62 protein-coding genes, 4 tRNA genes and 1 pseudogene (2 of these 67 cut by a window edge) are annotated in these 54,066 nt (G+C 60.1%); 52 read left to right on the top strand and 15 right to left on the bottom strand.

The window, feature by feature from the left end; genetic code table 11:
- The 3 genes in view from ACM5SV_RS11140 to ACM5SV_RS11150 are tightly spaced (at most 34 nt apart) and all read right to left on the bottom strand, a layout consistent with a single transcriptional unit that may run on beyond the window.
- Window positions 1–997 carry the 5' portion of an alpha/beta hydrolase family protein gene (locus tag ACM5SV_RS11140; protein WP_222014272.1) on the bottom strand. Its footprint begins 29 nt before the window's first position, so the window shows 997 of its 1,026 coding nt (coding positions 1–997); its start codon is at window positions 995–997; the stop codon falls past the left edge of the window.
- A 34-nt stretch (window positions 998–1,031) separates the two neighbouring features.
- Complete coding sequence (locus ACM5SV_RS11145) at window positions 1,032–1,547, bottom strand: hypothetical protein (protein ID WP_222014271.1); 516 nt, start codon at window positions 1,545–1,547, stop codon at window positions 1,032–1,034.
- 4 nt (window positions 1,548–1,551) lie between these two features.
- Window positions 1,552–2,325: an NAD kinase gene (locus tag ACM5SV_RS11150; RefSeq protein WP_017993642.1), complete on the bottom strand. Its 774-nt coding sequence runs from the start codon at window positions 2,323–2,325 to the stop codon at window positions 1,552–1,554.
- Window positions 2,326–2,483: 158 nt separating this feature from the next.
- Between ACM5SV_RS11150 and ACM5SV_RS11155 the strand changes: the two genes are divergently transcribed.
- Together ACM5SV_RS11155 and ACM5SV_RS11160 are read left to right on the top strand one after the other, a co-directional pair.
- Window positions 2,484–2,559: transfer RNA gene (locus tag ACM5SV_RS11155), tRNA-Thr, on the top strand.
- A gap of 232 nt (window positions 2,560–2,791) precedes the next feature.
- Window positions 2,792–3,211 carry a hypothetical protein gene (locus tag ACM5SV_RS11160; protein WP_206641110.1) on the top strand — a complete coding sequence of 140 codons (420 nt, stop codon included), beginning with the start codon at window positions 2,792–2,794 and terminating at the stop codon, window positions 3,209–3,211.
- 32 nt (window positions 3,212–3,243) lie between these two features.
- Here ACM5SV_RS11160 and ACM5SV_RS11165 read toward each other — a convergent pair whose 3' ends face one another.
- From ACM5SV_RS11165 to rlmB, 4 genes are all read right to left on the bottom strand, one after another.
- The gene (locus ACM5SV_RS11165) at window positions 3,244–3,381 is read right to left on the bottom strand and encodes a hypothetical protein (RefSeq protein ID WP_003558511.1); all 138 of its coding nucleotides are present in this window, start codon (window positions 3,379–3,381) and stop codon (window positions 3,244–3,246) included.
- A gap of 64 nt (window positions 3,382–3,445) precedes the next feature.
- A complete protein-coding gene (locus ACM5SV_RS11170) occupies window positions 3,446–3,604 on the bottom strand; it encodes a hypothetical protein (protein ID WP_003558513.1) in 159 nt (52 codons plus the stop codon).
- Between the two features lie 125 nt (window positions 3,605–3,729).
- Window positions 3,730–4,422, bottom strand: a complete 693-nt coding sequence (locus ACM5SV_RS11175) for an AprI/Inh family metalloprotease inhibitor (protein WP_128407375.1) — start codon at window positions 4,420–4,422, stop codon at window positions 3,730–3,732.
- A gap of 93 nt (window positions 4,423–4,515) precedes the next feature.
- On the bottom strand, window positions 4,516–5,406 hold the full coding sequence (rlmB, locus tag ACM5SV_RS11180; protein ID WP_017993646.1) for a 23S rRNA (guanosine(2251)-2'-O)-methyltransferase RlmB: 891 nt from the start codon (window positions 5,404–5,406) through the stop codon (window positions 4,516–4,518).
- Window positions 5,407–5,608: 202 nt separating this feature from the next.
- On the opposite strand from rlmB, the gene ACM5SV_RS11185 reads away from it, so the two are divergent.
- From ACM5SV_RS11185 to rpoC, 13 genes are all read left to right on the top strand, one after another.
- Window positions 5,609–5,693: transfer RNA gene (locus ACM5SV_RS11185), tRNA-Tyr, on the top strand.
- A 25-nt stretch (window positions 5,694–5,718) separates the two neighbouring features.
- Window positions 5,719–5,792 (top strand) — tRNA-Gly (locus tag ACM5SV_RS11190).
- A 347-nt stretch (window positions 5,793–6,139) separates the two neighbouring features.
- Window positions 6,140–7,315 carry an elongation factor Tu gene (gene tuf, locus ACM5SV_RS11195; RefSeq protein WP_012757012.1) on the top strand — a complete coding sequence of 392 codons (1,176 nt, stop codon included), beginning with the start codon at window positions 6,140–6,142 and terminating at the stop codon, window positions 7,313–7,315.
- A gap of 508 nt (window positions 7,316–7,823) precedes the next feature.
- Window positions 7,824–8,717: an NAD-dependent epimerase/dehydratase family protein gene (locus ACM5SV_RS11200; RefSeq protein ID WP_012757013.1), complete on the top strand. Its 894-nt coding sequence runs from the start codon at window positions 7,824–7,826 to the stop codon at window positions 8,715–8,717.
- Between the two features lie 168 nt (window positions 8,718–8,885).
- Window positions 8,886–8,961 (top strand) — tRNA-Trp (locus ACM5SV_RS11205).
- A 195-nt stretch (window positions 8,962–9,156) separates the two neighbouring features.
- On the top strand, window positions 9,157–9,357 hold the full coding sequence (gene secE / locus ACM5SV_RS11210) for a preprotein translocase subunit SecE (RefSeq protein ID WP_003558522.1): 201 nt from the start codon (window positions 9,157–9,159) through the stop codon (window positions 9,355–9,357).
- A 17-nt stretch (window positions 9,358–9,374) separates the two neighbouring features.
- Window positions 9,375–9,905, top strand: coding sequence for a transcription termination/antitermination protein NusG (gene nusG, locus ACM5SV_RS11215; RefSeq protein ID WP_003547516.1), 531 nt, complete (start codon window positions 9,375–9,377; stop codon window positions 9,903–9,905).
- 176 nt (window positions 9,906–10,081) lie between these two features.
- The gene (rplK, locus tag ACM5SV_RS11220; protein ID WP_003547518.1) at window positions 10,082–10,513 is read left to right on the top strand and encodes a 50S ribosomal protein L11; all 432 of its coding nucleotides are present in this window, start codon (window positions 10,082–10,084) and stop codon (window positions 10,511–10,513) included.
- Between the two features lie 4 nt (window positions 10,514–10,517).
- Window positions 10,518–11,219, top strand: coding sequence for a 50S ribosomal protein L1 (rplA, locus tag ACM5SV_RS11225; RefSeq protein ID WP_012757015.1), 702 nt, complete (start codon window positions 10,518–10,520; stop codon window positions 11,217–11,219).
- A gap of 329 nt (window positions 11,220–11,548) precedes the next feature.
- Window positions 11,549–12,067: a 50S ribosomal protein L10 gene (gene rplJ / locus ACM5SV_RS11230; RefSeq protein ID WP_012757016.1), complete on the top strand. Its 519-nt coding sequence runs from the start codon at window positions 11,549–11,551 to the stop codon at window positions 12,065–12,067.
- Between the two features lie 57 nt (window positions 12,068–12,124).
- Window positions 12,125–12,502, top strand: a complete 378-nt coding sequence (gene rplL / locus ACM5SV_RS11235) for a 50S ribosomal protein L7/L12 (RefSeq protein ID WP_003547523.1) — start codon at window positions 12,125–12,127, stop codon at window positions 12,500–12,502.
- A 262-nt stretch (window positions 12,503–12,764) separates the two neighbouring features.
- The gene (gene rpoB / locus ACM5SV_RS11240) at window positions 12,765–16,904 is read left to right on the top strand and encodes a DNA-directed RNA polymerase subunit beta (RefSeq protein ID WP_012757017.1); all 4,140 of its coding nucleotides are present in this window, start codon (window positions 12,765–12,767) and stop codon (window positions 16,902–16,904) included.
- 189 nt (window positions 16,905–17,093) lie between these two features.
- Window positions 17,094–21,302, top strand: a complete 4,209-nt coding sequence (gene rpoC, locus ACM5SV_RS11245) for a DNA-directed RNA polymerase subunit beta' (RefSeq protein ID WP_003558528.1) — start codon at window positions 17,094–17,096, stop codon at window positions 21,300–21,302.
- A gap of 137 nt (window positions 21,303–21,439) precedes the next feature.
- Here the strand turns inward: rpoC and ACM5SV_RS11250 are convergent, their stop codons facing one another.
- Window positions 21,440–21,733: a hypothetical protein gene (locus ACM5SV_RS11250; protein ID WP_012757018.1), complete on the bottom strand. Its 294-nt coding sequence runs from the start codon at window positions 21,731–21,733 to the stop codon at window positions 21,440–21,442.
- Between the two features lie 497 nt (window positions 21,734–22,230).
- Between ACM5SV_RS11250 and rpsL the strand changes: the two genes are divergently transcribed.
- From rpsL to ACM5SV_RS11410, 32 genes are all read left to right on the top strand, one after another.
- The gene (gene rpsL, locus ACM5SV_RS11255; RefSeq protein ID WP_003547537.1) at window positions 22,231–22,602 is read left to right on the top strand and encodes a 30S ribosomal protein S12; all 372 of its coding nucleotides are present in this window, start codon (window positions 22,231–22,233) and stop codon (window positions 22,600–22,602) included.
- A 76-nt stretch (window positions 22,603–22,678) separates the two neighbouring features.
- The gene (gene rpsG, locus ACM5SV_RS11260; RefSeq protein WP_011651422.1) at window positions 22,679–23,149 is read left to right on the top strand and encodes a 30S ribosomal protein S7; all 471 of its coding nucleotides are present in this window, start codon (window positions 22,679–22,681) and stop codon (window positions 23,147–23,149) included.
- Between the two features lie 29 nt (window positions 23,150–23,178).
- The gene (gene fusA / locus ACM5SV_RS11265) at window positions 23,179–25,278 is read left to right on the top strand and encodes an elongation factor G (protein ID WP_012757019.1); all 2,100 of its coding nucleotides are present in this window, start codon (window positions 23,179–23,181) and stop codon (window positions 25,276–25,278) included.
- Window positions 25,279–25,346: 68 nt separating this feature from the next.
- The gene (tuf, locus tag ACM5SV_RS11270; RefSeq protein ID WP_012757012.1) at window positions 25,347–26,522 is read left to right on the top strand and encodes an elongation factor Tu; all 1,176 of its coding nucleotides are present in this window, start codon (window positions 25,347–25,349) and stop codon (window positions 26,520–26,522) included.
- A gap of 154 nt (window positions 26,523–26,676) precedes the next feature.
- Complete coding sequence (gene rpsJ, locus ACM5SV_RS11275) at window positions 26,677–26,985, top strand: 30S ribosomal protein S10 (protein ID WP_003547547.1); 309 nt, start codon at window positions 26,677–26,679, stop codon at window positions 26,983–26,985.
- A 39-nt stretch (window positions 26,986–27,024) separates the two neighbouring features.
- Entirely contained in the window at window positions 27,025–27,666 is a 642-nt protein-coding gene (gene rplC / locus ACM5SV_RS11280; RefSeq protein WP_003558542.1) for a 50S ribosomal protein L3, read from the top strand.
- A gap of 13 nt (window positions 27,667–27,679) precedes the next feature.
- Window positions 27,680–28,300: a 50S ribosomal protein L4 gene (rplD, locus tag ACM5SV_RS11285; RefSeq protein WP_012757020.1), complete on the top strand. Its 621-nt coding sequence runs from the start codon at window positions 27,680–27,682 to the stop codon at window positions 28,298–28,300.
- Window positions 28,297–28,590 (top strand): 50S ribosomal protein L23, encoded by a 294-nt coding sequence (locus tag ACM5SV_RS11290; RefSeq protein WP_003547550.1) that lies wholly within the window; start codon window positions 28,297–28,299, stop codon window positions 28,588–28,590. Before rplD ends, ACM5SV_RS11290 begins: the two co-directional genes overlap by 4 nt.
- Window positions 28,591–28,601: 11 nt before the next feature.
- The gene (gene rplB, locus ACM5SV_RS11295; protein ID WP_012757021.1) at window positions 28,602–29,438 is read left to right on the top strand and encodes a 50S ribosomal protein L2; all 837 of its coding nucleotides are present in this window, start codon (window positions 28,602–28,604) and stop codon (window positions 29,436–29,438) included.
- Between the two features lie 15 nt (window positions 29,439–29,453).
- Window positions 29,454–29,732 (top strand): 30S ribosomal protein S19, encoded by a 279-nt coding sequence (gene rpsS / locus ACM5SV_RS11300; protein ID WP_003547552.1) that lies wholly within the window; start codon window positions 29,454–29,456, stop codon window positions 29,730–29,732.
- Between the two features lie 2 nt (window positions 29,733–29,734).
- Window positions 29,735–30,124 carry a 50S ribosomal protein L22 gene (rplV, locus tag ACM5SV_RS11305; RefSeq protein ID WP_003547553.1) on the top strand — a complete coding sequence of 130 codons (390 nt, stop codon included), beginning with the start codon at window positions 29,735–29,737 and terminating at the stop codon, window positions 30,122–30,124.
- The gene (gene rpsC / locus ACM5SV_RS11310; RefSeq protein WP_003547554.1) at window positions 30,124–30,855 is read left to right on the top strand and encodes a 30S ribosomal protein S3; all 732 of its coding nucleotides are present in this window, start codon (window positions 30,124–30,126) and stop codon (window positions 30,853–30,855) included. The genes rplV and rpsC overlap by 1 nt, the downstream gene beginning before the upstream one ends.
- Window positions 30,856–30,891: 36 nt before the next feature.
- Window positions 30,892–31,305 carry a 50S ribosomal protein L16 gene (rplP, locus tag ACM5SV_RS11315; RefSeq protein ID WP_003547555.1) on the top strand — a complete coding sequence of 138 codons (414 nt, stop codon included), beginning with the start codon at window positions 30,892–30,894 and terminating at the stop codon, window positions 31,303–31,305.
- Window positions 31,306–31,316: 11 nt separating this feature from the next.
- On the top strand, window positions 31,317–31,517 hold the full coding sequence (rpmC, locus tag ACM5SV_RS11320) for a 50S ribosomal protein L29 (protein WP_003558545.1): 201 nt from the start codon (window positions 31,317–31,319) through the stop codon (window positions 31,515–31,517).
- Between the two features lie 12 nt (window positions 31,518–31,529).
- Window positions 31,530–31,769, top strand: coding sequence for a 30S ribosomal protein S17 (gene rpsQ, locus ACM5SV_RS11325; RefSeq protein ID WP_003547557.1), 240 nt, complete (start codon window positions 31,530–31,532; stop codon window positions 31,767–31,769).
- A gap of 258 nt (window positions 31,770–32,027) precedes the next feature.
- Entirely contained in the window at window positions 32,028–32,396 is a 369-nt protein-coding gene (gene rplN, locus ACM5SV_RS11330) for a 50S ribosomal protein L14 (RefSeq protein ID WP_003547558.1), read from the top strand.
- An 11-nt stretch (window positions 32,397–32,407) separates the two neighbouring features.
- Window positions 32,408–32,716: a 50S ribosomal protein L24 gene (gene rplX, locus ACM5SV_RS11335; RefSeq protein WP_003547559.1), complete on the top strand. Its 309-nt coding sequence runs from the start codon at window positions 32,408–32,410 to the stop codon at window positions 32,714–32,716.
- Window positions 32,709–33,266, top strand: a complete 558-nt coding sequence (gene rplE, locus ACM5SV_RS11340) for a 50S ribosomal protein L5 (protein ID WP_003547560.1) — start codon at window positions 32,709–32,711, stop codon at window positions 33,264–33,266. The genes rplX and rplE overlap by 8 nt, the downstream gene beginning before the upstream one ends.
- 32 nt (window positions 33,267–33,298) lie before the next feature.
- Window positions 33,299–33,604 carry a 30S ribosomal protein S14 gene (gene rpsN, locus ACM5SV_RS11345; protein ID WP_003547561.1) on the top strand — a complete coding sequence of 102 codons (306 nt, stop codon included), beginning with the start codon at window positions 33,299–33,301 and terminating at the stop codon, window positions 33,602–33,604.
- 12 nt (window positions 33,605–33,616) lie between these two features.
- Window positions 33,617–34,015, top strand: coding sequence for a 30S ribosomal protein S8 (gene rpsH, locus ACM5SV_RS11350; RefSeq protein ID WP_003547562.1), 399 nt, complete (start codon window positions 33,617–33,619; stop codon window positions 34,013–34,015).
- 42 nt (window positions 34,016–34,057) lie between these two features.
- A complete protein-coding gene (rplF, locus tag ACM5SV_RS11355; protein WP_003547563.1) occupies window positions 34,058–34,591 on the top strand; it encodes a 50S ribosomal protein L6 in 534 nt (177 codons plus the stop codon).
- A gap of 12 nt (window positions 34,592–34,603) precedes the next feature.
- Complete coding sequence (gene rplR / locus ACM5SV_RS11360; protein WP_003547564.1) at window positions 34,604–34,966, top strand: 50S ribosomal protein L18; 363 nt, start codon at window positions 34,604–34,606, stop codon at window positions 34,964–34,966.
- Between the two features lie 131 nt (window positions 34,967–35,097).
- Window positions 35,098–35,667 carry a 30S ribosomal protein S5 gene (gene rpsE, locus ACM5SV_RS11365; RefSeq protein WP_003547565.1) on the top strand — a complete coding sequence of 190 codons (570 nt, stop codon included), beginning with the start codon at window positions 35,098–35,100 and terminating at the stop codon, window positions 35,665–35,667.
- A gap of 14 nt (window positions 35,668–35,681) precedes the next feature.
- Window positions 35,682–35,891 (top strand): 50S ribosomal protein L30, encoded by a 210-nt coding sequence (gene rpmD / locus ACM5SV_RS11370; RefSeq protein WP_003547566.1) that lies wholly within the window; start codon window positions 35,682–35,684, stop codon window positions 35,889–35,891.
- Between the two features lie 16 nt (window positions 35,892–35,907).
- A complete protein-coding gene (gene rplO / locus ACM5SV_RS11375; RefSeq protein WP_003547567.1) occupies window positions 35,908–36,384 on the top strand; it encodes a 50S ribosomal protein L15 in 477 nt (158 codons plus the stop codon).
- A gap of 235 nt (window positions 36,385–36,619) precedes the next feature.
- Window positions 36,620–37,960: a preprotein translocase subunit SecY gene (secY, locus tag ACM5SV_RS11380; protein ID WP_012757022.1), complete on the top strand. Its 1,341-nt coding sequence runs from the start codon at window positions 36,620–36,622 to the stop codon at window positions 37,958–37,960.
- Window positions 37,957–38,607 (top strand): adenylate kinase, encoded by a 651-nt coding sequence (locus ACM5SV_RS11385; RefSeq protein ID WP_012757023.1) that lies wholly within the window; start codon window positions 37,957–37,959, stop codon window positions 38,605–38,607. Before secY ends, ACM5SV_RS11385 begins: the two co-directional genes overlap by 4 nt.
- Before the next feature lie 221 nt (window positions 38,608–38,828).
- Window positions 38,829–39,197, top strand: coding sequence for a 30S ribosomal protein S13 (gene rpsM, locus ACM5SV_RS11390; RefSeq protein WP_003547573.1), 369 nt, complete (start codon window positions 38,829–38,831; stop codon window positions 39,195–39,197).
- 133 nt (window positions 39,198–39,330) lie between these two features.
- Window positions 39,331–39,720, top strand: a complete 390-nt coding sequence (gene rpsK, locus ACM5SV_RS11395; RefSeq protein ID WP_003547577.1) for a 30S ribosomal protein S11 — start codon at window positions 39,331–39,333, stop codon at window positions 39,718–39,720.
- Between the two features lie 97 nt (window positions 39,721–39,817).
- Window positions 39,818–40,828 carry a DNA-directed RNA polymerase subunit alpha gene (locus tag ACM5SV_RS11400; protein ID WP_003547579.1) on the top strand — a complete coding sequence of 337 codons (1,011 nt, stop codon included), beginning with the start codon at window positions 39,818–39,820 and terminating at the stop codon, window positions 40,826–40,828.
- 123 nt (window positions 40,829–40,951) lie between these two features.
- Window positions 40,952–41,374, top strand: a complete 423-nt coding sequence (rplQ, locus tag ACM5SV_RS11405; RefSeq protein WP_003547581.1) for a 50S ribosomal protein L17 — start codon at window positions 40,952–40,954, stop codon at window positions 41,372–41,374.
- A 160-nt stretch (window positions 41,375–41,534) separates the two neighbouring features.
- Window positions 41,535–41,927, top strand: coding sequence for a DUF2809 domain-containing protein (locus tag ACM5SV_RS11410; RefSeq protein WP_222014270.1), 393 nt, complete (start codon window positions 41,535–41,537; stop codon window positions 41,925–41,927).
- On the opposite strand, the gene msrQ is transcribed toward ACM5SV_RS11410, so the two are convergent.
- Together msrQ and msrP are read right to left on the bottom strand one after the other, a co-directional pair.
- Entirely contained in the window at window positions 41,924–42,592 is a 669-nt protein-coding gene (gene msrQ / locus ACM5SV_RS11415) for a protein-methionine-sulfoxide reductase heme-binding subunit MsrQ (protein WP_222014269.1), read from the bottom strand. The genes ACM5SV_RS11410 and msrQ overlap by 4 nt on opposite strands.
- A complete protein-coding gene (gene msrP / locus ACM5SV_RS11420) occupies window positions 42,592–43,539 on the bottom strand; it encodes a protein-methionine-sulfoxide reductase catalytic subunit MsrP (RefSeq protein WP_222014268.1) in 948 nt (315 codons plus the stop codon). Before msrP ends, msrQ begins: the two co-directional genes overlap by 1 nt.
- A gap of 335 nt (window positions 43,540–43,874) precedes the next feature.
- Here msrP and ilvD point away from each other — a divergent pair, with 335 nt between their 5' ends.
- Complete coding sequence (gene ilvD, locus ACM5SV_RS11425) at window positions 43,875–45,713, top strand: dihydroxy-acid dehydratase (protein WP_113546961.1); 1,839 nt, start codon at window positions 43,875–43,877, stop codon at window positions 45,711–45,713.
- A 170-nt stretch (window positions 45,714–45,883) separates the two neighbouring features.
- On the opposite strand, the gene ACM5SV_RS11430 is transcribed toward ilvD, so the two are convergent.
- On the bottom strand, window positions 45,884–46,237 hold the full coding sequence (locus ACM5SV_RS11430; protein WP_113546962.1) for a lysozyme inhibitor LprI family protein: 354 nt from the start codon (window positions 46,235–46,237) through the stop codon (window positions 45,884–45,886).
- A 23-nt stretch (window positions 46,238–46,260) separates the two neighbouring features.
- A pseudogene (locus ACM5SV_RS11435) lies at window positions 46,261–46,628 on the bottom strand (YkvA family protein).
- A 146-nt stretch (window positions 46,629–46,774) separates the two neighbouring features.
- Between ACM5SV_RS11435 and ACM5SV_RS11440 the strand changes: the two are divergent.
- Window positions 46,775–48,178 (top strand): DegQ family serine endoprotease, encoded by a 1,404-nt coding sequence (locus ACM5SV_RS11440; RefSeq protein ID WP_222014267.1) that lies wholly within the window; start codon window positions 46,775–46,777, stop codon window positions 48,176–48,178.
- Window positions 48,175–49,491, top strand: coding sequence for a replication-associated recombination protein A (locus ACM5SV_RS11445; protein ID WP_012757032.1), 1,317 nt, complete (start codon window positions 48,175–48,177; stop codon window positions 49,489–49,491). Before ACM5SV_RS11440 ends, ACM5SV_RS11445 begins: the two co-directional genes overlap by 4 nt.
- Window positions 49,492–49,504: 13 nt before the next feature.
- Here the strand turns inward: ACM5SV_RS11445 and ACM5SV_RS11450 are convergent, their stop codons facing one another.
- Entirely contained in the window at window positions 49,505–49,813 is a 309-nt protein-coding gene (locus ACM5SV_RS11450; protein WP_221973220.1) for a DUF1883 domain-containing protein, read from the bottom strand.
- Between the two features lie 445 nt (window positions 49,814–50,258).
- Between ACM5SV_RS11450 and ACM5SV_RS11455 the strand changes: the two genes are divergently transcribed.
- Window positions 50,259–51,206: an alpha/beta fold hydrolase gene (locus ACM5SV_RS11455; protein ID WP_222014266.1), complete on the top strand. Its 948-nt coding sequence runs from the start codon at window positions 50,259–50,261 to the stop codon at window positions 51,204–51,206.
- A gap of 43 nt (window positions 51,207–51,249) precedes the next feature.
- Here ACM5SV_RS11455 and ACM5SV_RS11460 read toward each other — a convergent pair whose 3' ends face one another.
- The gene (locus tag ACM5SV_RS11460; RefSeq protein ID WP_222014265.1) at window positions 51,250–52,251 is read right to left on the bottom strand and encodes a ketopantoate reductase family protein; all 1,002 of its coding nucleotides are present in this window, start codon (window positions 52,249–52,251) and stop codon (window positions 51,250–51,252) included.
- Between the two features lie 148 nt (window positions 52,252–52,399).
- Entirely contained in the window at window positions 52,400–53,251 is an 852-nt protein-coding gene (locus ACM5SV_RS11465) for an oxidoreductase (RefSeq protein ID WP_222014264.1), read from the bottom strand.
- A 126-nt stretch (window positions 53,252–53,377) separates the two neighbouring features.
- Here ACM5SV_RS11465 and ACM5SV_RS11470 point away from each other — a divergent pair, with 126 nt between their 5' ends.
- On the top strand, window positions 53,378–54,066 hold the 5' portion of the coding sequence (locus tag ACM5SV_RS11470) for a LysR family transcriptional regulator (RefSeq protein ID WP_012757041.1). Its footprint extends 199 nt past the window's final position; the window shows 689 of its 888 coding nt (coding positions 1–689); its start codon is at window positions 53,378–53,380; its stop codon lies off the right edge, out of view.

Here is a 54,066-nt window from a genome sequence, read left to right on the forward strand (position 1 = left end):
CGCTGTCTTGAAACAGCGCTGCCGACAGATCGGCAATCTCTTCATGAACGGCTGCGCGCTCGATGCCCGGGGGATCGGTAAAGAGTTCTGCCGCAAAGGCAAGGCCGAGCGCCGTGCCCTCTGGCACGAAGACATAATGCCCAAGGCCGCCGCCGAAGATTTTAAGGACGCTGCGCCGCAGCCGCGCATGTAGCCACGACGAACATTCTTCGGCCGGTGCTGCCTTGTCGGCATCACCGACCAGGATAAGGGCGGGCGCATCGACAGCGTTCAGGCTTTCCTCGCTGAAACCGAGAACGGACCGACCCGGCGCGCAGATGAGGGCGGCCCTGATTCTGTCATCTCGGAAGGACTTCGACATCCGGGACCACGAATCGCGAAACACATCGCTGGTGCGCAGCAATGCCGGGATATGATCGGCAAGGTCGGGAAATTCTCTCGGTCCGCGCGCGCCACCCGGCTTCATCCTCGATGGTTCGAACTGCGAGAACTGGGCGATAGCGCCAAGCAGCAGCATCACGCCATAGGCTCCGGCCGAAAATCCGGCTGCGAAGACACTGTTCGTATCGATATGGCCTGAGAGATCGCTGAGCCACGCACCCCGGTGGTCGAGCATGTAGCTGAGATCAGGCGCCCGCTCCCAGAGGCAGGCAAAGCCTTCAGCACGATAGGGCTCGATGCCGGTATTGCCGTGATGGCTGACGCCGAGCGCGGCAAATCCGCGATCGACCAGGCGTCGCGCCAGCCACTCCAGTCCGGCCGCGGATCCGCCGGTGCCATGCGACAACAGGACGAGGGGATAGGGTCCGGCCTCTGGCCGGATGGGTGCATGACGGGCGACGGCGGCCTTCTGGAACCAGCTTCTTTCCGGCACGTCGCTTTGCGCATCATCGGCGGCCGGGTACCAGAGGGACCAGTTGATGGGTCTGGAGCCGGTTGCGTCCCAGTTCGACCTTTTCCCGTCGTAGAGGACGCCGTCGCGAAAGCCCAGTTTCATCTCTTGGATGCCCCTGTGAACAATTCCCAGCCGTTCAATTCGTCGCCTTCTCGACGGTGATGTCGCCGAATTCGTCGATCAGCACGGTCCAGCCATCCGGCTCCGCGGCAGGGTCAGTCTTCAGATAGACCGTGGCGAAGAGCCCCGGTTCCTTGATGATGCCGTTCGAATTCTCGGGGCGTATATCGGTAACGTAAGGCTTCAGGTCGCTGAACTCCTGCAGCTCGATGGTCGAGGCGATCGCCGGGCCGGTCTCGGCCTGGGCAATCTGCTGCAGATAGACCTTCGAAGTCCTGTCCGGCTGGCGGACCGCAAAGAGCTTGTAGTAGCCGTGGCGCTGCGCGGCCTTTCCCTCGGGGTTGGCGACGCTCTCGGCGCCCGTCGGCACCCGCTCGACATCAGGTGCATTGCCGTCGTCTTCCCAGTAGCCGGTGCTGGTCGCGAAAATCACCGATGCCGGCAGGATGGCATCCTGCGCCGGCGCGGCCTCGGCTGTGACGCTCCATCCAGCAAGCAGGAGGCTGGTCATCAATATCCGTCGCATTGCCATCGTCTCAATCCTTGAACTGCTCGGCGAGAATACGATCGGACCAGGAGCGGTCGGGATCAGAAAGGATGCGCGCCGTCACATGCTCCGACTGGGCGATGCGGATATGCAGCACCGACTTGACCTCGGTATTGTCGGCCACCGCATTCACCGGCCGCTTCTCCGGCTCGAGAATGTCGATATCGACGGTCACCTTGTTCGGCAGCAGAGCGCCCCTCCAGCGCCGCGGCCTGAAAGCGCTGACCGGCGTCATGGCGAGCAGCGGCGCCTCGAGCGGCAGGATCGGGCCATGGGCGGAAAGATTATAAGCCGTCGATCCGGCAGGTGTCGCCACCATCAGCCCGTCGCAGATCAGTTCTTCCAGACGCACGCGCCCGTCCACCATGACCCTCAGATTCGCGGCTTGATAGGACTGGCGAAAAAGATAGACTTCGTTGATGGCGAGCGCTGTCGAGTTGGTGCCATCGGCGTTTGCCGTCGTCATCTGCAATGGCCGGAAGACGTTTTCGACGGCGACGCAGATTCGCTCCTGAAGCCGGTCTGTACGATAGTCGTTCATCAGGAAGCCGACCGAGCCGCGATTCATGCCGTAAACCAGCTTGCCGGAGTTCATGGTGTTGTGCAGCGTCTGCAGCATGAAACCGTCGCCACCGAGCGCGACGATGACGTCGGCTTCGTCAGCCGGTACGTCACCATAGAGGCCAATCAACTCCTCACGCGCGGCAAGCGCCTCCGTCGTCGGTGAGGCGAGAAAGGAAAGCGTCTGAAATGAACGGCCCATGCAATGCCCTTTTTGATGCTGCCCTAGCTAAAGGATAAAGGCCTTGCGCGACAAGGACGTTTTCTATCGCCAAGCGTTTTGAGCTGCAGCCGACCAGTCCACGCAGACACGGATTTCCCCTTTACAGAATCATAGAATCTGCTAGTTGGGCAATTATTGCCCTTGTAGCTCAGTTGGTAGAGCACCTGATTTGTAATCAGGGGGTCCCGGGTTCGAACCCTGGCGGGGGCACCAGCCTACGCTCCGTGAGCTTCGGCTCGGCGAGCCGAAGAGAGCAGCTAAGCGGAGGCTGTCGCGTCGTAGTTCCGTCAGGAACGAAGGCGGACTGGTTCCAGAATGCTCTGGTTGGCTGCACCATCTTTCCCCTACGATACCGCCTTCTAAACCGTAGCCTGGGTTCGACGTTGCTTCGATCGATCGCACCAGCAGACTTTTCAGACAGCACGTATCGTTTGATGAACCGCGCGTGAAGGGCTGCTTCACCGCCAATTCAGCCGCGTCCGCTTATCTTCGCCTCATCATCAACGAGGAAACAGCCATGAAGCTCGCACATCTCTTTCTCGCCGCAACCATTTCCGTCGGTGCGGCTTTCGCGTCTGTGGCACCGGCCGCCGCCATGCCGGCCGAGCGGCCGACGGTGTCGACGCAGGGCGATATCGTTCAAATTCGTGATGGCTGGCGAGGTGATCGCGACCGTGATGACCGTGGCTGGCGAGGCGATCGCGGCCGTGACAACCGTGGCTGGCGCGATGGGCGCGATTGGCGCCGATCCGACTGGCGCGATGATCGCCGTCACTCGCGGCGGTGGCGTGCCGAGCGTTGGCAGGAGCGTCGCGACTGGCGCCATCGCGATCGCGGTATGCCGTTCTGGCTCTACCGCAGCTGACAATAATGGCCCGGTTCACCCGGGCCATTATTTTAATGAGTGACGGGTTCGTTGACGCTCGCCTCTATCCTGTCGCCATTGCCGGTCTGTCCAGCGCCGGAGGGCGACATGATCGCGATGCTGAGCACGGAGACAATCATGAAGGCGACGACGGCGATCATTATACGCATAGGCGTTCAATCCTCGTTCGATTCCGGGATTAACGCATGATCGCCGTCCGCGTTCCTGCCAGTATTATTGTACCTGTCCCGGCGTCGCGGGGCCGGGCGCCGTCGGCGACAGGGGATCGGGCTGGTGGATGGGGTGCGATGTGTCCACCCAGATGATGCTGATGATAATCACGACGAAGACCGCGATGAAGAGGATACCGAAAATCAGCGGTCGAATGGCCATGATAGGGATCGTTCCTTCTTGCTTCTGAGCTGGTCGCTACAACCGGACATCGCCCGATCATAGTGCCCCGGGGCGTCATTCCAAGGCAAAAGTGGATTTTTCCGTCATCGGAGCCTGGCTGCGGGTTAGCGGCGGACGAGCGAAAGCGGCTTACCACCTTCCTCCTTCGACTTATCGAAATTGCCGTCGGCGCGCATGTCGAAGCCAAGCGACGAACCGTCACGGCCCATCAGCGTCAGCCCGAAACCCTCGATATGCCAGACTGCGAGCTTCAGTCTGGCGACATTGGCAGCGCAATCTTCGGAAAGTGACAGCAGCGCGTTGCCGTCCGCATCGACATCGCCGTTGAGCGTCACGCCGCAGAGCCTTTCGCCGTCCGGTCTTTGCATCGTCCATGTCCCGGCAAGGCTGCTGACGGTCGGCAGGCGATCGACGCCGTCAGGGGCCGCGATCAGCAACAGCGCCGCACCATCCTCCGTCTTCATCGGCGAACCTTCGTTCTCGACGAAGCGAGCGAGCACCTTGCGCGTCGCATCGATCAGGATGACGCCGCCATTGCCGTCGAAATTCCAGGAATAGGCTTCGGCAAGTGCCGGCAGCGGCTTGATGCAGGAGTCCTGACCGGAGAGCGAATAGCCGCCGATCGCTTCGCCGGTTTCCAGCGTCAGCCGGCATCCGGCTCCTCCGTCTTCCGCGGCAACGAGATATGTCCCGGCCTGCGCTTTGAGAATATCGGGATCGATATCCTGCCCGTATGCGAAACCGCAGACGAGGAGTGCTGCCGCCGAAGCCGCGAGCCTGGGGATGAAACGGATCATGACAATTCCCCTTTGTCGCGACGACAGCGCTGCGCGTCTTTTCAGACGCGCATAGGACTCTGTAGCACTTTGAATGACTGCCTGCGGGCCACCCTATGCCTTCAGGTGGAGCCGCGCCGCATAAAGCGCGATTGCCGCTGCGTTCGAGACGTTGAGCGATTTGATCGCGCCCGGCATGTCGAGACGGGCAAGTGCGTTGACGGTTTCCCGCGTCTTCTGCCGAAGTCCCTTGCCCTCGGAGCCGAGCACCAGCGCCACCTTCTCGCCCGAGAAGGTGCCTTCGAGTGGCGCCGGCCCTTCCGAATCGAGACCGATGGTGGAGAAACCGAGCTTGTGCAATTCACCGAGCGCATCGGCGAGATTGGTCACCTGTATATAAGGTATCAGTTCCAGCGCGCCGGAGGCGGACTTGGCGAGCACGCCCGATTCGGTCGGGCTATGTCTCTGGGTGGTGATGACCGCACCCGCATTGAAGGCGACGGCCGAGCGCATGATCGCGCCGACATTGTGCGGATCGGTCACCTGATCGAGGACGAGCAGGAGAGGGCTTTCCTTCAGCGCTTCGAGCCGGCGGACCGGAAGCGGCCGTGTTTCCAGCATGACGCCCTGATGGATCGCCTCGGGGCCGAGCACCTTGTCGATCTCCTGCGGCGAGACGATCTCGAAGGGCATGCCGAGCGCTTCGACGTCGACTTCGAGGCGCGCCAGTGCGTTCTGCGTTACGAACAGCTTGATCTTCTTGCGCTCGGGATTGTCGAGCGCTGCACGCACCGTATGCAGGCCATAGAGATGCACCTGGTCGGGCGCAAGCGCCGGCGGCTTCCAGTCGTCACCGCCGCGCTTTCGCTTCTGCGGTTGAGGCGTCGGAATCTCCCCGCGTTCGCGCTTGGCGTCACGGTGGGCGCGCCGCAGAGTGGCGTAATGCGTATCCTTGGCGGATGGGTCTGTCGCGGTCTTGCCGCCGGATTTGTTGTCTTTGCTCATGCAGCTTTATAGCCATGGCGCTCGCTGCCGCATAGGCTTTCTTTCATATGCCGGCTTTCGGCGGCGAATGAAGTTTTTCGTGTTTTTTCCGTTGTCATCGTGTTGACAGACTGAAATGCTCCGGTCATATACGCGGCGCAGACGACGGGCGGCAACGCTTCGAAGTCTGACGAACTTGGTCTTGCGATCCGGACGAAAAACTGGAGAGATGCCCGAGTGGTTAAAGGGGACGGACTGTAAATCCGTTGGCTCAGCCTACGTTGGTTCAAATCCAACTCTCTCCACCATTCGTCATCGGATCGGACCACCCGCGCGGGTATAGCTCAATGGTAGAGCAGCAGCCTTCCAAGCTGAATACGCGGGTTCGATTCCCGCTACCCGCTCCAGTTTCCGCTACTCGACTTCATACGACCGCTGCCGCGGTAGTCCCGAGATGTCTCCGGCGCTGGCGGAGAAGCCGACGGTTGTGGCTGTCGGCGGGCAGGGAAGGGCGCTCGACGCCGAACGTCTATGGCGCGTCTCAGGCGGTCGATGCGATTTTCTCTAAGATTTCAGCGATTTTCGAGGGGGCTTTGGCGAATCGCCTTGCAGGCGGCGAATTGTCTCCCATATGCGCTGTCAGGCCAAGAATGGCGTCTGCAATTAAGTCTTGCGCAATGTCGCCGAAAGCCTTAAACGGCGGCACTAAACCGGTTCGCCGGGGCCACCATTTTCGTTCACAGGAAGCATTCAAATGGGAAAGAGTAAGTTTGAGCGCAACAAGCCGCACGTCAACATTGGCACGATTGGCCACGTTGACCACGGTAAGACGTCTCTGACGGCAGCGATCACGAAGTACTTCGGTGAGTACAAGGCGTACGACCAGATCGACGCGGCTCCGGAAGAAAAGGCGCGTGGCATCACGATTTCGACGGCTCACGTTGAATACGAGACGCCGGCCCGCCACTACGCCCACGTCGACTGCCCCGGCCATGCCGACTACGTCAAGAACATGATCACCGGTGCTGCCCAGATGGACGGCGCGATCCTGGTGTGCTCGGCCGCTGATGGCCCGATGCCGCAGACGCGCGAACACATCCTGCTGGCCCGCCAGGTCGGCGTTCCGGCAATCGTGGTGTTCCTGAACAAGGTCGACCAGGTTGACGACGCCGAGCTTCTCGAACTGGTTGAGCTCGAAGTTCGCGAACTGCTGTCGTCCTACGACTTCCCGGGCGACGATATCCCGATCGTCAAGGGTTCGGCACTTGCTGCTCTCGAAGATTCGGACAAGAAGATCGGCGAAGATTCGATCCGCGAGCTGATGGCTGCTGTCGACGCCTACATCCCGACGCCTGAGCGTCCGATCAACCTGCCGTTCCTGCTGCCGATCGAAGACGTGTTCTCGATCTCGGGCCGCGGTACGGTTGTGACCGGCCGCGTCGAGCGTGGCATTGTCAAGGTTGGCGAAGAAGTCGAGATCGTCGGCATCCGCCCGACGACGAAGACGACGGTGACCGGCGTTGAAATGTTCCGCAAGCTGCTCGATCAGGGCCAGGCTGGCGACAACATCGGTGCGCTGATCCGCGGCGTTACCCGTGACGGCGTTGAGCGTGGCCAGATTCTGTGCAAGCCGGGTTCGGTCAAGCCGCACAAGAAGTTCATGGCTGAAGCCTACATCCTGACGAAGGAAGAGGGTGGCCGTCATACGCCGTTCTTCACCAACTACCGTCCGCAGTTCTACTTCCGCACGACCGACGTGACCGGCATCGTAACGCTGCCGGAAGGCACGGAGATGGTCATGCCGGGCGACAACGTCACGGTATCGGTCGAGCTGATCGTTCCGATCGCGATGGAAGAAAAGCTGCGCTTCGCTATCCGCGAAGGCGGCCGCACCGTCGGCGCCGGTATCGTCGCGTCGATCGTCGAGTAACTTTCGAGTTATCCGCAATTATGAAGACCCCGCTGGAAACAGCGGGGTTTTTCACTTTGATGGCTTCCTGTAGGTTTAACAGGTGTTGTAAAAATATCGTTAAGTTGGCCTGTCACAGTATTTTGTTCATCTCACGTTCAGAAACCGGTTTGTGATTGGGTCAATGTAGTCCAGACTCCTCCTTGCAAAGAGGAGAGCCCGGATGATTCCAAAGGCCACATTCGCTGCGACGATATTCGCGATGTATGTTTTCACGATGTTTTTCATCGCTGCAATACCGCAAGAAGTTGTTCAGTCTGCCGTAGTGCAGATTGGCGAGGTAAGTGTCGTCAAGTGACGACCTTTGCCGAACATCGCCGGGTTCTGCGGTGATCGGAAATGATCGGTCAGGTGCTCCCGGATAGGATGCTCCTGGCGACGCGGGGGTGAACCCTTGCAGGACGCTCGCTTGCTCTTCGCGCGGAAGCGTCTATCTATGCCTCCGATTTCATGACGCGGAGGATATTCCATGAAGAGACGTATTCTATTCACCGGCGGTTCGGGCAAGGCAGGTCGCCATGCGGTGCCGTGGCTCGTCAATGCCGGCTACGAGGTTCACAACCTCGATCTCGTGCCGCTCGATAGCCCCGGCGTCACCAATCTCATCGCCGATATCACCGATAGCGGTCAGGTCTTCAACGCGCTTTCGATGCATCGCGATTTTCCCGATCTCGACGCGGGCAGGGGCGTACAGCCCTTCGACGCCGTCGTGCATTTCGCCGCCATCCCGCGCATCCTGATCAAGCCCGACAACGAAACCTTCCGTATCAACACGATGGGCACCTATAATGTCATCGAGGCGGCGGTGAAACTCGGCATCCGGAAGATCATCGTCGCATCGAGCGAGACGACCTACGGCGTCTGCTTCGCCGAAGGCCATCGCGATTTCCACCAGTTCCCGCTAGAGGAGGACTACGACGTCAATCCGATGGATTCCTACGGCCTTTCCAAAGTGGTCAACGAAAAGACGGCGCGCGCCTTTGCCGAACGTTCGGGCTTCGACATCTATGCGTTGCGCATCGGCAACGTCATCGAGCCTGACGAATACGAGAAGTTTCCGACCTTTTTCGCCAATCCCGAGATGCGCAAGCGAATCGCCTGGAGCTATATCGACGCCCGCGACCTCGGGCAGATCTGCCATCTCTGCATCGAGAAGGACGGCCTCGGCTACCAGGTCTTCAACGCCGCCAACGACACCGTCTCGGCCAATACGCCATCGAAAGAGCTTGCGAAGCGATTCTTTCCGAACGTGCCCTTCACCCGCGAGATCGGCGAATATGAGGGCCTGCTCTCCAACCGCAAGATCCGCGAGGTGCTGGGTTTTAAGGAAGAACACGATTGGCGGAAATATGTGAAGGTCTGAATGGACCGCGGTTCCGCGACTGAAAGGCCGATCGCTCGCATATCAGGAGAATGGCCTTGAAAATCGAAAATCGTGCTTGCCAATCCCGTGTCGTCGTCTTAAAGGGAGCGCCATGCTTTTCAGCAGCGATTTGCGGGCCTTGGCCCAGGCGCTGAATGATCGGTATGAAGGGGTATAGCTCAGTTGGTAGAGCGGCGGTCTCCAAAACCGCAGGTCGTAGGTTCGAGCCCTACTGCCCCTGCCATTTTCCTGGATGCGGGACAGCGCGGACATGCTCGCGGCATTTCCGGCCGGGGATTGATTGGTGGCAAGTAATTTCGTTAAACTTCGGTTTCCCTCTTGTGTATTCGGAAATCGGTGTTTATTTAGGGTTCAACAGACACGCGGTGCGTGGGGCTGATAGTTTCAGCTTTACGCGCCGTAATTGCGTGGGCAGTCGATGGCATCCAAATCCAATCCGTTTACGTTTCTGCAGCAGGTTCGCTCCGAGACGTCCAAAGTTACATGGCCGTCGCGCCGCGAGACCATGATCTCGACGGTCATGGTGCTGGTGATGGTGGTTTTCGCCGCGCTGTTTTTCTTTGCCGCTGACCAGCTGATTGGCTGGGCTCTGAGCTTCGTGCTGAATACCGGCAACTGATACGGGTGGAGATGAAAATGGCGGCACGTTGGTACATCGTCCACGCATATTCCAATTTTGAAAAGAAGGTGGCTGAAGATATCGAGAACAAGGCTCGCCAGAAGGGGCTTGAGCACCTGTTCGAGAAGATCCTCGTGCCGACCGAAAAGGTGGTGGAAGTGCGTCGCGGCCGTAAGGTCGATTCCGAGCGCAAGTTTTTCCCGGGCTATGTCATGGTTCGCGCCAATCTGACGGACGAAGCCTATCACCTGATCAAGAATACGCCGAAGGTCACGGGTTTCCTTGGTTCCGACAATAAGCCCGTTCCGATTCCGGACTATGAAGCCGAGCGCATTCTCGGTCAGGTCCAGGAAGGTGTCGAGCGGCCGAAGGCCTCGATTACCTTCGAGATCGGCGAGCAGGTCCGCGTTTCCGACGGCCCGTTCGCTTCGTTCAACGGCACGGTTCAGGATGTGGACGAAGAGCGTTCGCGCCTGAAGGTGGAAGTGTCGATCTTCGGCCGCGCAACGCCGGTCGAGTTGGAATACGCTCAGGTCGAGAAGGTCTGATTGCAGAAACTGGAGGCTGGCCCTTGCGGCCTGTTTCCTGCGGACCTTGTCCGCATCCGCGTGGAAGGTGAGGGGTCTTAGCCGGACCCTAATGATCCGCACCACGCAACCGCAGCCGCCGGAGAGATCCGGCATCACGGGCCGGGCGACCGGCCGTTCATGAAAGGCAGAGAGATATGGCTAAGAAAGTTGCAGGCCAGCTCAAGCTTCAGGTCAAGGCAGGATCGGCAAACCCGTCCCCGCCGATTGGTCCGGCGCTTGGTCAGCGTGGCATTAACATCATGGAATTCTGCAAGGCGTTCAATGCCGCCACGCAGGAAATGGAAAAGGGCATGCCGATTCCGGTCGTCATTACCTATTACCAGGACAAGTCCTTCACCTTCGCGATGAAGCAGCCGCCGGTCAGCTACTGGCTGAAGAAGGAAGCGAAGATCACGTCCGGTTCCAAGACGCCCGGCAAGGGTGCCAAGGCCGGCTCCCTCACCAAGGCTCAGATCAAGTCGATCGCAGAAGCCAAGATGAAGGATCTGAACGCAGCGGATATCGAAGGTGCAATGGCGATGATAGAGGGCTCTGCCCGCGCCATGGGTCTGGAAGTGGTGGGTTAAGATCATGGCTGGTAAGCGCACGCAGAAGATCAACGAAGGTGTTGATCCCACCAAGCTCTACGCTCTGACCCTGGCCATTGGCATGGTCAAGGAACGGGCTGTCGCCAAGTTCGACGAAACCATCGAAGTCTCGATGAACCTCGGCGTCGACCCGCGCCATGCGGACCAGATGGTCCGCGGCGTCGTCAACCTGCCGAACGGCACGGGCCGTACGGTTCGTGTTGCCGTCTTCGCTCGTGGCGCCAAGGCTGACGAAGCCAAGGCCGCCGGTGCTGATATCGTCGGTGCCGAAGAGCTTGTCGAAATCGTCCAGGGCGGCAAGATCGAATTCGATCGCTGCATTGCCACCCCCGATATGATGCCGCTCGTCGGCCGTCTCGGTAAGGTTCTCGGCCCCCGCGGCATGATGCCGAACCCGAAGGTCGGCACCGTCACTATGGATGTCGCCGGAGCCGTCAAGGCTTCCAAGGGCGGCGCTGTCGAGTTCCGCGTCGAGAAGGCTGGCATCGTTCATGCCGGTATCGGCAAGGCCTCGTTCGACGCCAAGGCTCTGGAAGAAAACATCCGCGCCTTTGCTGACGCAGTCATCAAGGCGAAGCCGGCTGGCGCCAAGGGCAACTACGTCAAGCGCGTGGCGATTTCCTCGACCATGGGCCCGGGCGTCAAGATCGAGCCCGGCTCGGTCACCGGTGCTCCGGCTGCGTAAGTTTATGGCCGGGCTTTAAGCCCGGCGACTGAATTTCCGGCCTCGCAAGGGGCCGGAATATTCCGGAGAAATCCGGAATCCTGTCCGAGATTGCAGGTGGTTTTCCCTTAATCACTGTGCCTGCATGAGACGGGTAAGACCCGAATTGCATGAAGTTCGCTTCTAGGAACTCGGTTCGAGCCTTGGATGCCTTGTGCCTCTTTAGCCTTGATTGGCGCGAGAGCGCGGGGGGACAGGATCCTCAAGCGTCGCTTGGGATCTCGCATGATCCCAGGAGGCAAAAGGCAACCGGCGGGCCCATTTTCGGTCCCGCCAACTGGAGATAGGCAGTGGAAAGAGCGGAAAAACGCGAATTCGTCACGGAACTGAACGAAGTCTTCAAGGCTTCGGGATCAGTTGTCGTGGCCCACTATGCTGGTGCCACAGTCGCGCAGATGAACGACTTTCGTTCGAAGATGCGTGCAGCTGGCGGTACCGTCAAAGTCGCGAAGAACCGCCTGGCCAAGATTGCCCTTCAGGGTACGGAAGCGGAAGGGATGACCAATCTCTTCAAGGGTCAGACGCTGATTGCATACAGCACCGATCCGATCACCGCTCCGAAGGTCGTCATGGATTTCGCCAAGACCAATGACAAGATCATTGTTCTGGGTGGCGCCATGGGAACAACCACGCTCAACGCCGAAGCAGTCAAGTCGCTTGCGACCCTGCCTTCGCTCGATGAGCTGCGTGCGAAGCTGCTGGGCATGATCCAGACACCGGCTACCCGCATCGCTGGGGTTGTTGCAGCACCGGCAAGCCAGCTTGCCCGCGTGTTTGCGGCCTACGCCAAGAAGGACGAAGCCGCGTAAGGCGGTTTTTCGCTGTTTATAATCAACCGGTTCGAACCGAACAAAGGAACTAGTAAAATGGCTGATCTCGCAAAGATCGTTGACGACCTCTCCTCGCTGACCGTTCTGGAAGCTGCAGAACTGTCGAAGCTTCTCGAAGAAAAGTGGGGCGTTTCCGCTGCTGCTCCGGTAGCTGTTGCTGCCGCTGCCGGCGGTGCTGCTGCTGCTGTCGTTGAAGAAGAAAAGACCGAATTCGACGTCATCCTCGTCGAAGCTGGTGCCAACAAGATCAACGTCATCAAGGAAGTCCGCGCCATCACTGGTCTCGGCCTCAAGGAAGCCAAGGATCTCGTTGAAGCCGCTCCGAAGGCTGTCAAGGAAGGTGTCAACAAGGCTGAAGCTGCTGACATCAAGAAGAAGCTTGAAGACGCTGGCGCCAAGGCCGACGTCAAGTAATCTTGAACTGCTTTGGGAGGCAGTATCTTTACTGCCTCCCATTTGCCGTTTTTCTGAACGAATTACCCAAAAGCCGCGTCGAAACGGCTTTTGGGTAATGGGTTCTTCAAAAGGATGGTCTCGCACCGAGGGCAGCACAGCAATCCGAGCTGAGCGTTTTCTGGGGTCGGACGAGATTGAATTACTCATTGATTGACGGGATCGACTGGCCATCGGTTCCCGTCCGTTGCAGGCCCGGGTGCAAGATTTTGAAGGAGCGACGATGGCTCAGACCCTTTCGTTCAACGGTCGTAGGCGCGTACGCAAGTTTTTTGGTAAGATCCCCGAAGTCGCAGAAATGCCGAACCTCATCGAGGTTCAGAAGGCGTCCTACGACCAGTTTCTGATGGTTGAAGAGCCGAAGGGCGGCCGACCCGACGAGGGTCTTCAGGCCGTTTTCAAGTCGGTTTTCCCGATCACCGATTTCTCCGGCGCATCCATGCTGGAATTCGTGTCCTACGAGTTCGAACCGCCGAAGTTCGACGTTGACGAATGCCGTCAGCGCGACCTGACCTATGCAGCGCCGCTGAAGGTGACGCTGCGCCTCATCGTGTTCGATATTGACGAGGATACCGGCGCGAAGTCGATCAAGGACATCAAGGAACAGTCCGTTTACATGGGCGACATGCCGCTCATGACCAACAACGGCACGTTCATCGTCAACGGCACCGAGCGCGTCATCGTCTCCCAGATGCACCGTTCGCCGGGCGTCTTCTTCGATCACGACAAGGGCAAGAGCCATTCGTCCGGCAAGCTGCTCTTTGCTGCGCGCGTCATCCCCTATCGCGGTTCCTGGCTCGATATCGAATTCGACGCCAAGGACATCGTCTATGCTCGTATCGACCGCCGCCGCAAGATCCCTGTCACTTCGCTGCTGATGGCGCTCGGCATGGACGGCGAGGAAATTCTCGACACCTTCTACACGAAGTCGCTCTACAAGCGCGACGGCGAAGGCTGGCGCATTCCCTTCAAGCCGGAAACGCTGAAGGGTGCCAAGGCGATCACCGAGATGGTCGACGCCGATACCGGCGAAGTCGTCGTGGAAGCCGGCAAGAAGCTGACCCCGCGCCTGCTGCGCACGCTGTCCGACAAGGGGCTGAAGGCCCTCAAGGCCGCCGACGACGATCTGTATGGCAACTACCTCGCCGGCGACATCGTCAACTACTCGACGGGTGAAATCTACCTCGAGGCCGGCGACGAAATCGACGAGAAGACGCTTGGCATCATCCTGGCGAACGGCTTCGACGAGATCCCGGTTCTCGGCATCGACCACATCAATGTCGGCGCCTATATCCGCAACACGCTGACAGCCGACAAGAACGAGAACCGTCAGGACGCTCTGTTCGACATCTACCGCGTCATGCGTCCGGGTGAACCGCCGACCATGGAATCGGCTGAAGCCATGTTCAACTCGCTGTTCTTCGATGCGGAGCGTTACGACCTCTCCGCCGTCGGCCGCGTCAAGATGAATATGCGCCTCGACCTGACCGTCGAAGACACCGTCCGCATCCTGCGCAAGGACGACATCCTGGCCGTGGTCAGGATGCTGGTCGAACTGCGCGACGGCAAGGGCGAGATCGACGACATCGACAATCTCGGCAACCGCCGCGTCCGTTCGGTGGGCGAGCTGATGGAAAACCAGTACCGTCTCGGCCTGCTGCGCATGGAGCGCGCGATCAAGGAACGCATGTCCTCGATCGAGATCGACACGGTCATGCCGCAGGATCTGATCAACGCCAAGCCGGCCGCCGCTGCCGTGCGCGAATTCTTCGGTTCCTCGCAGCTCTCGCAGTTCATGGACCAGGTCAATCCGCTCTCGGAAATCACCCACAAGCGTCGTCTTTCGGCTCTTGGCCCGGGCGGTCTGACCCGTGAGCGCGCCGGCTTCGAAGTCCGCGACGTGCATCCGACCCACTATGGCCGCATTTGCCCGATCGAAACGCCGGAAGGCCCGAACATCGGTCTCATCAACTCACTTGCGACCTTTGCCCGCGTCAACAAGTACGGCTTCATCGAAAGCCCGTACCGCCGCATCGTCGACGGCAAGGTGACGAGCGACGTGCTCTACCTCTCCGCCATGGAAGAGGCGAAGTATTACGTCGCCCAGGCCAACGCCGAGATGAACGCTGACGGTTCCTTCGTCGACGAATTCGTCGTCTGCCGTCATGCCGGCGAAGTCATGCTCGCCCCGCGCGACAGCATGAACCTGATGGACGTCTCGCCGAAGCAGGTCGTTTCGGTCGCAGCCGCGCTCATCCCGTTCCTGGAAAACGACGACGCCAACCGCGCGCTCATGGGCTCGAACATGCAGCGTCAAGCAGTGCCGCTGCTGCGTGCCGAAGCCCCGTTCGTCGGTACCGGCATGGAGCCGGTCGTTGCCCGTGACTCCGGTGCCGCCATCGGCGCCCGCCGCGGCGGCGTGGTCGACCAGGTCGACGCGACGCGTATCGTTATCCGCGCCACGGAAGACCTCGAAGCCGGCAAATCCGGCGTCGATATCTACCGCCTGCAGAAGTTCCAGCGTTCGAACCAGAACACCTGCGTCAACCAGCGTCCGCTGGTCACCGTCGGTGACGAGGTCAACCGCGGCGACATCCTCGCCGACGGCCCGTCGACCGATCTCGGCGACCTGGCACTCGGCCGCAACGCGCTCGTCGCGTTCATGCCCTGGAACGGCTACAACTACGAAGACTCGATTCTGCTCTCCGAGCGTATCGTTGCCGACGACGTGTTCACCTCCATCCACATCGAGGAATTCGAAGTGATGGCGCGCGACACCAAGCTTGGTCCTGAGGAAATCACCCGCGATATTCCGAACGTTTCGGAAGAAGCACTGAAGAACCTCGACGAAGCCGGCATCGTCTATATCGGCGCCGAAGTTCAGCCGGGCGATATCCTCGTCGGCAAGATCACACCGAAGGGCGAAAGCCCGATGACGCCGGAAGAAAAGCTTCTGCGCGCCATCTTCGGCGAAAAGGCCTCCGACGTGCGCGACACCTCCATGCGCATGCCGCCCGGCACCTACGGCACCATCGTCGAAGTCCGCGTCTTCAACCGCCACGGCGTTGAAAAGGACGAGCGCGCGATGGCGATCGAGCGCGAAGAAATCGAGCGTCTGGCAAAGGACCGTGACGACGAGCAGGCGATCCTCGACCGTAACGTCTACGGCCGTCTGATCGAGATGCTGCGTGGCCAGGCCTCCATCGCCGGCCCGAAGGGCTTCAAGAAGGGAGCCGAGCTTTCGAACGCCGTCGTCTCCGAATATCCCCGCTCGCAGTGGTGGATGTTCGCGGTCGAAGACGAAAAGGTCCAGAGCGAGCTCGAAGCGCTTCGCGGCCAGTACGACGAATCCAAGTCGCGCCTCGAACAGCGCTTCATGGACAAGGTCGAAAAGGTCCAGCGCGGCGATGAAATGCCTCCTGGCGTCATGAAGATGGTCAAGGTCTTCGTCGCCGTAAAGCGCAAGATCCAGCCCGGCGACAAGATGGCCGGCCGTCACGGGAACAAGGGCGTCGTCTCGCGCATTGTGCCGGTGGAGGACATGCCGTTCCTCGAAGACGGCACGCATGTCGATGTCGTTCTGAACCCGCTCGGCGTGCCTTCGCGCATGAACGTCGGCCAGATCCTGGAAACGCATCTGGGTTGGGCTTGCGCCGGCATGGGTCGCCAGATCGGCGAACTGATCGACGCATACAAGGCCAATGGCAACATTGAGCCGCTGCGCAAGACCATCGGCGATGTCGTCGGAGACGGCCCCAAGGCCGAACAGGTCCATGAGTTCGACGACGACTCTGTTCTGCGCCTCGCCGACCAGTGGAAGCGCGGCGTTTCGATTGCGACGCCTGTTTTCGACGGCGCGAACGAAGCCGACGTCAACGACATGCTGCGTCTGGCAGGTCTCAAGGATAGTGGTCAGTCGACGCTCTATGACGGCCGTACCGGTGAGCAGTTCGACCGTCAGGTGACGGTGGGCTACATCTACATGCTGAAGCTCAACCACCTGGTCGACGACAAGATCCATGCTCGTTCGATCGGTCCTTACTCGCTCGTGACTCAGCAGCCGCTGGGTGGCAAGGCGCAGTTCGGCGGCCAGCGCTTCGGCGAAATGGAAGTCTGGGCGCTCGAAGCATACGGCGCGGCCTACACGCTGCAGGAAATGCTGACGGTGAAGTCGGACGACGTCGCCGGCCGCACCAAGGTCTACGAAGCCATCGTCCGAGGAGACGACACGTTCGAAGCCGGTATTCCGGAAAGCTTCAACGTTCTCGTCAAGGAAATGCGCTCACTGGGCCTCAGCGTCGAGCTCGAGAACACCAAGCTTGACGAGGCGCAGGCAGCTCAGCTGCCCGACGCGGCCGAGTAAGCACTTGATAGGGCGTGCGCTGCCAATGCGGCGCACGCCGGTCCCACCGGGCGCCGTATCCGTGTCGGCCCGGGAGGGAAGTTTCGCCGCATCCAGCGGTTATTCTCGTTTAAGCGAGGGAGGCGGCTCCCGGGAAATTGCCGCCGACATCGCATTTTGAGGGCGCTTTAGCCCATGAAGGAGACAGGCATGAACCAAGAGGTCATGAATCTTTTCAATCCGCAGGTGCCTGCACAGAATTTCGATTCTATTCGGATTTCGATCGCGTCTCCGGAGAAGATCCTCTCCTGGTCTTACGGTGAGATCAAGAAGCCGGAAACCATCAACTACCGTACGTTCAAGCCGGAACGTGACGGTCTGTTCTGCGCGCGCATCTTCGGGCCGATCAAGGACTACGAATGCCTGTGCGGCAAGTACAAGCGCATGAAGTACAAGGGCATCATCTGCGAAAAGTGCGGCGTCGAAGTCACGCTGTCGCGCGTTCGCCGTGAGCGCATGGGCCATATCGAGCTCGCCGCTCCCGTTGCCCACATCTGGTTCCTGAAGTCGCTGCCATCACGCATTTCGACGCTGCTCGACATGACGCTGAAGGATGTCGAGCGCGTCCTCTACTTTGAAAACTACATCGTCACCGAGCCGGGCCTGACCGCCCTGAAGGAGCACCAGCTCCTCTCGGAAGAAGAGTACATGCTCGCTGTCGACGAATACGGCGAAGACCAGTTCACCGCGATGATCGGCGCCGAGGCGATCTACGAGATGCTGGCCTCGATGAACCTCGAAAAGATCGCTGGCGACCTGCGTGCCGAGCTTGCCGACACCACGTCGGATCTCAAGCAGAAGAAGCTGATGAAGCGCCTGAAGATCGTCGAGAACTTCATGGAGTCGGGCAACCGTCCGGAATGGATGATCATGAAGGTCGTTCCGGTCATCCCGCCGGACCTGCGTCCGCTGGTTCCGCTCGACGGCGGCCGTTTCGCGACGTCGGATCTGAACGATCTCTACCGCCGCGTCATCAACCGTAACAACCGTCTGAAGCGCCTGATTGAGCTTCGTGCGCCTGGCATCATCATCCGCAACGAAAAGCGCATGCTGCAGGAATCCGTTGACGCGCTGTTCGACAACGGCCGTCGCGGCCGTGTCATCACCGGTGCTAACAAGCGTCCGCTGAAGTCGCTCTCCGACATGCTGAAGGGCAAGCAGGGCCGCTTCCGCCAGAACCTGCTCGGCAAGCGCGTCGACTATTCCGGCCGTTCGGTCATCGTCACCGGTCCGGAACTGAAGCTGCACCAGTGCGGCCTGCCGAAGAAGATGGCGCTCGAGCTCTTCAAGCCGTTCATCTATGCCCGCCTCGACGCCAAGGGTTACTCCTCGACCGTCAAGCAGGCCAAGAAGCTGGTCGAAAAGGAAAAGCCGGAAGTCTGGGATATCCTCGACGAGGTCATCCGCGAGCATCCGGTTCTCTTGAACCGCGCACCGACGCTGCACCGCCTGGGCATCCAGGCCTTCGAACCTATCCTGGTCGAAGGCAAGGCGATCCAGCTGCATCCGCTCGTCTGCACGGCCTTCAACGCCGACTTCGACGGCGACCAGATGGCCGTTCACGTGCCGCTGTCGCTCGAAGCTCAGCTCGAAGCCCGCGTGTTGATGATGTCGACCAACAACATCCTGCACCCGGCCAACGGCGCGCCGATCATCGTTCCCTCGCAGGACATGGTTCTCGGCCTCTACTATCTGTCGATCCTCAACCAGAACGAGCCGGGCGAAGGGATGGCCTTCTCCGATCTCGGCGAGCTGCATCACGCCCTCGAAAGCAAGGTCGTGACGCTGCACACCAAGATCCGCGGCCGCTTCAAGTCGGTCGACGAGGATGGCAAGCCTTACTCGAAGATCTATGAGACGACGCCTGGCCGTCTGCTCATCGGCGAACTGCTGCCGAAGAACGGCAAGGTGCCCTTCGATATCTGCAACCAGGAAATGACCAAGAAGAACATCTCGAAGATGATCGACACGGTCTATCGCCATTGCGGCCAGAAGGACACGGTCATTTTCTGCGACCGCATCATGCAGCTCGGCTTCGCCCACGCCTGCCGCGCCGGCATTTCGTTCGGCAAGGACGACATGGTCATTCCGGATGCCAAGGCCAAGATCGTTGCCGACACCGAAAACCTGGTGAAGGAATACGAGCAGCAGTACAATGACGGCCTCATCACCCAGGGCGAGAAGTACAACAAGGTTGTCGACGCCTGGGGTAAGGCGACCGAAAAGGTCGCCGAAGAGATGATGGCCCGCATTAAGGCGGTCGAATTCGACGAGAAGACCGGTCGCCAGAAGCCGATGAACTCGATCTACATGATGAGCCACTCCGGTGCCCGCGGTTCTCCGAACCAGATGCGCCAGCTGGGCGGCATGCGTGGCCTCATGGCCAAGCCGTCGGGCGAAATCATCGAGACCCCGATCATCTCGAACTTCAAGGAAGGCCTGACCGTCAACGAGTACTTCAACTCGACGCACGGCGCCCGTAAGGGTCTGGCAGACACCGCCCTGAAGACCGCCAACTCCGGCTACCTGACCCGCCGTCTCGTCGACGTCGCGCAGGATTGCATCGTCACGCATGTCGATTGCGGAACGCAGACGGGCCTCACCATGACCGCAATCGTCGATGCCGGTCAGGTGGTTGCCTCGATCGGCGTCCGTATCCTCGGCCGCACGGCGCTCGACGACATCGATCATCCGGTCACGGGTGAGCGCATCGTCGATGCCGGCAGGATGATCCTCGAGCCCGACGTCGTCGAAATCGAGAAGGCCGGCATCCAGTCGATCCGCATCCGCTCGGCACTGACCTGCGAAATCCAGACGGGCGTCTGCTCGGTCTGCTACGGCCGCGACCTTGCGCGCGGTACGCCGGTCAATATGGGCGAAGCCGTCGGCGTTATCGCTGCTCAGTCGATCGGCGAGCCGGGCACCCAGCTCACCATGCGTACCTTCCACCTTGGCGGTACGGCAACCGTGGTCGACCAGTCGTTCCTCGAAGCCTCGTACGAAGGTACGGTGCAGATCAAGAACCGCAACATTCTGCGCAACTCCGATGGCAACCTCGTTGCCATGGGCCGCAACATGACCGTCCAGATCTTGGACGAACGTGGTGTCGAGCGGTCGTCGCAGCGTGTGGCCTACGGTTCGAAGCTGCATGTCGACGAAGGCGACAAGGTCAAGCGCGGCCAGCGTCTGGCAGAGTGGGACCCCTACACCCGTCCGATGATGACGGAAGTGGCTGGTACCGTTCAGTTTGAAGATCTGGTCGACGGTCTCTCCGTTCTGGAAGCGACCGACGAATCGACTGGCATCACCAAGCGTCAGGTTATCGACTGGCGTTCGACCCCGCGCGGCTCGGACCTCAAGCCGGCGATCGTCATCAAGGATGCCAGCGGCAATATCGCGAAGCTCTCCCGTGGTGGTGACGCCCGCTTCTTCCTCTCGGTCGATGCGATCCTGTCGGTCGAGCCGGGCACGAAGGTCTCCCAGGGCGACGTTCTCGCCCGTTCGCCGCTCGAAAGCGCCAAGACCAAGGACATCACCGGCGGTCTGCCGCGTGTTGCCGAGCTGTTCGAAGCCCGCCGTCCGAAGGACCACGCCATCATCGCAGAGATCGATGGTACGATCCGCCTCGGCCGCGACTACAAGAACAAGCGTCGCGTCATCATCGAGCCGGCGGAAGACGGTGTCGAGCCTGTCGAATACCTGATTCCGAAGGGCAAGCCCTTCCACCTTCAGGAAGGCGACTATATCGAAAAGGGTGACTACATCCTCGACGGTAACCCGGCTCCGCACGACATCCTGGCGATCAAGGGCGTGGAGGCTCTGGCCTCCTACCTCGTCAACGAGATCCAGGAAGTCTACCGCCTGCAGGGCGTCGTCATCAACGACAAGCACATCGAGGTGATTGTCCGTCAGATGCTGCAGAAGGTGGAAATCACCGATGCAGGCGACTCGACCTATATCGTCGGCGACAATGTCGACCGGATCGAGCTCGAAGACGTCAACGATCACCTGATCGAGCAGGGCAAGAAACCAGCCTATGGCGATCCGGTTCTTCTCGGCATCACCAAGGCATCGCTGCAGACCCCGTCCTTCATCTCGGCCGCGTCCTTCCAGGAAACGACAAAGGTGCTGACGGAAGCTGCGATCGCCGGCAAGACCGACGGTCTGCAGGGTCTGAAGGAAAACGTCATCGTCGGCCGCCTTATCCCGGCCGGCACTGGCGGCACCATGACCCAGATCCGCCGCATCGCCACGTCGCGCGACGAGATGATCCTCGAAGAGCGCCGCAAGGGTACGGGTGCTGCCGTTGCCACGCCGATGCTGCAGGACATGGCCGAAAAGGCTCCGGCTGCGGAATAACCCGCAGCTGAAGTCTATGAAATTGAAAAACCGCCCGGAGCGATCCGGGCGGTTTTGTTTTATCTGCTCTTATTATTTGGCGGGGAGGGAGGCTGCTTCCGCTTATTCTGCCTTGGCAGCGTCAGCAACGGCGCCCTTCAGTTGAACCGGATGATCGCGACTTCGCCTTCGATGGCGCCCTGGTAGGCAGAGGCGTGCGGCTCTTCGGCCGGGACCTCGGTCAGCATGCCGATCTGGTCGAGATCTGCCTCGATGAAGCCTTCCTCGGCAAGGGCGTTCAAGGCCTCGCGTACGGCAGTGTCGTCGTCAGGCGCCTTCAGCATGATGTGCAGGTCGATGCCTTCGCTGGCGTCGGACTCGTAGCCCTTGCCGATGATGATGAAGATCATCGGGCCGTCGAAATTATTGTCGTTATCAGGTGTCGTGATCATCGCCCGTCCTTCGGCTCTTTGACGATTCGGTCGCTCGAATCCTGCTGTGAGGGCCGAACGCCGCATTTGCTGATTCCTTAACTGCTTTTGCTGCAATGCCCAAGTTTTTATCTTGGGGCACAGCCGTGAATTCGTCTAGAAGGATGAAACAGGGCGTTCGGCCGGCATATCAAGGCGATACGGCGAGTTTATTTCTTAACCGGCCTTGACGAGACGGGTGGAAACCAGTAGTACCCCGGCCATCAGATCCCATGTGAGGCTTGGCTGTTCGGGGCGACTCGCCCTGAAGTTCACCTCAAACAAGGTTCTAAACGCACGTTGAAGTCATGATGCTGCACGCACGACGCATATTCTATGCGTCCTCTGCTCCTTGTGGTCCATCTGCGGAAGCGGATCGGGCCATATTTTGCGCATTGACGGAAAGCGCGCGTCACTGCCGGAGACGGCGCGAGTTCAAGCCCGCAAGGGTACTGAGATAAAACGTAAGGGATGGTTGAATGCCTACCGTAAACCAGCTGATCCGCAAGCCTCGCCAGGCGAACGTAAAGCGTAACAAGGTTCCCGCACTCCAGGAGAACCCGCAGAAGCGCGGCGTTTGCACGCGCGTCTACACGACGACGCCGAAGAAGCCGAACTCGGCTCTGCGTAAGGTCGCAAAGATCCGCCTGACCAACGGCTTCGAAGTCATTGGTTACATCCCCGGCGAAGGTCATAACCTTCAGGAGCACTCCGTCGTCATGATCCGTGGCGGCCGCGTCAAGGACCTTCCGGGTGTCCGTTATCACATCATCCGCGGCGTTCTCGATACCCAAGGTGTCAAGAACCGCAAGCAGCGCCGCTCCAAGTACGGCGCGAAGCGTCCGAAGTAATTCGGTTTTTGAATAATCCGGCGCTGCGCGAGGTCCTCCGCGTCATGAAGCGCCTTAACGGTTGAAGAGACAAAATATGTCCAGACGTCATAAAGCAGAAAAGCGCGAGATCAATCCGGACCCGAAGTTCGGCGATCTCGTCGTCACCAAGTTCATGAATGCCATCATGCTCGACGGCAAGAAGTCCGTTGCTGAAAACATCGTCTACGGTGCGTTCGACGTTGTCCAGGGCAAGGCCAAGCAGGAGCCGCTCACGGTTTTCCATTCTGCGCTGGAGAACATTGCCCCGCACGTTGAAGTTCGCTCGCGTCGTGTCGGTGGTGCGACCTATCAGGTCCCCGTCGATGTTCGTCCGGAGCGCCGCCAGGCTCTTGCTATTCGCTGGCTGATCGCTGCTGCCCGCAAGCGCAATGAAACGACTATGGTTGACCGCCTTTCCGGCGAACTGCTCGATGCGTCCAACAACCGCGGCTCCGCCGTCAAGAAGCGCGAAGACACGCACAAGATGGCTGACGCCAACCGCGCGTTCTCGCACTATCGCTGGTAATTCCGAACGGTATCGAAAGGCAGTCCACAATGGCTCGCGAATATAAGATCGAAGACTACCGTAATTTCGGTATCATGGCGCATATCGACGCCGGCAAGACCACGACCACCGAGCGTATTCTTTATTACACCGGCAAGTCGCATAAGATCGGCGAAGTTCACGACGGCGCAGCCACCATGGACTGGATGGAGCAGGAGCAGGAGCGTGGCATCACGATCACCTCTGCTGCCACCACGACCTACTGGAAGGGTCGTGACGGCAAAACGCGCCGCTTCAACATCATCGACACTCCCGGCCACGTCGACTTCACCATTGAAGTCGAGCGTTCGCTGCGCGTTCTCGACGGCGCCATCGCGCTGCTCGACGCCAACGCCGGTGTTGAGCCGCAGACGGAAACCGTCTGGCGTCAGGCCGAGAAGTACAATGTCCCGCGGATGATCTTCTGCAACAAGATGGACAAGACCGGTGCGGACTTCTACCGCTCCGTCGAGATGATCAAGACCCGTCTCGGTGCAACGGCTGTCGTCATGCAGCTCCCGATCGGTGCAGAAACCGAATTCAAGGGCGTCATCGACCTGGTCGAGATGAACGCACTCATCTGGCGCGACGAGTCGCTCGGCGCCCAGTGGGATGTCGTCGAGATCCCCGAGGACATGAAGGCCAAGGCTGAAGAATATCGCGAAAAGCTGATCGAGACGGTCGTCGACATCGACGAAGCCGCCACCGAAGCTTACCTCGAAGGTATTCTGCCCGACAACGATCAGATCCGTGCGCTGGTTCGCCGCGGCACGATTGACGTCAAGTTTCACCCGATGTTCTGCGGCACTGCCTTCAAGAACAAGGGCGTGCAGCCGCTGCTCGACGCCGTCGTCGACTACCTGCCGTCGCCGATGGACATCCCGGCGATCAAGGGCATCGACTTCAAGACGGAAGCCGAAATCGAGCGTCATGCCGATGACAGCGAGCCGCTTTCCATGCTCGCCTTCAAGATCATGAACGACCCCTTCGTCGGTTCGCTGACCTTCGCCCGCATCTACTCGGGCAAGCTCGAGAAGGGCACTTCGGTCATCAACACGGTCAAGGACAAGCGCGAGCGCGTCGGCCGTATGCTGCAGATGCACTCCAACTCGCGTGAAGACATCGAAGAAGCCTTCGCAGGCGACATCGTGGCTCTCGCTGGCCTCAAGGAAACCACGACGGGCGACACGCTCTGCGATCCGCTGAAGCCGGTTATCCTCGAGCGCATGGAATTCCCGGAGCCGGTCATCCAGATCGCCATCGAGCCGAAGACCAAGGGCGACCAGGAAAAGATGGGCCTCGCGCTCAACCGCCTGGCTGCTGAAGATCCGTCCTTCCGCGTCAAGACCGACCAGGAATCAGGCCAGACCATCATCGCCGGGATGGGCGAACTGCATCTCGACATCATCGTCGACCGCATGCGTCGTGAATTCAAGGTCGAAGCAACTGTCGGCGCGCCGCAGGTTGCCTACCGCGAAACCATCACTAGGACGCATGAAGAAGACTACACGCACAAGAAGCAGTCCGGTGGTACCGGCCAGTTCGCGCGCGTCAAGATCGTCTTCGAACCGAACCCGGAAGGCGACGAATTCAAGTTCGAATCGAAGATCGTCGGCGGTTCCGTTCCCAAGGAATACATCCCCGGCGTCCAGAAGGGCATCGAAAGCGTTCTGTCTTCGGGTCCGCTCGCAGGCTTCCCGATGCTCGGCGTCAAGGCGACCCTCATCGACGGCGCCTTCCACGACGTCGACTCCTCGGTTCTCGCCTTCGAAATCGCATCGCGTGCCTGCTTCCGTGAAGCAGCCAGGAAGGCCGGCGCTCAGCTGCTCGAGCCGATGATGAAGGTCGAAGTCGTCACCCCGGAAGATTACGTCGGCGACGTTATCGGCGACCTGAACTCCCGTCGCGGTCAGATCCAGGGCCAGGAAAGCCGTGGTATCGCCGTCGTCATCAACGCGAACGTCCCGCTCGCGAACATGTTCAAGTACGTCGACAACCTGCGCTCCATGTCCCAGGGCCGCGCCCAGTACACGATGACCTTCGATCACTATTCGCCGGTCCCGTCGAACGTCGCAACTGAAATCCAGGCAAAGTATTCCGGTCAGAAGTGACCGGAATACCAATTGACCGATAACAAGAATTAGATCCCTTCGGGGACTAGCAAAACGGAGACCCGAAAATGGGAAAGAGTAAGTTTGAGCGCAACAAGCCGCACGTCAACATTGGCACGATTGGCCACGTTGACCACGGTAAGACGTCTCTGACGGCAGCGATCACGAAGTACTTCGGTGAGTACAAGGCGTACGACCAGATCGACGCGGCTCCGGAAGAAAAGGCGCGTGGCATCACGATTTCGACGGCTCACGTTGAATACGAGACGCCGGCCCGCCACTATGCCCACGTCGACTGCCCCGGCCATGCCGACTACGTCAAGAACATGATCACCGGTGCTGCCCAGATGGACGGCGCGATCCTGGTGTGCTCGGCCGCTGATGGCCCGATGCCGCAGACGCGCGAACACATCCTGCTGGCCCGCCAGGTCGGCGTTCCGGCAATCGTGGTGTTCCTGAACAAGGTCGACCAGGTTGACGACGCCGAGCTTCTCGAACTGGTTGAGCTCGAAGTTCGCGAACTGCTGTCGTCCTACGACTTCCCGGGCGACGATATCCCGATCGTCAAGGGTTCGGCACTTGCTGCTCTCGAAGATTCGGACAAGAAGATCGGCGAAGATTCGATCCGCGAGCTGATGGCTGCTGTCGACGCCTACATCCCGACGCCTGAGCGTCCGATCAACCTGCCGTTCCTGCTGCCGATCGAAGACGTGTTCTCGATCTCGGGCCGCGGTACGGTTGTGACCGGCCGCGTCGAGCGTGGCATTGTCAAGGTTGGCGAAGAAGTCGAGATCGTCGGCATCCGCCCGACGACGAAGACGACGGTGACCGGCGTTGAAATGTTCCGCAAGCTGCTCGATCAGGGCCAGGCTGGCGACAACATCGGTGCGCTGATCCGCGGCGTTACCCGTGACGGCGTTGAGCGTGGCCAGATTCTGTGCAAGCCGGGTTCGGTCAAGCCGCACAAGAAGTTCATGGCTGAAGCCTACATCCTGACGAAGGAAGAGGGTGGCCGTCATACGCCGTTCTTCACCAACTACCGTCCGCAGTTCTACTTCCGCACGACCGACGTGACCGGCATCGTAACGCTGCCGGAAGGCACGGAGATGGTCATGCCGGGCGACAACGTCACGGTATCGGTCGAGCTGATCGTTCCGATCGCGATGGAAGAAAAGCTGCGCTTCGCTATCCGCGAAGGCGGCCGCACCGTCGGCGCCGGTATCGTCGCGTCGATCGTCGAGTAATTAGCGGCTGGGCCACCTGGCCCAAGGAAAGGATAGGGACGCCGATCTCGGTGTCCCTCTCGATCTTTGAAACCGGTGGCCCGCTAACGTAACTGAAGGTAAGTCGTGTCCCTAAGTGGTGACACGCGGATAACAGACACAAGGATAAAGTCGAATGAACGGCCAGAATATCCGCATCCGCCTGAAGGCGTTCGATCATCGGATTCTCGACGCCTCCACGCGTGAGATCGTATCGACGGCTAAGCGCACCGGTGCAAGCGTCCGGGGCCCCGTTCCGCTTCCGACCCGCATCGAGAAGTTTACGGTCAACCGGTCCCCGCATATCGACAAGAAGAGCCGCGAACAGTTCGAGATGCGCACGCATAAGCGCCTTCTCGATATCGTTGACCCGACCCCGCAGACGGTAGACGCGCTGATGAAGCTCGATCTCGCCGCCGGTGTCGATGTTGAGATCAAGCTCTGAGACCTCGGGTCTTCGGGCTGAGTGAGAAGGATTGAACCGATGCGTTCAGGTGTGATTGCACAGAAGGTGGGAATGACCCGCGTCTATAACGACGCCGGCGAGCATGTCCCGGTAACGGTACTGCGTATGGAGGCCGTCCAGGTCGTTGCCACGCGCACTGTCGAAAAGAATGGCTATACCGCAGTTCAGCTCGGTGCCGGCCAGGCGAAGGTAAAGAACACGTCGAAGGCGATGCGCGGCAACTTTGCCATTGCCAACGTCGAGCCTAAGGCCAAGGTCACGGAATTCCGCGTTTCGGAAGACAACCTGCTGGAGATCGGTACGGAGATCAAGGCGGGTCACTTCGCAGCTGGCCAGCTGGTCGACGTGACGGGTACGACGATCGGCAAGGGTTTTGCCGGCGCCATGAAGCGTCACGGCTTCGGCGGTTTGCGCGCCACGCACGGTGTGTCGGTGTCTCACCGCTCGCACGGTTCGACTGGCTCGCGCCAGGATCCGGGCAAGGTTTTCAAGAACAAGAAGATGGCTGGTCACATGGGCCAGACGCGCGTCACGACGCAGAACCTGGAAGTGGTTTCGACCGACGAAGATCGTGGTCTGATCCTGATCAAGGGTGCTGTTCCTGGTTCCAAGGGTGCTTGGATCATCGTGCGCGACGCCGTCAAGTCGGCCGCGAAGTAAGGGAGCCAGATCAATGGAATTCAACGTCAAGACCCTCGAGGGAAAAGACGCCGGGAAGGTTTCCCTTTCGGACGCTATTTTCGGCCTCGAGCCCCGCGAAGACATTCTCGCCCGCGTCATCCGCTGGCAACTTGCCAAGAAGCAGCAGGGCACGCACAAGGCTAAGGGCCGCGCGGAAATTTCGCGCACCGGCGCCAAGATGTACAAGCAGAAGGGTACGGGCCGCGCCCGCCACCATTCGGCTCGCGCTCCGCAGTTCCGCGGCGGCGGCAAGGCTCACGGCCCGGTTGTCCGCAGCCACGAGCACGATCTTCCGAAGAAGGTTCGCGCACTCGGCCTTCGCCACGCCCTTTCGGCCAAGATCAAGGCCGATGACGTCATCGTCATCGACAACCTGGTTGCCGCTGAAGCCAAGACCAAGTCGCTCGCGTCCGTTTTCGAGACGCTCGGCCTGACCAACGCCCTCTTCATCGGCGGCGCAGAGCTTGACGGCAACTTCAAGCTTGCAGCTCAGAACATCCCGAACATCGATGTTCTGCCGATCCAGGGCATCAACGTTTACGACATCGTGCGCCGCGGCAAGCTCGTGCTTTCCAAGGCTGCGGTTGAAGCGCTAGAGGAGCGATTCAAGTGACCGATCTTCGCCACTACGATGTGATCGTCTCTCCGGCGATCACCGAAAAGTCCACGCTGGTATCCGAAAACAACCAGGTTGTATTCAATGTCGCCAAGCAGGCGACGAAGCCGGAAATCAAGGCTGCGGTCGAGGCGCTGTTCGGCGTCAAGGTCACGGCTGTCAACACTCTGCTGCGCAAGGGCAAGACCAAGCGGTTCCGCGGTTTCGTCGGCAAGCAGAAGGACGTGAAGAAGGCTGTTGTGACACTGGCTGAAGGCCAGACGATCGACGTCTCCACCGGTCTCTGAGGTATAAGAAAATGGCATTGAAAACTTTCAATCCGATCACCCCGAGCCAGCGCCAGCTGGTCATCGTCGACCGCTCGGCCCTCTACAAGGGCAAGCCGGTCAAGGCGCTGACGGAAGGTCTGACCAAGAGCGGCGGTCGTAACAACCTCGGTCGCATCACCGCCCGCTTCATCGGCGGGGGTCACAAGCGCACCTATCGTCTGATCGACTTCAAGCGTCGCAAGTTCGACGTCGAAGGCACGGTCGAGCGTATCGAATACGATCCGAACCGCACGGCTTTCATCGCGTTGGTGAACTATGCTGACGGCGAGAAGGCTTATATCATCGCTCCTCAGCGCCTCGCTGCCGGTGACAAGGTCATCGCTTCCGAGAAGGCTGTCGACGTCAAGCCCGGCAACACCATGCCGCTGCAGTTCATCCCGGTCGGCTCCATCATCCACAATGTGGAAATGAAGCCGGGTAAGGGTGGTCAGATCGCTCGCTCCGCCGGTGGCTACGCACAGCTCGTCGGCCGCGACCAGGGCATGGCGATCCTTCGCCTGAACTCCGGTGAACAGCGTCTCGTTCATGGCTCCTGCCTTGCTTCGATCGGCGCCGTCTCCAACCCTGATCACGCCAACATCAACGACGGCAAGGCCGGTCGTACCGTTTGGCGCGGCAAGCGCCCGCATAACCGCGGTGTCGTCATGAACCCGGTCGACCATCCGCACGGCGGTGGCGAAGGCCGCACCTCCGGTGGTCGCCATCCGGTGACACCGTGGGGCAAGCCGACCAAGGGCAAGCGCACCCGGTCGAACAAGTCGACCGACAAGATGATCATGCGCTCGCGTCATCAGCGTAAGAAGTAAGAGAGGAAGTCTCCAATGGCTCGTTCAGTATGGAAAGGTCCGTTCGTTGACGGCTATCTTCTCAAGAAGGCTGAGAAGGTTCGTGAAGGCGGTCGCAGTGAAGTGATCAAGATCTGGAGCCGCCGCTCCACGATCCTGCCGCAGTTCGTCGGTCTCACCTTCGGCGTCTACAACGGCAGCAAGCATATCCCGGTCAGCGTCAATGAAGACATGGTCGGTCACAAATTCGGTGAATTCTCTCCGACCCGCACCTACTACGGTCACGGCGCGGACAAGAAGGCGAAGAGGAAGTAACAATGGGCAAGGCAAAAGCCGAACGCCGGCTGAAGGACAACGAGGCGCAAGCAGTCGCCCGCACGCTCCGCGTCAGCCCCCAGAAGCTCAACCTGGTTGCTGCGGCTATCCGCGGCAAGAAGGTCGAGCGCGCACTCGCGGAGCTGGAGTTCTCCCGCAAGCGCATCGCAGGCGCCGTCAAGAAGACGCTTGAATCTGCGATTGCCAACGCCGAGAACAACCACGATCTCGACGTCGACTCGCTGGTTGTCGCCGAGGCCTATGTCGGCAAGTCGATCGTCATGAAGCGTTTCCACGCTCGTGGCCGCGGTCGCGCGTCGCGCATTGAAAAGCCCTTCGCGCACCTGACGATCGTGGTTCGTGAAGTGCAGGCAGCAGAGGAGGCCGCATAATGGGTCAGAAAATCAATCCAATCGGTTTCCGCCTCGGCATCAACCGTACCTGGGATAGCCGCTGGTTTGCGGACAATGCCGAGTACGGCCAACTGCTGCACGAAGACCTGAAGATGCGCAAGTTCGTCATGAGCGAACTGAAGCAGGCCGGGATCTCCAAGGTGGTTATCGAGCGTCCGCACAAGAAGTGCCGCGTCACGATCCACTCGGCACGTCCGGGCCTGATCATCGGCCGCAAGGGCGCAGACATCGACAAGCTCCGCAAGAAGCTGTCGGAGATGACGAATTCGGAAACGCACCTCAACATCGTCGAAGTGCGCAAGCCCGAAGTCGATGCGACGCTGGTCGCTCAGTCGATCGCCCAGCAGCTCGAGCGTCGCGTGGCTTTCCGCCGCGCTATGAAGCGCGCCGTTCAGTCCGCGATGCGTCTTGGCGCCGAGGGCATCAAGATCACCTGCGCCGGCCGTCTCGGCGGCGCTGAAATCGCCCGTACGGAATGGTACCGCGAAGGTCGTGTGCCGCTGCACACGCTGCGCGCAGACATCGACTACGGCACGGCTGAAGCAGAAACCGCTTTCGGCATCTGCGGCATCAAGGTCTGGATCTTCAAGGGCGAAATCCTTGAGCATGATCCGATGGCTTCCGAGCGCCGCGCGATGGAAGGTGACGCCCAGGGTCCGGCAAGCCGTGATCGTGACCGCGACAGAGACCGTCGCCGCGACAACGCTTGATAGCGCGCGTGGCAGAGAAGTTCGGAGAATAAGAAAATGTTGCAGCCAAAGCGTACCAAGTACCGCAAGCAGTTCAAGGGCCGCATCAAGGGCGTCGCCAAGGGCGGTTCTGACCTGGCATTCGGCGAATTCGGCCTGAAGGCACAGGAACCCAACCGCGTCAACGCGCGCGAGATCGAAGCGGCCCGCCGCGCGATCACGCGTTATATGAAGCGCGCCGGCCGTGTATGGATCCGCGTGTTCCCGGACGTTCCGGTAACCAAAAAGCCGACCGAAGTCCGTATGGGTAAGGGTAAGGGCTCCGTTGAATACTGGGCATGCAAGGTCAAGCCCGGCCGTATGATGTTCGAGATCGACGGTGTCAGCGAAGAAATCGCCCGTGAGGCGCTTCGCCTCGGCTCTGCCAAGCTCTCGGTCAAGACGCGCTTCGTTCAGCGCATTGCAGAGTAAGGAATGAGCTCATGAAAGCCTCAGACGTTCGCGCGTTCACCGCCGACCAACTCAAGGACGAGCTTGCCAAGCTGAAGAAGGAGCAGTTCAACCTGCGCTTTCAGAAGGCGACCGGCCAGCTCGAAAAGTCCTCGCGCATCAACGAAGTTCGCAAGGACATCGCCCGCGTGAAAACCATTGCCCGCCAGAAGGCGGCAGAAGTTAAGGCCTAAAGGAAGAAAAATATGCCGAAGCGCATCCTGCAGGGCGTCGTCGTTGGCGACAAGAACGAGAAGACGGTAGTGGTTCGTGTCGAGCGTCGTTTCGCTCACCCACTGCTCCAGAAGACCGTTCGTCGTTCCAAGAAGTACAAGGCCCACGACGAGAACAACCAGTACAAGATCGGCGATACCGTATCCATCGAGGAATGCGCGCCCATCTCCAAGGACAAGCGCTGGACGGTGATTTCCGCCCAGGGCAAGTAACAGAATTTTGCGCGAGGCCTTGCGTCTCGCCGAAATATCTGTATGAAGCAGCGTCAGAACGCTCGAATGCCGGGCGTTCTTTTGCTTTGAGCGCACGGAAGGTCCCGTTCGGGAAACCACCCTGGCACGATCGACCCCGCGCTATTCAGCTATTGCCGCGTCTGTGCTGCCTCACGGCAGCTCGGCCGGCGAAAATTTTCATAAGCCGGAGTAGGGGGCTAGCCCAACCATTCCGGTAAACCAAGAAGGCGACCTGATATGATTCAGATGCAAACAAACCTCGACGTCGCGGATAATTCCGGCGCACGTCGTGTCATGTGCATCAAGGTGCTGGGCGGCTCGAAGCGCAAGTATGCCTCGATCGGCGACGTCATCGTCGTTTCGATCAAGGAAGCGATCCCGCGCGGCCGTGTGAAGAAGGGTGACGTGATGAAGGCGGTTGTCGTTCGCACCGCCAAGGACATCCGTCGTGCAGATGGCTCCGTCATCCGCTTCGACACCAACGCAGCAGTCCTCATCGACAACAAGAAAGAGCCGATCGGCACCCGTATCTTCGGACCGGTTCCGCGCGAACTTCGCGCCAAGAACCACATGAAGATCATCTCGCTGGCTCCCGAAGTACTGTAAGGAGCGAAGCGATGCAGAAGATTCGTAAGGGCGACAAGGTCGTCATGCTCGCTGGCAAGGACAAGGGCCGTACCGGCGAAGTTGTCCAGGTCATGCCGAAGGAAGATCGTGCCGTTGTTCGTGGCGTCAACGTCGTCAAGCGCCACCAGCGCCAGACGCAGACCCAGGAAGCCGGCATCATCAACAAGGAAGCCCCGGTTCACCTGTCCAACGTTGCAATCATCGACAAGGATGGCAAGCCGACCCGCGTCGGTTTCAAGGTTGTTGACGGCAAGAAGGTCCGTGTGGCCAAGCGTTCTGGAGAAGTGATCGATGGCTGAGGCAAAATATGAGCCGCGGCTCAAGAAGGAATATGTCGAGCGCATCCGCAAGGCGTTGCAGGAGCAGTTCTCCTACGCCAATGAGATGATGATCCCGAAGCTCGACAAGATCGTGATCAACATGGGTGTCGGCGAAGCGACCGCTGACTCGAAGAAGCCGACGGTGGCTGCCGCCGACCTCGCAGCGATTGCCGGCCAGAAGCCGGTCATCACCCGCGCACGTAACTCTATCGCAGGCTTCAAGGTCCGCGAACAGATGCCGATCGGCGCCAAGGTCACCCTGCGCGGCGCCCGCATGTACGAGTTCATGGACCGTCTCGTGAACATCGCGCTCCCGCGCGTTCGCGACTTCCGCGGCCTGAACCCGAAAAGCTTTGACGGCCGTGGCAACTTCGCCATGGGCATCAAGGAGCACATTGTGTTCCCTGAGATCAACTACGACAAGGTTGATCAGATGTGGGGCATGGACATCATCGTTTGCACGACGGCGACGACCGACGACGAGGCACGGGCTCTTCTGAAAGAGTTCAGCTTCCCGTTCCGTCAATAACCGTAACGACGAGCGTAGAAAAGGAACCTGACATGGCGAAGACAAGCGCAGTTGAAAAGAACAAGCGCCGCCGTACTACGGTCGCTAACCAGGCCGCTAAGCGGGCTGGGTTGAAGGCGATCATCATGAACCAGGCTCTTCCGATCGAAGAGCGGTTCAAGGCCTCGATCAAGCTGGCATCCCTGCCGCGTGATGGATCGAAGACCCGTATTCGCAACCGTTGCGAAGTTTCGGGGCGTCCGCGCGCATATTACCGCAAACTGCGCATGTCGCGTATTGCGCTGCGTGAACTCGGCAATCTCGGCAAGGTGCCGGGTATCGTCAAGTCGAGCTGGTAAGGAGCAGGTTACATGACAATGACTGATCCGTTGGGCGATATGCTCACTCGCATCCGTAACGGTGCTTCTCGCCGCAAGTCGTCGGTTTCGACGCCTGCTTCGAAGCTCCGTGCACGTGTTCTCGATGTTCTGCAGTCCGAAGGCTACATCCGTGGCTATTCCGTTGTCGATTTCGGCAATGGCAAGTCGGAACTCAGCATCGAGCTGAAATATTATGAAGGCGCATCGGTGATCCGTGAGATCGGCCGTGTGTCCAAGCCGGGCCGCCGGGTTTATGTCTCGGTCAAGTCCATTCCGCAGGTCGCGAACGGTCTCGGCATCACCATCCTTTCGACTCCGAAGGGTGTGATGGCCGATCACCAGGCTCGCGAACAGAACGTTGGTGGCGAGGTTCTTTGCTCGGTCTTCTAAGATTGGGCAGGGATCTCCATAGCGAACAGACAGGATTGAAACATGTCTCGTATCGGTAAAAAGCCCGTTCAGGTGCCTGCTGGGATCACGGCTACGGTCGATGGCCAGAAGGTGACTGCAAAGGGCCCGAAGGGCGAGCTGTTTTTCGTTGCTAACGACGAAATCAGCCTCAAGCTTGAAAATAACGCCGTCGTCGTGACGCCGGTGAACCAGACTAAGGATGCGCGGTCAAAGTGGGGCATGTCCCGCACGATGATCGAAGGCATCTTCAAGGGCGTCAAGGACGGTTTCGAGCGCAAGCTTGAAATCAACGGCGTCGGTTACCGCGCCGCCATGCAGGGCAAGAACCTGCAGCTGGCCCTCGGTTTCAGCCACGACGTGATCTACGAGCCGCCGGTCGGTATCTCGATCGTTGTTCCGAAGCCGACGGAAATCGTCGTCAGCGGCATCAACAAGCAGCAGGTCGGTCAGGTTGCCGCCGAAATCCGCGAATATCGCGGTCCCGAGCCCTACAAGGGCAAGGGCGTCAAGTACGCTGACGAGCGGATCGTCCGCAAAGAAGGCAAGAAGAAGTAAGGATCACGCGAAATGGCTAGCAGGAAAGAAGCACTTGCACGTCGTGCCAACCGCGTGCGCCGTCATCTCAAGTCGGTGGCCAATGGCCGTCCGCGCCTGTCGGTTCATCGCTCCTCGAAGAACATCTACGCCCAGGTCATCGATGACGTGGCCGGCAAGACGCTCGCGTCTGCCTCCACCCTCGAGAAGGATCTGCGCGGTTCTCTGAAGACCGGTGCCGATACCGCCGCCGCTACCGTTGTGGGCAAGCTCCTCGCCGAGCGGGCCTCCAAGGCCGGTGTTACGGAAGTCGTGTTCGACCGTGGCGCCTTCATCTATCACGGCCGCATCAAGGCTCTCGCCGAAGCGGCCCGCGAAGGCGGTCTCACCTTCTGATCAGTTTCCGGCCGGACGCCTCAAGCGCCGGCCGGATTTTCGCCGGACCGCAGGCACTCTCCGAAAGGGGAGGCTAATGCGGTCCACATTTGTTTGCCGATTGCACCCGGAAAAGAAAAAGGAAGAGGACAATGGCACAGGAAAGAAGGCCGCAGCGGGACGACCGCCAGAGCCGTGAAGAGCGCGATAGCGAATTCGTCGACAAGCTTGTCGCGATCAACCGCGTCGCCAAGGTCGTCAAGGGCGGCCGTCGTTTCGGTTTTGCAGCACTCGTCGTCGTTGGCGACCAGAAGGGCCGCGTTGGCTTCGGCCATGGCAAGGCACGTGAAGTACCGGAAGCCATCCGCAAGGCAACCGAAGCCGCTAAGCGCGAACTGATCTTCGTACCGCTGCGTGACGGCCGTACGCTGCATCACGACGTTCACGGCCGCCACGGCGCCGGCAAGGTTCTGCTGCGCTCGGCCAAGGTCGGTACCGGCATCATCGCGGGCGGTCCGATGCGCGCCGTATTCGAAACACTCGGCATGCACGACGTCGTCGCCAAGTCGACCGGTTCGTCGAACCCCTACAACATGGTTCGCGCCACCTTCGACGCTCTGAAGCACCAGGTTCACCCGAAGGACATCGCAGCTCAGCGCGGCATCAAGTATGCAACGCTGCAGGCTCGTCGTAGCGCCTCCGGCAACGCCTCTGAAGAATAAGAGGAGTTTGACAGATGGCCAAGGCTACTAAGAAGGCTGAAGCGAAGACTGTCACGATCGAACAGATCGGCAGCCCGATTCGCCGTCCGGATGTCCAGCAGCGCACGCTGATCGGTCTCGGACTGAACAAGATGCACCGTCGCCGCACGCTGGAGGATACTCCTTCCGTTCGTGGCATGATCCGTGCTGTCCAGCATCTCGTTCGCGTCGTCGACGAGAAGTGAGACGGAGGAAACGCTCATGAAACTCAATGAAATCAAGGACAACGAAGGCTCGACCCACAGCCGCAAGCGCCTCGGCCGCGGTATCGGCTCGGGCTCGGGCAAGACTGGTGGTCGCGGCGTGAAGGGTCAGAAGTCCCGTTCAGGCGTCGCCATCAACGGCTTCGAAGGCGGCCAGATGCCGATCTATCGTCGCCTGCCGAAGCGTGGCTTCAACAACATTTTCGCTTCCGATTTTGTTGTCGTGTCGCTGGCCCGTATCCAGACGGCGATCGACGCCGGCAAGCTCGATGCCAAGACGACCGTTGACGCAGCTGCCCTCAAGGCTGCTGGTGTCATCCGCCGCGTCAAGGACGGCGTTCGCGTTCTCGCCGACGGCGAGATCAAGGCCAAGATCACCATCGTCGTTGCAGGCGCCTCCAAGCCTGCCGTCGAGAAGATCGAAAAGGCCGGCGGCACCGTGACGCTGCTTTCGGCTCCCGCTGCAGCCGAATAAATAATCTGATGATATATCGCCCGGAGTGCTTCACACCGGGCGATTTTGCTCCCATATGTGGGCCTCACAAAAACTTGGCTGGCGCGCCCGCGTCATGCCGGTAAGACTCGAAAACAAGGGTGAGGCAAGGGGTTGCGCCGCAATCCGTCCTGAGCCCGGTTTTGAATAATTTCATACTGATTCCGGGTCCGGTCTGTCCCCCAGAGACGCCGGAATTGGTAGCGCGGAGAAACGCATGGCTTCTGCAGCGGAACAATTGGCATCCAACCTCAATTTTTCGACCTTCGCCAAAGCCGAGGATTTGAAGAAGCGCTTGTGGTTCACACTGGCAGCTCTCCTCGTCTATCGACTCGGCACGCATATTCCGCTTCCAGGCCTCAATCCTGAAGCCTATGCCCAGGCTTTCCGCGGCCAGTCAGGCGGCATTCTCGGCCTTTTCAACATGTTCTCGGGCGGCGCTGTTCAGCGCATGGCGATCTTTGCGCTCGGCATCATGCCCTATATCTCCGCTTCGATCATTGTGCAGCTCATGACCTCGGTCGTGCCGGCGCTCGAAAACCTGAAGAAGGAAGGCGAGCAGGGCCGTAAGATCATCAACCAGTATACCCGCTATGGTACCGTTATCCTCGGTGCGCTCCAGGCCTATGGCATTGCCGCCGGCCTTGAAAGCGGCCAAGGCCTCGTCGTCGAGGCCGGCTGGTTCTTCCGCGTCTCCACCGTTCTGACGCTGCTCGGCGGCACGATGTTCCTGATGTGGCTCGGTGAGCAGATCACCTCGCGCGGCATCGGCAACGGCATCTCGCTGATCATTTTCGCCGGCATCGCCGCCGGCCTTCCGACAGCTCTTGCCGGCACGCTTGAACTCGGCCGCACCGGGGCGCTGTCGACCTTCCTCATTCTGCTCGTCATCATCGTCGCGATCGCCGTCATCGGCATCATCGTCTTCGTCGAGCGCGCCCAGCGCCGGCTGCTGATCCAGTATCCGAAGCGTCAGGTTGGCAATCGGATGTTCCAGGGCGATACCTCGCATCTGCCGCTGAAGTTGAACACGTCAGGCGTCATTCCGGCAATCTTCGCGTCGTCGCTGCTGCTGCTGCCGGCAACGGTCGCCGGTTTCGCCAACACCTCGGCAATGCCCTCCTGGGTGACATCGATCGTCGCGGCCCTCGGCCACGGTCAACCGCTCTATATGGCGCTGTACGGCGCGCTGATCGCCTTCTTCGCCTTCTTCTATACGGCCATCGTCTTTAATCCGAAGGACACGGCCGACAATCTGAAGAAGCATGGCGGCTTCATTCCCGGCATCCGTCCGGGCGAGCGCACCGCCGAATATATCGACTACGTGCTGACCCGAATCACGGTGATCGGTGCGCTCTATCTCGTCTTCGTCTGCATCCTCCCAGAGATTCTGGTGTCGCAAACCGGCATTCCATTAGCCCTTGGTGGGACTTCGCTTTTGATCGTGGTTAGCGTAACTCTTGATACGGTTGCACAGATCCAGGGTCACCTGATCGCGCAGCAATACGAAGGCCTGATCAAGAAATCGAAGTTGCGTGGAGGAAAGAGGGGGCGATGAGACTTATCCTTTTGGGGCCGCCGGGCGCGGGTAAGGGAACCCAGGCCCAGCGGATCGTGGAAAAGCACGGCATTCCGCAGCTTTCCACTGGAGACATGCTGCGTGCTGCTACCGAAGCTGGCACAGAGGTGGGGAAACGCGCCAAGGCGGTCATGGACGCCGGCAAACTCGTCTCTGATGAGATCGTCATCGCCATCGTCTCTGAGCGAATCGATCAGCCCGATTGCGCCAACGGCTTCATTCTCGATGGTTTTCCTCGCACACTCGTGCAGGCCGATGCCACCGAGGGGATGCTAAAGTCCAAGGGTCTTGACCTCTCAGTGGTTATCGAGTTTCGCGTCGACGACAAGGAACTCATCCGTCGGGTGGATGGTCGATATACCTGCGTTCAGTGCGGCACTGTCTATCATGACACTGACAAGCTCCCGGCCAAGGAAGGTGTTTGCGACAAGTGCGGTTCGACTCACTTCAAACGCCGTCCTGATGACAACGCCGAGACCATGATCAAGCGTCTCGAGGTCTACTACAAGGAAACCTCGCCGCTGATCGGCTATTACCATGCCAAGGACAAACTCAAGTCCGTGGACGGCATGGCAGAAATCGATCAGGTGACCGCCGAGGTCGAAAGCATTCTTTCCAAGCTTTAAGGCTTTGAAAATAAACTTGGCGGAACGGTTGCTTTTCAGCAGTGATTCCGCTAAACACCGCGCCAACTCGCGACATTCCATGCGATCGGCGCGGATTTCCCAGGGAAGTCCGGGTGCGGTCGTTTTGACATGTTACGGACGTAAATCTGAACGGGCGGTTCTCAAGACCGCATAACGAAGCCCACTTGCCGGATGGCAACTGGAATGCAAGGAGAATAGGCGTGGCACGTATCGCTGGCGTCAACATCCCGACTGCGAAGCGCGTTGTCATCGCGCTGACCTACATTCACGGGATCGGTTCGAAATTCGCACAGGAAATCGTCGAGAAGGTCGGTATCCCGGCTGAACGCCGTGTGCATCAGCTGACGGACGCAGAAGTCCTTCAGATCCGTGAAGCTATCGACCGCGACTATCAGGTCGAAGGCGATCTTCGTCGCGATACCGCGATGAACATCAAGCGCCTGATGGACCTCGGCTGCTACCGCGGCCTGCGTCATCGCCGCGGCCTTCCGGTCCGCGGTCAGCGCACGCATACCAATGCCCGCACCCGCAAGGGTCCGGCAAAGGCAATCGCTGGCAAGAAGAAGTAATTTCCGGGAAACCGGGGTGGGGAGGCTGGCGGTCTGCGCCGGCCTCTTTTGAGTTTGGAGCGGGACCATATAGGCGCCGTTCCGGTGTAGCCGCTGGCATTACGGCGGTGAAGAGATCAACGAAAGGAATACCATGGCTAAGGAAGCCGTCCGCGTTCGCCGTCGCGAGCGCAAGAATATCTCGTCGGGTGTCGCTCACGTCAACTCGACCTTCAACAACACGATGATCACCATCACCGATGCGCAGGGCAATGCGATCGCCTGGTCGTCGGCTGGCGCCAAGGGCTTCAAGGGCTCGCGCAAGTCGACCCCGTTCGCTGCCCAGATCGCTGCCGAAGACTGCGCCAAGAAGGCCCAGGAGCACGGCATGAAGTCGCTGGAAGTCGAAGTCTGCGGTCCGGGTTCGGGTCGTGAATCGGCTCTGCGCGCGCTCCAGGCTGCAGGTTTCATGATCACGTCCATCCGCGACGTGACCCCGATCCCGCACAATGGCTGCCGTCCGCGCAAGAAGCGCCGCGTCTGATCATCGCTCTCGTCACCGGTGAGCGCCTGCGCGCTCCCGGTGGTTTTCAAGCTCGGTTGCCACGATTGGATGGTGGCAACGAACGGAAGGCAAACTCATGATTCAGAAGAACTGGCAGGAACTGATCAAGCCGAACAAGGTGGAGTTCTCCTCGAGCTCGCGCACCAGGGCGACGCTTGTTGCCGAACCGCTGGAGCGCGGCTTCGGCCTCACCCTCGGCAACGCGCTTCGCCGCGTTCTGCTTTCCTCGCTGCGCGGTGCTGCCGTCACGGCGGTGCAGATCGATGGCGTGCTGCATGAATTCTCCTCGATTCCGGGCGTCCGCGAAGACGTCACGGACATCGTGCTCAACATCAAGGAAATCGCCATCAAGATGGATGGCGACGATGCAAAGCGCATGGTCGTGCGTAAGCAGGGCCCTGGCGTTGTCACGGCTGGCGACATTCAGACGGTCGGCGATATCGAAATCCTCAACCCCGAGCATGTCATCTGCACGCTCGACGAGGGTGCCGAGATCCGCATGGAATTCACCGTCAACAACGGCAAGGGCTATGTTCCGGCCGAACGCAATCGTGCGGAAGATGCTCCGATCGGTCTCATCCCGGTCGACAGCCTCTACTCGCCGGTCAAGAAGGTGTCCTACAAGGTTGAAAATACCCGCGAAGGACAGGTTCTCGACTACGACAAGCTGAACATGACCATCGAAACCGATGGCTCGATCACCGGCGAAGACGCCGTCGCTTTTGCGGCGCGCATCCTCCAGGATCAGCTTGGCGTCTTCGTCAACTTCGACGAGCCGCAGAAGGAAACCGAAGAGGAAGCAGTCACCGAACTCGCTTTCAACCCGGCTCTCCTGAAGAAGGTGGACGAACTCGAGCTGTCGGTCCGTTCGGCAAACTGCCTGAAGAACGACAACATCGTCTACATCGGCGACCTCATTCAGAAGACCGAAGCAGAAATGCTCCGCACACCGAATTTTGGTCGCAAGTCGCTGAACGAAATCAAGGAAGTTCTCGCTTCCATGGGCCTGCACCTCGGCATGGAAGTGCCGGCATGGCCGCCCGAGAACATCGAAGATCTCGCCAAGCGTTACGAAGATCAATACTGAAAAAACAAAAGGCAGGCTCTTTCGGCTGCCTTTCCCCGTCAAACAGCAGGCCAATCGCCTGCATGTGCCAGGAAACGGCAGGCCCACTTAGCGTAAGGGCACCTGCATTAAAGGAGAATAGCAATGCGCCATGGTAAAGCCGGCCGCAAGCTGAATAGAACTGCAAGCCACCGCAAGGCGATGTTCGCCAACATGGCGGCTTCGCTGATTACCCACGAGCAGATCGTCACGACCCTGCCGAAGGCCAAGGAAATCCGTCCGATCGTCGAGAAGCTCGTCACGCTCGGCAAGCGCGGCGACCTGCACGCTCGCCGTCAGGCGATCTCGCAGATCCGCGATGCCGCTGTCGTCGCGAAGCTGTTCGACACGATCGCAACGCGTTACGCCACCCGCAACGGCGGCTACCTGCGCATCATGAAGGCCGGCTTCCGCCAGGGCGACAATGCCGCCATGGCCGTGATCGAATTCGTGGATCGCGACGCCTATGCCAAGGGCGCTGCAGACAAGGCCCGCGTCGCTGCTGAAGAGCAGGCCGTCGCCGCTTAAATCCTCCGCTCCGGCGGAAACAGAACAGCCGGGCTGCGAAGCCCGGCTGTTTTTGTTTGTGCACGACAGCGCCGCGCTTCTTTTCAGATCGGCCGTTCAACCGGCTGAGGTGCAGATAGGACAGGTTCATTTGGGCGAAGTCTTTGAAAATCGTCGTCGAGTGCAGTTCCTCCGTCTCATAGCCCTGCTTGCGGTTATTGCGCTCGGGCTGGCGCTCAGACGGTTTAGCTATGCGGCCGATCTGCCCTTCATTGTCGTCAAATATGGTGGATCGGCACTCTGGGGAGCGATGGTCTATCTGCTCGTGGCGCTGTTTGTCGCAAGGTCACGGCCGGCAGCAATTGCTGTTACAGCGCTTTTCATAGCGATCTCGGTGGAATTGTTCCGGCTTTATCACACGCCCTGGCTCGATGCGTTTCGGCTGACCACGGCAGGCGCCCTGCTGCTTGGCCGGGTATTTTCGCTTTGGAATATGCTGGCCTATGCAATCGGCATAGCCACGGCTTGCGCCTTCGATCCCGCACATCGGGCGGCCTTGTCTCCTCGCCGCTAACCTGCCGTCTCACGAACAGACGCCACTGCGCGATTGCGCGTCCGCCCTTTGCCCTTCTGCCTGTTGCGTGCGATCGGTCGGTAGGAGCGGTAGAGGATGAGCGCGATGATCAGCCCGACATAGATATATTGCTCGAGATCGAGGATCTTGGTCGAGAGCGCGAAGTGCAGCGCCCCGCAGGCGGCGATGATGTAGACGAGGCGATGCAGCCAGATCCAGTTCTTGCCGAGGCGGCGGATCGAGATATTGTTGGATGTCAGGGCCAGCGGAATGAGCATCGTAAGGGCTGCCATGCCGAACATGATGAAGGGGCGCTTCAGCACGTCGTTGATGACGGCTGGAATATCCATCGCCTGGTCGAGCACCATGTAGACGGTGAAATGCATTAGTGCGTAGTAGAAGGTCAGCAGGCCAAGCGCGCGGCGATAGCGCAGATAGTTCCAGCCGAAGAGCTCACGGGCAGGGGAAACGGCGAGGGTCAGAATCAGGAAACGGATCGTCCAGATCCCGAGGAAGAGCTCGAAGCTCTTGACCGGATCGGCGCCGAGCTGATCGGTCGCGCCGAGATAGAACGTCCAGGCCGCAGGTACGAGCCCGACGACATAAAGCAGCCAAACGGAGGCGGGTTGCCAGCGCTTCGGGATGGCGAGCGACAGTTCCGCCATCAGAAATTCGCCTTCAGGTCCATGCCGGCATAAAGGCTTGCCACTTCGTCGGCATAACCGTTGAAGGGCAGGGTGGGGTGGCGGCCGGCGCCGAAGAAGCCGCTCTCACCGATGCGCCGTTCGCTCGCCTGGCTCCAGCGGGGATGGTCGATCGCCGGATTGACGTTGGCGTAGAAGCCGTATTCCTGCGGATTGGTGACCTGCCAGGTATTCTTCGGCTGCTGGTCGGTGAGTGTGATCCTGACGATCGACTTGATGCCCTTGAAGCCGTATTTCCACGGAACGACGAGGCGGATCGGTGCGCCGTTCTGGTTCGGCAGCGTTTCGCCATAGAGCCCGACGGCCAGCAGCGCCAGCGGATGGCGCGCCTCATCGAGGCGCAGACCCTCGACATAGGGCCAGTCGAGCGACTGAAAGAAGCCTTTCTGCCCAGGCATCTCCTCCGGCCGCACCACGGTTTCGAAGGCGACGTATTTGGCGCTGCCGAGTGGCTCCACCTTGTCGAGCAGCGATGCCAGCGGAAAGCCGTCCCAGGGGATGACCATCGACCAGGCCTCGACGCAGCGCATCCGGTAGGTGCGCTCCTCGATCGGGAATTCCTTCATCAACGCCTCGAGGTCGAAGGTGCCTGGCTTTTTGACCATGCCGTCAACCTTGATCGTCCACGGCAGCGGCTTGAAATCGCTAGAAAGAGCTGCGGGATCGCCCTTGTCGAGGCCGAACTCATAGAAATTATTGTAGGTCGTGACGTCCTTGATCGGCGTCGCCTTCTCGTCGACCTTGTACTTGCTCTCAACGGCGGAGAGAGCCGCAGCACTCGCCTTGCCGGCGCTGTAGAGCGCCATGGCGCCAAGCGCTGCCGCACCGAGGAATTCACGACGGCGCACATAGATCTGGCGCGGCGTAATCTCCGATGACGCGATCTTCGGTGGGCGATAGCTTGGCATGTCGAAACCTCCTCGGCGGATATCCTGAAATATAGCCCTTAAACGAACCGCCGGCATGTCTAGATTAGTGTCTAAGCCTTGAATATTGCTGACGGGAAGCCAATTTTTTGTGTTCGGTCGTGATGGAATAGGCTGTAACAAAACGTCGCGTCGAACCGTATATGATCGATGGGCCTCATGGCGCTTCTCCCCGGCGTACCGGATTTGGGCTTCCCGGTAGTGACAGCCCCCGTCGATTGGATTAGGACAATTCCAAAAAGCGGCGTTTGCCCGGCCCGCAGGCTCCATGTCGCCCGGCTTCGCCTGATAATTCCGACACGTTGAGGAAGACACCGATGCCAGTTTACCGTTCCAGAACCACGACCCATGGCCGCAACATGGCGGGCGCCCGCGGCCTTTGGCGCGCCACGGGCATGAAGGATTCGGATTTCGGCAAGCCGATCATCGCGGTGGTGAATTCCTTCACCCAGTTCGTGCCCGGCCACGTGCACCTGAAGGACCTTGGCCAGCTCGTTGCCCGCGAGATCGAGGCGGCCGGCGGTGTCGCCAAGGAATTCAACACGATCGCCGTCGATGACGGCATCGCCATGGGCCATGACGGCATGCTTTATTCGCTGCCCTCGCGTGAGCTCATCGCCGACAGCGTCGAATATATGGTCAATGCTCATTGCGCCGACGCCATGGTCTGCATCTCCAATTGCGACAAGATCACCCCCGGCATGCTGATGGCGTCGCTGCGTCTCAATATCCCGACCGTCTTCGTCTCGGGCGGTCCGATGGAAGCCGGCAAGGTCGTGCTGCACGGCAAGACGCATGCCCTCGACCTGGTCGATGCCATGGTCGCCGCAGCCGATGACAAGATCAGCGACGAGGACGTCCAGACCATCGAACGCTCGGCCTGTCCGACCTGTGGTTCCTGCTCCGGCATGTTCACCGCCAATTCGATGAACTGCCTGACGGAAGCCCTCGGCCTGTCGCTGCCCGGCAACGGCTCGACGCTTGCCACCCATCTCGACCGCAAGCGCCTCTTCGTCGAGGCCGGTCATCTGATTGTCGATCTCGCCCGCCGTTATTACGAGCAGGATGACGTCAAGGCGCTGCCGCGCACCATTGCCTCCAAGCAGGCCTTCGAGAATGCCATGACGCTCGATATCGCCATGGGCGGTTCCACCAATACGGTCCTGCACATTCTTGCCGCCGCCCATGAAGGCGAGATCGATTTCAATATGGCCGATATCGACGCGCTGTCGCGCCGCGTGCCGTGCCTGTCGAAGGTCGCACCCGCCAAGAGTGACGTGCATATGGAAGACGTCCACCGCGCCGGCGGCATCATGTCGATCCTCGGCGAACTCGACAAGGGTGGGCTGCTGAACCGCGATTGCCCGACCGTCCATGCCGAGACGCTGGGCGACGCGATCGATCGCTGGGATATCACCCGCACCAACAGCGAAACCGTTCGCAACTTCTATCGTGCCGCACCCGGCGGCATCCCAACCCAGGTCGCCTTCAGCCAGGAAGCCCGCTGGGACGAACTCGACACCGACCGTGAGCACGGCGTCATCCGTTCGGTCGAGCATCCCTTCTCCAAGGATGGTGGTCTTGCCGTGCTCAAGGGCAACCTTGCGATCGACGGCTGCATCGTCAAGACCGCTGGCGTCGATGAATCGATCCTGAAATTCTCCGGCCCCGCCCGCGTCTTCGAAAGCCAGGATTCGTCGGTCAAGGCGATCCTTGCCAACGAGGTCAAGGCCGGCGATGTCGTCGTCATCCGCTACGAAGGCCCGAAGGGCGGTCCGGGCATGCAGGAAATGCTTTATCCGACGAGCTACCTGAAGTCGAAGGGCCTCGGCAAGGCCTGCGCGCTGATCACCGACGGCCGCTTCTCCGGCGGCACTTCCGGCCTCTCGATCGGCCACGCCTCGCCGGAAGCGGCAAATGGCGGCACGATCGGCCTGGTGCGCGAAGGCGACATGATCGACATCGACATCCCCAACCGCACGATCAGCCTGCGTGTCAGCGAGACCGAACTTGCCGCCCGCCGCGCCGAACAGGACGCCAAGGGCTGGTATCCCACAGAAGTCCGCAAGCGCAATGTCACGACCGCGCTGAAGGCCTACGCGGCCTTCGCAACGAGTGCGGACCGCGGTGCCGTGCGCGATCTGAACGCCCGCTGAGCAGCTTCAGCTTACGAACCGTTGATGAATAGTCAGCGGCTCTTCCAACCGGTCGATTCAGAGCATGATGCCGAAAAGTGTGAGCGGTTTTCGGACGACATCATGCTCTCACTCTATAATGTAGAACAGGATTCAGATTTTAGGCCGACCCGGCCTAAAATCATCCTGTTCTAGAGCGGCCGGTTGATGTTTTTATAGGTCTCGCCGAACTGCTTCAGCCGCTCGTCATAGGCAGCCTTGATACACGCCGCATCCGCTCCGCATTCCTGCCGCTTTTTCAACCAGGCCGTCTGTTCGTCCTGCAATGTTCCGCGCGAACCCATCGCCAGAAGGCCCGAGAGCAAATCGAAAGTCGTAACCATCTTCACGTCGGCGTCGTTGAGTGCGCGGCTGTCGCAGATCGCTTTTTCATCCGGCTTCAATTCTTTCGCATCGCAATCGAAGCTTGCTGCCTGTGCCAGGTTCGATCCAATGAGCAGGATCGCAAAGCCGAGGGCCGCTGTCGTCGTTCTTGTCGTGATCATTCATATGTTCCTATTGCTGCCGGTCAGGCTAGCTTCCGCAGTGCCAGAGCCAGGAAGATGATGCAAATGAGCCAGACGGCAAGGATGAAGATCAGTCCGACCCAGCTGGAGGGACGCTCAATGCGCCTTGTCGCCTCCGTACGAAGCTCGTTCATCACCTCTACTGGCACGAGCCGGATCGCCAGCATGATACCGAGCGGCACGATGAGGAGATCGTCGAGATAGCCGAGGATGGGATGAGATCGATGGGCGACAGCGCGTAGGCGGCAACGGCGCCGGCCACTGCCTTCGCGTGCCACGGCATACGTGCGTCACGGGCGGCAAGCCACAATGCCACGATGTCACGCTTCAGTGACTTTGCCCAGATTTTGGCTTTTGATATCAGTTGCATGGCCGTACTTCCTGAATCAAATTCGCAATCGCTTTAAGTGGTACTTCCGCGACGTTCCATTGCCTTATTCTTCCATGCTTCCGCCCTCTTTCCTTTCTAGCGTCGGGCGCTACAACGTTCCTCAAGAGGATTCAAAAGGGATACCCATGCAAGGCCTGTTCAAGCGCGCCTCCGTCTCGCTATTCGCTCTCATGCTCGTTCTGCCGGCTGCGGCCCATGCGCAGACGGCAAAGACCGTACCCGAGAGCCAGATGCAGATGCAGCTCTCCTTCGCGCCGCTCGTCAAACAGACGTCAGGCGCCGTCGTCAACGTTTATGCGGAAAAGACCGTCCAGCGGCAGTCGCCCTTTGCTGGCGACCCTTTCTTCGAGCAATTTTTCGGCCAGCAGATGCCGAACCGTTCGGAGAAGCAGTCTTCGCTCGGCTCCGGCGTCATCGTCGAGGCGAACGGCACTGTCGTGACCAACAATCACGTCATCGAGGGCGCCGACGATATCAAGGTGGCGCTCTCGGACGGCCGCGAATTCCCCTGCAAGGTGGTACTGCGCGACGACCGTGTCGACCTTGCCGTGCTGAAGATCGACGCCAAGGAAAGCTTTCCGACATTGCCGATCGGCAATTCCGATACGGTCGAGGTCGGTGATCTCGTGCTGGCGATCGGCAATCCCTTCGGTGTCGGCCAGACGGTGACGAGCGGTATCGTCTCGGCGCTTGCCCGCAACCAGGTGATCAAGAACGAGTTCGGTTTCTTCATCCAGACCGATGCCTCGATCAATCCCGGCAATTCCGGCGGTGCCTTGATGAATATGAAGGGCGAGCTGATCGGCATCAACACGGCGATCTTCTCGCGCGGCGGTGGATCGAACGGCATTGGTTTCGCCATCCCCGCCAATCTGGTCAAGGTCTTCCTCACCTCTGCCGATGCCGGCGTCAAATCGTTCGAGCGGCCCTATGTCGGCGCGAGCTTCGATGCCGTGACCTCGGAAGTGGCTGAGGCGCTGGGGCTGAACAAAGTCCGCGGCGCGCTCGTCGTCAAGGTTTCGGAAGGTGGGCCAGCCGCCAAGGCCGGGCTGAAGGCCGGCGAAATCGTCACCGCCGTCGACGGAATTTCCGTCGAGCATCCGGATGCGCTGCTCTACCGGCTGACGACGGCCGGTCTCGGCAATTCAGTCAAGCTCACCGTCATCGAGAACGGCAGCGAGGAGCAACTGCCGCTGACGCTTGCCCGCGCCCCGGAAACCTCGCCGCGCGACCAGCGCACCATCGGCGGACACACGCCGTTTACCGGTGCCGTCGTCGAAAACCTGTCGCCGCGTGTCGCCGACGAGCTGCGCATGCCGCCCGAATCGGCAGGCGTCGTCGTATCCGAGGTGAAGGAGGATTCGCCTGCCGCCCGTCTCGGTTTCGAACCGAAGGATATCATCGTCTCGATCAACGGTACCGATGTGAAGTCGACCAGCGAACTGTCCGAGATCGCCGATAGCGACCCCGGCCTCTGGCGGGTCGAGATCGAGCGTGACGGCCAGCGCATCCGGCAATTCTTCCGATGAGCAACGATCTCTTCGCGCCGCGCGTTCCGGAGGAGGTCGCCGCCAGGCGGCCGCTTGCCGACCGGCTGCGGCCGAAGACGCTTGCCGATGTCACCGGTCAGGAACACCTGACCGGCGAGGATGGCGTGCTGAAAAGAATGATCGAAAGCGGCTCGCTCGGCTCGATGATCTTCTGGGGTCCGCCCGGCACCGGCAAGACGACGGTGGCACGGCTGCTTTCGGGCGAGGCGGGCCTGGCCTTCGAGCAGATATCGGCGATCTTCTCCGGCGTCGCCGACCTGAAGAAGGTGTTCGAGACAGCCCGTTTGCGGCGTATGGACGGCCGTCAGACGCTGCTCTTCGTCGATGAGATCCATCGTTTCAACCGCGCCCAGCAGGACAGTTTCCTGCCCGTCATGGAGGATGGCACGGTCATCCTCGTCGGCGCCACCACCGAGAACCCCTCCTTCGAGCTCAACGCCGCTCTGCTGTCGCGTGCCCGTGTGCTCACCTTCAAGTCGCATGACGAGGAAAGCCTTGAGGAACTGCTGAAGCGTGCCGAGACGATCGAGCAGAAGCCGCTGCCGCTGACGGAGGATGCCCGCGTGAGCCTGATCCGCATGGCCGACGGCGATGGCCGCGCCGTGCTGACGCTCGCCGAAGAAGTCTGGCGCGCGGCGCGCGAAGGCGAGAGCTTCGATACCGAAGGCCTGACGCGCATCGTCCAGCGCCGTGCCCCGGTCTACGATAAGGCGCAGGATGGCCACTACAATCTGATCTCGGCACTGCATAAATCCGTACGCGGCTCGGATCCCGATGCCGCGCTCTATTATCTCGCCCGCATGTTCGATGCCGGCGAGGACCCGCTCTATCTCGGCCGGCGGCTGGTGCGCATGGCTGTGGAGGATATCGGTCTTGCCGATCCGCAGGCACTGGTGATCTGCAATGCCGCCAAGGATGCCTATGAGTATCTCGGCTCGCCGGAAGGCGAACTGGCGCTTGCCCAGGCCTGCGTCTATCTCGCCACCGCCCCGAAATCGAATGCCGTCTACACCGCCTTCAAGGCGGCAAGCCAGGCGGCAAAGCAGAACGGCTCGTTGCTGCCGCCGAAGCACATCCTCAACGCGCCGACCAAGCTGATGAAGGGTGAGGGTTACGGCGACGGCTATCGCTACGACCACGATGAGCCGGATGCCTTTTCTGGCCAGGATTATTTCCCGGAGAAGATGGGACGTCAGATCTTCTACGATCCGCCGGAACGCGGCTTCGAGCGCGATATTCGCAAGCGGCTGGAATGGTGGGCAAAACTTCGCAAGGAGCGTAATCCGCGCTGAAACCTGGCGAACCTCAGGAGGCGCGCGGCGTCTTCTGATTTGCCGGCGCGGCAATCACCTTGACGGAAGATTCCGCAAGCCCGTGATGTCCTTCCATATCGACGATGACATGCCAGTGACCGCTTTCCGGAACGGTGATCTTGATTGGCGATTTGCGTGCCACGCCGCCGATATATTTGAAATCGAGAACCTCGGTGAACCGCTGGAAATTCGGGGCCGTCATCAGGCGGACATTGTTCACCGCATTCAACGACACCTCGATGATCGTTCCGGCGCGTTGTTCCTTGAGATCGTAATGGGTGAAGCGAAAATTCGGTTTCATTGGTCTCGCGGCGTCTGAAGTCTCTGCGACGCGATTTTACCAGTATGTCAGTTAAGGAAAAGTTGGAACTCGGCCTTTCAGCTGACGTCTCCGCGCTTCGCCTCAGAGCGCGCCGAAAATGACGTAGAGTTCGACGCAGGCGAGCACCACACCAAAGACGATCAGCGCCTGGGCGGCGCGCTTCTCGCGCATCTGCTTACTGCCGCGGGTGATCCTGTGTGGACGAGGGAACCGAAAACCTGAGGGCATGGCATTTCGCATGGCATTTGACCTTTGCAGTGATGACGAAAGGCTAATGCCGCTTGCGATAGGAAATCCATTCGGAGCGAGGCGCGAAAATATAGGAATGACATAAAGACCAATGCGAGAAATTTCGAAGTGCGGTGTCGGAAAGACATGAGCGCCGCCGTCCTTGCGGTATCGACGCAAACATGGGAGCAAGGACATGTCGAAGATGACGCTGATTTCGATGATCGCAACGGCTGCCGCATTTCTGGCCGCGCCCGATATGGCGAGTGCCGACGGTACCGCGCCGGCGACTGAGGTGAAGAAGGCTGCAGCGCCGATTGTCAGGAAGGGAAGTCTGCCGGTCAACGGTATCGATTATTATTATGAGATCCGCGGCGAGGGCGAGCCGCTGCTGCTCCTTCACGGTGGCCTCGGGCAGATCGAGATGTTCGCGCCCGTCATGCCTGTCTTCACCGACCACCGGCAGGTGATCGCCGTCGATCTGCAGGGCCATGGCCGCACGCCCCTCGGCACGCGGCCGATCGACCTTCCGACCATCGGCGCCGATCTCGCTATCCTGATGAAGCAACTCGGTTACGACAAGCTCGACGTTTTCGGCTATTCCTTCGGCGGCGGGGTGGCGCTGAACATGGCGGCGAACGCGCCCGACCAAGTGCGCCGGCTGGTGATACTCTCGGCACCCTATGCGCAGAACGGCTTCTTCCCGGAGATGCTGCCGCAGCAGGCGGCCGTCGGCGCTGCTATGGCCGACATGATGAAGGACACACCGATGTTCCTCTCCTACAAGGCGGTGGCGCCTGACGTTTCGGAATTTCCGAAGCTGCTCGACGCCATGGGCGCACTGATGCGCGAACCCATCGACTATAGCGATGCCGTCGCCAAGCTCACCATGCCGGTCATGCTGATCTACGGCGATGCCGACATGATCCGCCCCGAGCACATGATCGACTTCTACCACAAGCTCGGCGGCGGTCTGCGCGATGCGGGCTGGATGCGGGAGAACATGTCGAAGAACCGGCTGGCGATCCTGCCCGATCTCACCCACTACGAGACCTTCGCTTCGCCCCTCATGGCGAATATGGCGATGACCTTCCTCGATGGTGGCGGCAAGGCGCCGAACTGGGCCGAGCAGGTCGGAAAGTAAGGGAAGGCGGCCAGGTTTCCCCCGGCCGCCCAGTCCTCTGCACTCAGCTGCTTTGGTTTTCCCGATCCAACTGGGTCACCAGCGCCAGGATCGTTTCCGAAACCGGGGTCGGCACGGCGCTCAGCCGGCCGAGCGCCACCACCATGCCGACCAGCGGCGTAATTTCGAGCGCCTTGCCGCCGATCAGGTCCTGCAGCATCGACGTGCGCACGCCGCCGATATGGCGCGATTGTTCCAGCCGCTGCTCGACGCTCATGCTGAACCGCGCGCCCAGGGCCTCGCCAACGGCGCGGACCTCACTCATCACCTTGCCTACGGTGGCCGAAAGGGCGGGATCCGCCATGATGTCGGTCATCAGCGCCCTGGTCAGCGCGCTGATCGGGTTGAAGGCGGCATTACCCATCAACTTGCTCCAGATCTCGCCGCGAATATCAGGTGTCGTCGTAATGCTGAGGCCGGCGCCGGTCAGCAGCGCGGCGATTGCCTCGAGATCGGGCGAGATTTCGCCGGAGGGCTCGCCGAGCACGAAGCGGCCGTTGTTGGCAAGCTGGATCTCGCCGGGGTTGATCACCTCGGCACCCTGATAAGCGACGCAGCCGATGACGCGCTCCGGCCCGATCAGCCGCCAGAGCCTGCCGCCGGGATCGAGCTCATCGAACTGCAGTTCGGCATGCCGGCTCTGGGTATCGCGGTGAAAATACCACCACGGAATGCCGTTGAGGATCATGATGACGCGGGTGCCCTCCTTGAGGAGGGCTGCAATGCCTTCGGCAGCGGGTGCCAGCTGATGCCCCTTTAGGCCGGTGATGACGAGATCCTGCGGCGGCAATGTCCCGGGATCGTCGGTCGCGGTAAGGCGAACATTGATCGGCCTTTCCGAATCGGCTTCGCGCAGGCTGAGACCGTTGTCGCGGATGGCGTCGAGATGGGCTCCACGCGCAACGACGGAGATGATGGTGTTGTTTCCGGCTTGGCTTGCAAGCTTGGCGGCGATAGCGCCGCCGAGTGCGCCAGCGCCATAGATGCAGATGGACTTGATGGACATGCTCGCCTCTTCATGGTGGTGATCGAACCTAGATCTAGGTCATTCCAGGTGTGAGGTGAATGCTAATTTGCCGCATCATGCGCTTTCCTGCGGTCACAGCGGCGCTGCCGCCGCATCCCGAGATCTGGGATGCGGCGGGCAGTGCCTTTCAGGCCAAGGCCGTTGCATCGCTTGGAAAATCCGTGGACAGCGCGAGTTCGCGCCAGGCGGCAAGTTCCTTTTCGACGCTGGCATGCTGCTGCTCGATGACGGCCACCGTGTCGCTGCCGAACGGCATCCTTAGCGGCGGATCGGCCGAGTTGACCATCGTCATGATGCCGGTGGCGAGCCTGGCGGGATTGCCGGGCTGGGCATGGTTGGCGTCGGCGGCGAAACTGCGCATGTTGCCGGCCGGCGTGCCTTCGTAATCGGCGATGGAGGCCGGGCTGATCGCCAGCGACGTGTCGGCGAGGAAGTCGGTGCGGAAGAAGCCGGGCTCGACGATCGTCACCTTGATGCCGAAAGGTTCGAGTTCGGCGGCCATCGATTCGGACAAGCCTTCGACAGCGAACTTCGTCGAGCCGTAGACGCCCCAGCCGGGATAGCCGAAGTAACCGCCGATCGAGGAAAAGTTAAGGACATGGCCGGAGCGCTGGCGGCGCATATAGGGCAGCACGGCGCGCGTCACCTTCAGGAGCCCGAAGACGTTCGTGGCATAGAGCTTTTCGATCTCTTCGGCGGTGGCTTCCTCGACAGCGCCGAGCAGGCCGTAGCCGGCATTGTTGACGAGAACATCGATACGGCCGAAGCGGGCGATGCCGGCAGCCGCTGCCTCCTTGGCCTGCGCCTCGTTGGTGACGTCGAGGGCAACGGCCAGCAGGTTCGGATGCTCGCCGAACTGCTCGGTGATGGTCTTCGGGTTGCGGGCAGTGGCGATAACGGCATCGCCTGACGCAAGGGCTTCCTTGGTCATCAGCGCGCCGAAGCCGCGGGATGCACCAGTGATGAACCATACTTTCATGACGAATTCCTTTCGAGAGCTATTTGGTTGGCGTCGCATCTCTGCGCTGACCGGTTGAATTTGACCGAAAATCCGTTGCTGTATAAGATTTGTTATTCTTGAAACTATGATGAGTGACATTCAGGAATGCGCGCCACCGAACTTTCCGAACTCGCTGCCTTCGCGGCCGTCGCCCGGCACAAAAGCTTCCGCAAGGCGGGCGAGGAGAGGGGTGTCACCGCCTCCGCGGTCAGCCACGCCGTGCTCAATCTCGAAGATCGGATCGGCATCCGCCTGCTCAACCGCACGACGCGCAGCGTTTCGCTGACCGAGGCCGGCGAACTGTTGATCTCGCATCTCGACCCGGCCTTCGGCGAAATGGCTGCGGCGCTGGATGCGCTGAACCGCTACCGCGACACGCCATTCGGCAAGGTGCGGATCAACGTTCCGAACTCGATCGGCCCCTTCGTCATCGGTCGTGTCATCGGCCCGTTGCTCAAAAAGAATCCCAATTTGCAGCTGGAGATCAACGCCACGGACAGGCTGGTCGATATCGTCGAAGAGGGCTTCGATGCCGGCATCCGCTTCGGCGAACGCGTCACCGAGGGCATGATCGCGTTGCGTATCAAGCCGCGCATCCGCTTGGTCGTCGTCGGCTCGCCCGCCTATTTCGAGACCCGGCCGAAACTGGCGACACCGCACGAACTCAAGCGCCATCTCTGCATCCAGAACATGTTTCCTTCAGGCGCGCGTTACGCCTGGGAATTCGAGAAGGACGGCCAGGCGGTGAGCTTTCAGCCGACCGGACCGCTGTCGCTCGACGATCACGAGCTGAT

Origin of the sequence: Rhizobium sp. CRRU65 (genome assembly GCF_048551595.1) — a bacterium.
Lineage (GTDB): Bacteria > Pseudomonadota > Alphaproteobacteria > Rhizobiales > Rhizobiaceae > Rhizobium > Rhizobium leguminosarum_J.

Coding starts and splice junctions, on each gene's coding strand:
- ACM5SV_RS11145 (WP_222014271.1), bottom strand. CDS start 1,547: ATGGCAATGCGACGGATATTGATGACCAGCCTCCTGCTTGCTGGATGG.
- ACM5SV_RS11150 (WP_017993642.1), bottom strand. CDS start 2,325: ATGGGCCGTTCATTTCAGACGCTTTCCTTTCTCGCCTCACCGACGACG.
- ACM5SV_RS11165 (WP_003558511.1), bottom strand. CDS start 3,381: ATGCGTATAATGATCGCCGTCGTCGCCTTCATGATTGTCTCCGTGCTC.
- ACM5SV_RS11170 (WP_003558513.1), bottom strand. CDS start 3,604: ATGGCCATTCGACCGCTGATTTTCGGTATCCTCTTCATCGCGGTCTTC.
- ACM5SV_RS11175 (WP_128407375.1), bottom strand. CDS start 4,422: ATGATCCGTTTCATCCCCAGGCTCGCGGCTTCGGCGGCAGCACTCCTC.
- rlmB (WP_017993646.1), bottom strand. CDS start 5,406: ATGAGCAAAGACAACAAATCCGGCGGCAAGACCGCGACAGACCCATCC.
- tuf (WP_012757012.1), top strand. CDS start 6,140: ATGGGAAAGAGTAAGTTTGAGCGCAACAAGCCGCACGTCAACATTGGC.
- ACM5SV_RS11200 (WP_012757013.1), top strand. CDS start 7,824: ATGAAGAGACGTATTCTATTCACCGGCGGTTCGGGCAAGGCAGGTCGC.
- secE (WP_003558522.1), top strand. CDS start 9,157: ATGGCATCCAAATCCAATCCGTTTACGTTTCTGCAGCAGGTTCGCTCC.
- nusG (WP_003547516.1), top strand. CDS start 9,375: ATGGCGGCACGTTGGTACATCGTCCACGCATATTCCAATTTTGAAAAG.
- rplK (WP_003547518.1), top strand. CDS start 10,082: ATGGCTAAGAAAGTTGCAGGCCAGCTCAAGCTTCAGGTCAAGGCAGGA.
- rplA (WP_012757015.1), top strand. CDS start 10,518: ATGGCTGGTAAGCGCACGCAGAAGATCAACGAAGGTGTTGATCCCACC.
- rplL (WP_003547523.1), top strand. CDS start 12,125: ATGGCTGATCTCGCAAAGATCGTTGACGACCTCTCCTCGCTGACCGTT.
- rpoB (WP_012757017.1), top strand. CDS start 12,765: ATGGCTCAGACCCTTTCGTTCAACGGTCGTAGGCGCGTACGCAAGTTT.
- rpoC (WP_003558528.1), top strand. CDS start 17,094: ATGAACCAAGAGGTCATGAATCTTTTCAATCCGCAGGTGCCTGCACAG.
- ACM5SV_RS11250 (WP_012757018.1), bottom strand. CDS start 21,733: ATGATCACGACACCTGATAACGACAATAATTTCGACGGCCCGATGATC.
- rpsL (WP_003547537.1), top strand. CDS start 22,231: ATGCCTACCGTAAACCAGCTGATCCGCAAGCCTCGCCAGGCGAACGTA.
- rpsG (WP_011651422.1), top strand. CDS start 22,679: ATGTCCAGACGTCATAAAGCAGAAAAGCGCGAGATCAATCCGGACCCG.
- fusA (WP_012757019.1), top strand. CDS start 23,179: ATGGCTCGCGAATATAAGATCGAAGACTACCGTAATTTCGGTATCATG.
- tuf (WP_012757012.1), top strand. CDS start 25,347: ATGGGAAAGAGTAAGTTTGAGCGCAACAAGCCGCACGTCAACATTGGC.
- rpsJ (WP_003547547.1), top strand. CDS start 26,677: ATGAACGGCCAGAATATCCGCATCCGCCTGAAGGCGTTCGATCATCGG.
- rplC (WP_003558542.1), top strand. CDS start 27,025: ATGCGTTCAGGTGTGATTGCACAGAAGGTGGGAATGACCCGCGTCTAT.
- rplD (WP_012757020.1), top strand. CDS start 27,680: ATGGAATTCAACGTCAAGACCCTCGAGGGAAAAGACGCCGGGAAGGTT.
- rplB (WP_012757021.1), top strand. CDS start 28,602: ATGGCATTGAAAACTTTCAATCCGATCACCCCGAGCCAGCGCCAGCTG.
- rpsS (WP_003547552.1), top strand. CDS start 29,454: ATGGCTCGTTCAGTATGGAAAGGTCCGTTCGTTGACGGCTATCTTCTC.
- rplV (WP_003547553.1), top strand. CDS start 29,735: ATGGGCAAGGCAAAAGCCGAACGCCGGCTGAAGGACAACGAGGCGCAA.
- rpsC (WP_003547554.1), top strand. CDS start 30,124: ATGGGTCAGAAAATCAATCCAATCGGTTTCCGCCTCGGCATCAACCGT.
- rplP (WP_003547555.1), top strand. CDS start 30,892: ATGTTGCAGCCAAAGCGTACCAAGTACCGCAAGCAGTTCAAGGGCCGC.
- rpmC (WP_003558545.1), top strand. CDS start 31,317: ATGAAAGCCTCAGACGTTCGCGCGTTCACCGCCGACCAACTCAAGGAC.
- rpsQ (WP_003547557.1), top strand. CDS start 31,530: ATGCCGAAGCGCATCCTGCAGGGCGTCGTCGTTGGCGACAAGAACGAG.
- rplN (WP_003547558.1), top strand. CDS start 32,028: ATGATTCAGATGCAAACAAACCTCGACGTCGCGGATAATTCCGGCGCA.
- rplX (WP_003547559.1), top strand. CDS start 32,408: ATGCAGAAGATTCGTAAGGGCGACAAGGTCGTCATGCTCGCTGGCAAG.
- rplE (WP_003547560.1), top strand. CDS start 32,709: ATGGCTGAGGCAAAATATGAGCCGCGGCTCAAGAAGGAATATGTCGAG.
- rpsN (WP_003547561.1), top strand. CDS start 33,299: ATGGCGAAGACAAGCGCAGTTGAAAAGAACAAGCGCCGCCGTACTACG.
- rpsH (WP_003547562.1), top strand. CDS start 33,617: ATGACAATGACTGATCCGTTGGGCGATATGCTCACTCGCATCCGTAAC.
- rplF (WP_003547563.1), top strand. CDS start 34,058: ATGTCTCGTATCGGTAAAAAGCCCGTTCAGGTGCCTGCTGGGATCACG.
- rplR (WP_003547564.1), top strand. CDS start 34,604: ATGGCTAGCAGGAAAGAAGCACTTGCACGTCGTGCCAACCGCGTGCGC.
- rpsE (WP_003547565.1), top strand. CDS start 35,098: ATGGCACAGGAAAGAAGGCCGCAGCGGGACGACCGCCAGAGCCGTGAA.
- rpmD (WP_003547566.1), top strand. CDS start 35,682: ATGGCCAAGGCTACTAAGAAGGCTGAAGCGAAGACTGTCACGATCGAA.
- rplO (WP_003547567.1), top strand. CDS start 35,908: ATGAAACTCAATGAAATCAAGGACAACGAAGGCTCGACCCACAGCCGC.
- secY (WP_012757022.1), top strand. CDS start 36,620: ATGGCTTCTGCAGCGGAACAATTGGCATCCAACCTCAATTTTTCGACC.
- ACM5SV_RS11385 (WP_012757023.1), top strand. CDS start 37,957: ATGAGACTTATCCTTTTGGGGCCGCCGGGCGCGGGTAAGGGAACCCAG.
- rpsK (WP_003547577.1), top strand. CDS start 39,331: ATGGCTAAGGAAGCCGTCCGCGTTCGCCGTCGCGAGCGCAAGAATATC.
- ACM5SV_RS11400 (WP_003547579.1), top strand. CDS start 39,818: ATGATTCAGAAGAACTGGCAGGAACTGATCAAGCCGAACAAGGTGGAG.
- rplQ (WP_003547581.1), top strand. CDS start 40,952: ATGCGCCATGGTAAAGCCGGCCGCAAGCTGAATAGAACTGCAAGCCAC.
- msrQ (WP_222014269.1), bottom strand. CDS start 42,592: ATGGCGGAACTGTCGCTCGCCATCCCGAAGCGCTGGCAACCCGCCTCC.
- msrP (WP_222014268.1), bottom strand. CDS start 43,539: ATGCCAAGCTATCGCCCACCGAAGATCGCGTCATCGGAGATTACGCCG.
- ilvD (WP_113546961.1), top strand. CDS start 43,875: ATGCCAGTTTACCGTTCCAGAACCACGACCCATGGCCGCAACATGGCG.
- ACM5SV_RS11430 (WP_113546962.1), bottom strand. CDS start 46,237: ATGATCACGACAAGAACGACGACAGCGGCCCTCGGCTTTGCGATCCTG.
- ACM5SV_RS11440 (WP_222014267.1), top strand. CDS start 46,775: ATGCAAGGCCTGTTCAAGCGCGCCTCCGTCTCGCTATTCGCTCTCATG.
- ACM5SV_RS11445 (WP_012757032.1), top strand. CDS start 48,175: ATGAGCAACGATCTCTTCGCGCCGCGCGTTCCGGAGGAGGTCGCCGCC.
- ACM5SV_RS11450 (WP_221973220.1), bottom strand. CDS start 49,813: ATGAAACCGAATTTTCGCTTCACCCATTACGATCTCAAGGAACAACGC.
- ACM5SV_RS11455 (WP_222014266.1), top strand. CDS start 50,259: ATGTCGAAGATGACGCTGATTTCGATGATCGCAACGGCTGCCGCATTT.
- ACM5SV_RS11460 (WP_222014265.1), bottom strand. CDS start 52,251: ATGTCCATCAAGTCCATCTGCATCTATGGCGCTGGCGCACTCGGCGGC.
- ACM5SV_RS11465 (WP_222014264.1), bottom strand. CDS start 53,251: ATGAAAGTATGGTTCATCACTGGTGCATCCCGCGGCTTCGGCGCGCTG.